General features: G+C 60.0%; 54 protein-coding genes (2 of these 54 running past the window's edge). 30 read left to right on the forward strand and 24 right to left on the reverse strand.

Going from position 1 to position 55581, the window contains the following annotated elements:
- On the reverse strand, positions 1-853 hold the 5' portion of the coding sequence (locus tag ACWKV4_RS13135) for an MFS transporter (protein ID WP_483832518.1). 431 nt of this gene lie to the left of the window's left edge; 853 of the gene's 1284 nt are visible here — the first part of the coding sequence; the start codon lies at positions 851-853; its stop codon lies beyond the left edge, outside the window.
- Positions 854-1010: 157 nt separating this feature from the next.
- Positions 1011-2597: an ABC-F family ATPase gene (locus ACWKV4_RS13140; RefSeq protein ID WP_483832519.1), complete on the reverse strand. Its 1587-nt coding sequence runs from the start codon at positions 2595-2597 to the stop codon at positions 1011-1013.
- Between the two features lie 326 nt (positions 2598-2923).
- On the opposite strand from ACWKV4_RS13140, the gene ACWKV4_RS13145 reads away from it, so the two are divergent.
- Positions 2924-3343: a hypothetical protein gene (locus ACWKV4_RS13145; protein ID WP_483832520.1), complete on the forward strand. Its 420-nt coding sequence runs from the start codon at positions 2924-2926 to the stop codon at positions 3341-3343.
- Between the two features lie 7 nt (positions 3344-3350).
- On the opposite strand, the gene ACWKV4_RS13150 is transcribed toward ACWKV4_RS13145, so the two are convergent.
- The 3 genes from ACWKV4_RS13150 to ku all read right to left on the reverse strand — a co-directional run bounded on the left by ACWKV4_RS13150 (position 3351) and on the right by ku (position 5196).
- Entirely contained in the window at positions 3351-3716 is a 366-nt protein-coding gene (locus ACWKV4_RS13150; protein WP_483832521.1) for a response regulator, read from the reverse strand.
- A gap of 206 nt (positions 3717-3922) precedes the next feature.
- Entirely contained in the window at positions 3923-4192 is a 270-nt protein-coding gene (locus ACWKV4_RS13155; RefSeq protein WP_483832522.1) for a hypothetical protein, read from the reverse strand.
- A gap of 116 nt (positions 4193-4308) precedes the next feature.
- Entirely contained in the window at positions 4309-5196 is an 888-nt protein-coding gene (gene ku / locus ACWKV4_RS13160; RefSeq protein WP_483832523.1) for a non-homologous end joining protein Ku, read from the reverse strand.
- A gap of 337 nt (positions 5197-5533) precedes the next feature.
- On the opposite strand from ku, the gene ACWKV4_RS13165 reads away from it, so the two are divergent.
- Positions 5534-5803, forward strand: coding sequence for a DUF1652 domain-containing protein (locus tag ACWKV4_RS13165; RefSeq protein ID WP_483832524.1), 270 nt, complete (start codon positions 5534-5536; stop codon positions 5801-5803).
- Between the two features lie 57 nt (positions 5804-5860).
- Here ACWKV4_RS13165 and ACWKV4_RS13170 read toward each other — a convergent pair whose 3' ends face one another.
- On the reverse strand, positions 5861-6136 hold the full coding sequence (locus tag ACWKV4_RS13170) for a peptidylprolyl isomerase (RefSeq protein WP_483832525.1): 276 nt from the start codon (positions 6134-6136) through the stop codon (positions 5861-5863).
- Positions 6137-6206: 70 nt separating this feature from the next.
- The gene (locus ACWKV4_RS13175) at positions 6207-8360 is read right to left on the reverse strand and encodes an ATP-binding protein (RefSeq protein WP_483832526.1); all 2154 of its coding nucleotides are present in this window, start codon (positions 8358-8360) and stop codon (positions 6207-6209) included.
- Between the two features lie 105 nt (positions 8361-8465).
- Between ACWKV4_RS13175 and ACWKV4_RS13180 the strand changes: the two genes are divergently transcribed.
- Positions 8466-9626: a PilT/PilU family type 4a pilus ATPase gene (locus tag ACWKV4_RS13180; protein WP_483832527.1), complete on the forward strand. Its 1161-nt coding sequence runs from the start codon at positions 8466-8468 to the stop codon at positions 9624-9626.
- Positions 9627-9643: 17 nt separating this feature from the next.
- Here the strand turns inward: ACWKV4_RS13180 and ACWKV4_RS13185 are convergent, their stop codons facing one another.
- Both ACWKV4_RS13185 and ACWKV4_RS13190 read right to left on the reverse strand, forming a co-directional pair.
- Positions 9644-10465, reverse strand: a complete 822-nt coding sequence (locus tag ACWKV4_RS13185) for an aldo/keto reductase (protein ID WP_483832528.1) — start codon at positions 10463-10465, stop codon at positions 9644-9646.
- A gap of 21 nt (positions 10466-10486) precedes the next feature.
- Complete coding sequence (locus ACWKV4_RS13190) at positions 10487-11377, reverse strand: LysR family transcriptional regulator (protein ID WP_483832529.1); 891 nt, start codon at positions 11375-11377, stop codon at positions 10487-10489.
- Positions 11378-11488: 111 nt separating this feature from the next.
- Here ACWKV4_RS13190 and ACWKV4_RS13195 point away from each other — a divergent pair, with 111 nt between their 5' ends.
- From ACWKV4_RS13195 to ACWKV4_RS13205, 3 genes are read left to right on the forward strand one after another with little or no spacing between them, the layout of a single operon-like run.
- Positions 11489-12187, forward strand: a complete 699-nt coding sequence (locus ACWKV4_RS13195; protein ID WP_483832530.1) for a CoA transferase subunit A — start codon at positions 11489-11491, stop codon at positions 12185-12187.
- 22 nt (positions 12188-12209) lie between these two features.
- A complete protein-coding gene (locus tag ACWKV4_RS13200; protein WP_483832531.1) occupies positions 12210-12866 on the forward strand; it encodes a CoA transferase subunit B in 657 nt (218 codons plus the stop codon).
- Positions 12867-12926: 60 nt separating this feature from the next.
- Positions 12927-14345, forward strand: coding sequence for a short-chain fatty acid transporter (locus ACWKV4_RS13205; RefSeq protein WP_483832532.1), 1419 nt, complete (start codon positions 12927-12929; stop codon positions 14343-14345).
- Between the two features lie 80 nt (positions 14346-14425).
- On the opposite strand, the gene ACWKV4_RS13210 is transcribed toward ACWKV4_RS13205, so the two are convergent.
- The 4 genes from ACWKV4_RS13210 to ACWKV4_RS13225 all read right to left on the reverse strand — a co-directional run bounded on the left by ACWKV4_RS13210 (position 14426) and on the right by ACWKV4_RS13225 (position 17130).
- Positions 14426-14704 (reverse strand): hypothetical protein, encoded by a 279-nt coding sequence (locus tag ACWKV4_RS13210; protein ID WP_483832533.1) that lies wholly within the window; start codon positions 14702-14704, stop codon positions 14426-14428.
- Positions 14705-14715: 11 nt separating this feature from the next.
- The gene (locus tag ACWKV4_RS13215) at positions 14716-15054 is read right to left on the reverse strand and encodes a hypothetical protein (RefSeq protein ID WP_483832534.1); all 339 of its coding nucleotides are present in this window, start codon (positions 15052-15054) and stop codon (positions 14716-14718) included.
- A gap of 121 nt (positions 15055-15175) precedes the next feature.
- Positions 15176-16528, reverse strand: a complete 1353-nt coding sequence (locus ACWKV4_RS13220) for a GntP family permease (RefSeq protein ID WP_483832535.1) — start codon at positions 16526-16528, stop codon at positions 15176-15178.
- A 2-nt stretch (positions 16529-16530) separates the two neighbouring features.
- Positions 16531-17130 carry a gluconokinase gene (locus ACWKV4_RS13225; RefSeq protein ID WP_483832536.1) on the reverse strand — a complete coding sequence of 200 codons (600 nt, stop codon included), beginning with the start codon at positions 17128-17130 and terminating at the stop codon, positions 16531-16533.
- A 240-nt stretch (positions 17131-17370) separates the two neighbouring features.
- Between ACWKV4_RS13225 and gntR the strand changes: the two genes are divergently transcribed.
- The 7 genes from gntR (at position 17371) to ACWKV4_RS13260 (ending at position 25347) form a co-directional block, all read left to right on the forward strand.
- On the forward strand, positions 17371-18378 hold the full coding sequence (gntR, locus tag ACWKV4_RS13230) for an HTH-type transcriptional regulator GntR (protein WP_483832537.1): 1008 nt from the start codon (positions 17371-17373) through the stop codon (positions 18376-18378).
- 136 nt (positions 18379-18514) lie between these two features.
- Complete coding sequence (locus tag ACWKV4_RS13235; protein WP_483832538.1) at positions 18515-19216, forward strand: hypothetical protein; 702 nt, start codon at positions 18515-18517, stop codon at positions 19214-19216.
- Between the two features lie 86 nt (positions 19217-19302).
- Positions 19303-19668, forward strand: a complete 366-nt coding sequence (locus ACWKV4_RS13240) for a phage holin family protein (RefSeq protein ID WP_483832632.1) — start codon at positions 19303-19305, stop codon at positions 19666-19668.
- A complete protein-coding gene (locus tag ACWKV4_RS13245; protein WP_483832539.1) occupies positions 19665-20618 on the forward strand; it encodes a DUF3618 domain-containing protein in 954 nt (317 codons plus the stop codon). The genes ACWKV4_RS13240 and ACWKV4_RS13245 overlap by 4 nt, the downstream gene beginning before the upstream one ends.
- Positions 20619-20912: 294 nt before the next feature.
- Positions 20913-22655, forward strand: coding sequence for a type I secretion system permease/ATPase (locus ACWKV4_RS13250; protein ID WP_483832540.1), 1743 nt, complete (start codon positions 20913-20915; stop codon positions 22653-22655).
- A complete protein-coding gene (locus ACWKV4_RS13255; protein ID WP_483832541.1) occupies positions 22648-24000 on the forward strand; it encodes an HlyD family type I secretion periplasmic adaptor subunit in 1353 nt (450 codons plus the stop codon). Before ACWKV4_RS13250 ends, ACWKV4_RS13255 begins: the two co-directional genes overlap by 8 nt.
- A gap of 42 nt (positions 24001-24042) precedes the next feature.
- Positions 24043-25347: a TolC family outer membrane protein gene (locus ACWKV4_RS13260; RefSeq protein ID WP_483832633.1), complete on the forward strand. Its 1305-nt coding sequence runs from the start codon at positions 24043-24045 to the stop codon at positions 25345-25347.
- 4 nt (positions 25348-25351) lie between these two features.
- Here ACWKV4_RS13260 and ACWKV4_RS13265 read toward each other — a convergent pair whose 3' ends face one another.
- Positions 25352-26341, reverse strand: coding sequence for a threonine/serine dehydratase (locus tag ACWKV4_RS13265; protein WP_483832542.1), 990 nt, complete (start codon positions 26339-26341; stop codon positions 25352-25354).
- 175 nt (positions 26342-26516) lie between these two features.
- Between ACWKV4_RS13265 and ACWKV4_RS13270 the strand changes: the two genes are divergently transcribed.
- A complete protein-coding gene (locus ACWKV4_RS13270) occupies positions 26517-26687 on the forward strand; it encodes a hypothetical protein (protein ID WP_483832543.1) in 171 nt (56 codons plus the stop codon).
- Position 26688: 1 nt separating this feature from the next.
- Here the strand turns inward: ACWKV4_RS13270 and ACWKV4_RS13275 are convergent, their stop codons facing one another.
- A complete protein-coding gene (locus ACWKV4_RS13275; protein ID WP_483832544.1) occupies positions 26689-27735 on the reverse strand; it encodes a hypothetical protein in 1047 nt (348 codons plus the stop codon).
- Between the two features lie 338 nt (positions 27736-28073).
- On the opposite strand from ACWKV4_RS13275, the gene ACWKV4_RS13280 reads away from it, so the two are divergent.
- From ACWKV4_RS13280 to eutC, 5 genes are all read left to right on the forward strand, one after another.
- Positions 28074-29423, forward strand: coding sequence for an MFS transporter (locus ACWKV4_RS13280; protein WP_483832545.1), 1350 nt, complete (start codon positions 28074-28076; stop codon positions 29421-29423).
- Between the two features lie 23 nt (positions 29424-29446).
- Positions 29447-31000, forward strand: a complete 1554-nt coding sequence (gene garD, locus ACWKV4_RS13285) for a galactarate dehydratase (protein ID WP_483832546.1) — start codon at positions 29447-29449, stop codon at positions 30998-31000.
- 102 nt (positions 31001-31102) lie between these two features.
- Positions 31103-32254, forward strand: a complete 1152-nt coding sequence (locus tag ACWKV4_RS13290; protein WP_483832547.1) for an MFS transporter — start codon at positions 31103-31105, stop codon at positions 32252-32254.
- Positions 32255-32302: 48 nt separating this feature from the next.
- Positions 32303-33697 carry an ethanolamine ammonia-lyase subunit EutB gene (gene eutB / locus ACWKV4_RS13295; RefSeq protein WP_483832548.1) on the forward strand — a complete coding sequence of 465 codons (1395 nt, stop codon included), beginning with the start codon at positions 32303-32305 and terminating at the stop codon, positions 33695-33697.
- A 9-nt stretch (positions 33698-33706) separates the two neighbouring features.
- On the forward strand, positions 33707-34519 hold the full coding sequence (gene eutC, locus ACWKV4_RS13300; RefSeq protein WP_483832549.1) for an ethanolamine ammonia-lyase subunit EutC: 813 nt from the start codon (positions 33707-33709) through the stop codon (positions 34517-34519).
- A 21-nt stretch (positions 34520-34540) separates the two neighbouring features.
- Here the strand turns inward: eutC and ACWKV4_RS13305 are convergent, their stop codons facing one another.
- The gene (locus tag ACWKV4_RS13305; protein WP_483832550.1) at positions 34541-35203 is read right to left on the reverse strand and encodes an HAD family hydrolase; all 663 of its coding nucleotides are present in this window, start codon (positions 35201-35203) and stop codon (positions 34541-34543) included.
- A 156-nt stretch (positions 35204-35359) separates the two neighbouring features.
- Between ACWKV4_RS13305 and ACWKV4_RS13310 the strand changes: the two genes are divergently transcribed.
- From ACWKV4_RS13310 to ACWKV4_RS13325, 4 genes are all read left to right on the forward strand, one after another.
- Entirely contained in the window at positions 35360-37012 is a 1653-nt protein-coding gene (locus tag ACWKV4_RS13310) for a VRR-NUC domain-containing protein (RefSeq protein WP_483832551.1), read from the forward strand.
- A complete protein-coding gene (locus ACWKV4_RS13315; RefSeq protein ID WP_483832552.1) occupies positions 37009-39303 on the forward strand; it encodes an ATP-dependent DNA helicase in 2295 nt (764 codons plus the stop codon). The genes ACWKV4_RS13310 and ACWKV4_RS13315 overlap by 4 nt, the downstream gene beginning before the upstream one ends.
- Before the next feature lie 73 nt (positions 39304-39376).
- Positions 39377-41020, forward strand: coding sequence for a phosphoglucomutase (alpha-D-glucose-1,6-bisphosphate-dependent) (pgm, locus tag ACWKV4_RS13320; protein ID WP_483832553.1), 1644 nt, complete (start codon positions 39377-39379; stop codon positions 41018-41020).
- Between the two features lie 321 nt (positions 41021-41341).
- Entirely contained in the window at positions 41342-43408 is a 2067-nt protein-coding gene (locus ACWKV4_RS13325; RefSeq protein WP_483832554.1) for a UvrD-helicase domain-containing protein, read from the forward strand.
- Here the strand turns inward: ACWKV4_RS13325 and ACWKV4_RS13330 are convergent.
- The 3 genes from ACWKV4_RS13330 to ACWKV4_RS13340 all read right to left on the reverse strand — a co-directional run bounded on the left by ACWKV4_RS13330 (position 43405) and on the right by ACWKV4_RS13340 (position 44476).
- On the reverse strand, positions 43405-43665 hold the full coding sequence (locus tag ACWKV4_RS13330) for a DUF1652 domain-containing protein (RefSeq protein ID WP_483832555.1): 261 nt from the start codon (positions 43663-43665) through the stop codon (positions 43405-43407). The genes ACWKV4_RS13325 and ACWKV4_RS13330 overlap by 4 nt on opposite strands.
- Before the next feature lie 334 nt (positions 43666-43999).
- Positions 44000-44164 (reverse strand): hypothetical protein, encoded by a 165-nt coding sequence (locus ACWKV4_RS13335; protein ID WP_483832556.1) that lies wholly within the window; start codon positions 44162-44164, stop codon positions 44000-44002.
- A gap of 9 nt (positions 44165-44173) precedes the next feature.
- Positions 44174-44476: a DUF1883 domain-containing protein gene (locus ACWKV4_RS13340; RefSeq protein WP_483832557.1), complete on the reverse strand. Its 303-nt coding sequence runs from the start codon at positions 44474-44476 to the stop codon at positions 44174-44176.
- Between the two features lie 118 nt (positions 44477-44594).
- Between ACWKV4_RS13340 and ACWKV4_RS13345 the strand changes: the two genes are divergently transcribed.
- The 3 genes from ACWKV4_RS13345 (at position 44595) to gorA (ending at position 47354) form a co-directional block, all read left to right on the forward strand.
- Positions 44595-44948 (forward strand): hypothetical protein, encoded by a 354-nt coding sequence (locus ACWKV4_RS13345; protein WP_483832558.1) that lies wholly within the window; start codon positions 44595-44597, stop codon positions 44946-44948.
- 144 nt (positions 44949-45092) lie between these two features.
- A complete protein-coding gene (gene galU, locus ACWKV4_RS13350; RefSeq protein WP_483832559.1) occupies positions 45093-45929 on the forward strand; it encodes a UTP--glucose-1-phosphate uridylyltransferase GalU in 837 nt (278 codons plus the stop codon).
- Between the two features lie 69 nt (positions 45930-45998).
- Positions 45999-47354: a glutathione-disulfide reductase gene (gorA, locus tag ACWKV4_RS13355; RefSeq protein WP_483832560.1), complete on the forward strand. Its 1356-nt coding sequence runs from the start codon at positions 45999-46001 to the stop codon at positions 47352-47354.
- On the opposite strand, the gene ACWKV4_RS13360 is transcribed toward gorA, so the two are convergent.
- Together ACWKV4_RS13360 and ACWKV4_RS13365 are read right to left on the reverse strand one after the other, a co-directional pair.
- Entirely contained in the window at positions 47326-48009 is a 684-nt protein-coding gene (locus ACWKV4_RS13360; protein WP_483832561.1) for a response regulator, read from the reverse strand. The two genes, gorA and ACWKV4_RS13360, sit on opposite strands and share 29 nt — an antisense overlap.
- A 34-nt stretch (positions 48010-48043) precedes the next feature.
- The gene (locus tag ACWKV4_RS13365) at positions 48044-48289 is read right to left on the reverse strand and encodes a helix-turn-helix transcriptional regulator (protein ID WP_483832562.1); all 246 of its coding nucleotides are present in this window, start codon (positions 48287-48289) and stop codon (positions 48044-48046) included.
- A 433-nt stretch (positions 48290-48722) separates the two neighbouring features.
- Between ACWKV4_RS13365 and ahpC the strand changes: the two genes are divergently transcribed.
- The 4 genes from ahpC (at position 48723) to ACWKV4_RS13385 (ending at position 52061) form a co-directional block, all read left to right on the forward strand.
- Positions 48723-49286 carry an alkyl hydroperoxide reductase subunit C gene (gene ahpC / locus ACWKV4_RS13370; protein ID WP_483832563.1) on the forward strand — a complete coding sequence of 188 codons (564 nt, stop codon included), beginning with the start codon at positions 48723-48725 and terminating at the stop codon, positions 49284-49286.
- 136 nt (positions 49287-49422) lie between these two features.
- On the forward strand, positions 49423-50985 hold the full coding sequence (gene ahpF / locus ACWKV4_RS13375; protein ID WP_483832564.1) for an alkyl hydroperoxide reductase subunit F: 1563 nt from the start codon (positions 49423-49425) through the stop codon (positions 50983-50985).
- A 184-nt stretch (positions 50986-51169) separates the two neighbouring features.
- Positions 51170-51460, forward strand: a complete 291-nt coding sequence (locus ACWKV4_RS13380) for a DUF1652 domain-containing protein (RefSeq protein WP_483832565.1) — start codon at positions 51170-51172, stop codon at positions 51458-51460.
- A gap of 265 nt (positions 51461-51725) precedes the next feature.
- Positions 51726-52061, forward strand: a complete 336-nt coding sequence (locus ACWKV4_RS13385; protein ID WP_483832566.1) for a hypothetical protein — start codon at positions 51726-51728, stop codon at positions 52059-52061.
- A 73-nt stretch (positions 52062-52134) separates the two neighbouring features.
- Here the strand turns inward: ACWKV4_RS13385 and ACWKV4_RS13390 are convergent, their stop codons facing one another.
- The 3 genes from ACWKV4_RS13390 to ACWKV4_RS13400 all read right to left on the reverse strand — a co-directional run.
- Positions 52135-52920, reverse strand: a complete 786-nt coding sequence (locus ACWKV4_RS13390; RefSeq protein ID WP_483832567.1) for a sulfite exporter TauE/SafE family protein — start codon at positions 52918-52920, stop codon at positions 52135-52137.
- A 331-nt stretch (positions 52921-53251) separates the two neighbouring features.
- Positions 53252-54733, reverse strand: coding sequence for an MFS transporter (locus ACWKV4_RS13395; RefSeq protein ID WP_483832568.1), 1482 nt, complete (start codon positions 54731-54733; stop codon positions 53252-53254).
- Between the two features lie 106 nt (positions 54734-54839).
- On the reverse strand, positions 54840-55581 hold the 3' portion of the coding sequence (locus ACWKV4_RS13400) for an MFS transporter (RefSeq protein ID WP_483832569.1). It continues 665 nt past the right edge of the window; the window shows 742 of its 1407 coding nt (coding positions 666-1407); the start codon falls outside the window, past its right edge; its stop codon occupies positions 54840-54842.

The raw sequence follows: 55581 nt of genomic DNA on the forward strand, positions 1-55581 counted from the left end.
AGGCCGCGCCGGCCCAACCTTGCTCCAGGTAATAGAGGGTAATGAAGGTCGTCAAGGTGCCATAGCCGATGGAGGCCAGGCACAGCCCCAGGCCAAAGGGCGCTACCCGCCCGAACGCGGCCCAGAAGGGCAGGCGCTCGCCTCGCACAACCGGCACCGATGGCCGCTTGCGCAGCAGGTACAGGCCCAGGGCCGGCAGCGCGAACAGCACCACGCCCAAGGCATGGAAGCCCAGGTCCGAGGTCATGACGACACCCAAAGGGGCGCCTATAGCGATGGCCCCGTAAGAGGCGATACCGTTCCAGGAAATCACCTTGGCCGTGTGTTCCGGCCCCACCTGACCAATCCCCCAACTGCTGGTGCCAACCCCCACCATCCCTTGGCCAACGCCGAGCAGCAGGCGCGCCACCATCAGCACCCCCAGGCTGTAGTGGGCCCAGGTATGCAGCAGGGTCGCAAGCAAGGTCAGCGCGCCACTGACGGCGATGGCGTACAGCCCATAGGTAATGGTGCGCTTGGTGCCCAGGTTGTCGGCCAAACGCCCAGCCACTGGCCGGATCAGCAAGGTTGCCAGGTATTGCGCGGCAATCACCACCCCAGCCAACACAGCGTTGAAACCCAGCACGTCATGCACGTAGCCCGGAATCACCGCGATGGGCAGCCCGATGCAGAAGAAGGCGATAAAGGTGTAAAAAACGATGGATAGGATTTGCCAAGTCACCGCGCTGGACCGCGCGGGGGTAGTGCCGGAAGGGATGGTCATAGCTCGCTCTTGGGCGGTGGGCCTAAGGCTATGATCGCCAGCGAGCGGGAAAATTGAAAGCAGGCTAAGGAATAATTCCGGCAGGGCCATGGCGGCTGCGGGACCATGGTTTATGATCCCGCATTCGCCAGTTTCGCTGGCTACAGGTGTGACCGCCGCTCTCGCTCGTGTAGGCGCCAGCAAAGCTGGCGAAAGGCAGTGGCACCGCTCGAAAGGATGAGCTGTATCCCGGATTCGCCAGGGGGCTTTATACTACGCCTTGGCTGCGTAGGTATTCGTCGTAGGTGCCGCTGAAGTCCACCACGCCGGTGGGGGTCAGCTCGATGATGCGCGTGGCCAGGGAGGACACGAACTCCCGGTCGTGACTGACGAACAACAGGGTTCCAGGGTAATTCTCAAGCGCCAGATTCAGCGCCTCGATCGACTCCATGTCCAAGTGGTTGGTGGGCTCGTCCATCACCAGCACGTTCGGCTTTTGCAGAATCAGCTTGCCGAACAACATGCGGCCCTGTTCACCCCCGGAGATGACCTTCACCGATTTGCTGATCTCGTCGCTGGAGAACAGCATGCGGCCCAGGGTGCCCCGCACCAGTTGCTCGCCGCCCTGGGTCCACTGGCCCATCCAATCGAATAGGGTGGAGTCGTCTTCGAAGTCCGAGGCGTGGTCTTGGGCGTAATAACCCAGCTCGGCGCTATCGGTCCATTTGACCATGCCCTTGTCCGGCTGCAGCTCACTCATCAGCAGCCGCAGCAAGGTGGTTTTACCGATGCCATTGGGGCCAATGATCGCTACTCGCTCGCCGGCCTCTACCTGAAAGCCCATGCGCTCGAACAGTGGCTTGCCATCAAAGCCCTTGGCCAGGTTGTCCACGGTCACCGCCTGGCGGTGCAGCTTCTTGTTTTGTTCGAAACGGATGAACGGGCTCACGCGGCTGGACGGCTTAACCTCGGCCAACTGGATCTTGTCGATCTGCTTGGCTCGTGAAGTCGCCTGCTTGGCCTTGGAAGCGTTGGCCGAGAAGCGGCTGACGAAGGTTTGCAGCTCGGCAATCTGGGCTTTTTTCTTGGCGTTGTCTGACAGCAACTGTTCGCGGGACTGGGTCGCCGCCGTCATGTACTCGTCGTAGTTCCCGGGGAACAGGCGCAGCTCGCCGTAATCGAGGTCCGCCATGTGGGTGCAGACACTGTTGAGGAAGTGCCGGTCGTGGGAAATGATCACCATGGTACTGTTGCGCGCCGTAAGCACGCTTTCGAGCCAGCGAATGGTGTTGATGTCCAGGTGGTTGGTCGGTTCGTCCAGCAGCAGCACGTCGGGGTCGGAGAACAGCGCCTGGGCCAACAGCACCCGCAGTTTCCAGCCCGGGGAGACTTCGCTCATGGGGCCGAAGTGCTGCTCCAGGGGAATCCCCAGGCCAAGCAGCAGTTCACCGGCCCTGGACTCAGCGGTATAGCCGTCCATTTCCGCGAATTCGGTTTCCAACTCGGCGACTGCCATGCCATCGGCTTCGGTCATCTCGGGCAACGAATAAATGCGGTCGCGCTCGGCCTTGACCTTCCACAGTTGCTCATGGCCCATGATTACGGTGTCGATGACCGAGAAAGCTTCATAGGCGAATTGATCCTGGCGCAACTTACCCAGGCGCACGTTAGGTTCGAGCATGACCTGACCACCGCTTGGCTCCAGGTCACCTCCCAGGATCTTCATGAAGGTCGATTTGCCACAACCGTTGGCGCCGATCAGGCCATAGCGGTTGCCATTGTTGAATTTGACCGAGACGTTCTCGAACAGCGGCTTGGGGCCAAACTGCATCGTGATGTTAGCGGTGGAGATCAAGAGACTTACCTATCGAAGACGTACAAAGGGAAAAGACGACCGAGCCGTGGCGACAACGGACTGAAAGGTCACGCCAAAGCTGGCGGGCCACTGCGCGCGTAGCGGCAAGTGGCGGTACAAGAAGGCTGCGCCGTAAAAAAACCGGTGCTGACCGGCTAAGACGTGCATTGTCGCATAGCTGCTTTGCGAGGTGTATGGCAGGCAATAAAGAATGCCTGAGTGGTGACTTGCGTAAATGCCAGATGACGTGGCGGCGATTCTGGATTAGTTTTAAACGTCTTGCGTCGCAATGACTGCCCAATAGCGAACTGAAAGGAGTCAGTCGTGTGAAAACCATGTTGTCCAAAACCCTGGTCGGATCCGGTTTTAGCCTGGTGCTGGTGCCGGGCACAGCCTGGTTGATTTTCTGGAGCTACTTCTACTTGGGTTTGGCTGTGGAAGTTGCCATGTCGGGGCGGGCCTGGCACCTGCAGGAGGCGGTAGCCAGTGCAACGCTGGCCCTGTGCTGGTTCGGCGTGCTGAATCTATGGTGCCAATTCTTTCATTTCATTCATACCGGCTTACCCCAGCGGCCGCCCATGCGCCTGGCGACCTTCTTTGCGTTTCTGGGCGCGGTGCAACTGGCGTTGGCCTTTCCCATCATGACCGTGCTCAGGCCGCTACCGGAAGCAGGTGTTTGCCTGACGCTGCACTGGGGGTGGTTATGTCGCCGGGGGTTTGGATTTTCCCGCCAGCCTGCCCTGTAGAGGGGGGTCACCTAAGCAGGCGGCGGTTCAGGGCTGAGGTCATCGACCGTAGCAAGTCCGTCAGCTGGCCGATCTGCCAGGGTTTTTGCAAAAAGCGGATATTACCCTCGCTTTCGCCAGCGGAGCCTGTCGTCAGAATGATCGGAACGTCTGGCCACTTCTTGCACACCAGCTTGGCGAATTCCCAGCCGTCCAGTTCGCCGGGCATGTTGTAGTCCGTTACTACGATCGACACATCGTCAGGATGGGTGCGCATGTAGGTTATCGCTTCGTCGGCGGTTTCGAAGCTCACCACGTCAAGTTCGAGCTGCTCCACCACTTCTTCGGCGATCAGCCTGAGCAGCTCATCGTCTTCAGCGATCAGTACTTTCAAGCGAGCACTTTCTGCAACTAATTGCACACCCGTCACTGCAATGAACTCCGATGGCTAGCACCTTACCCAGCGATTGCCGTACATGCCTCACTAACAAGGCCCGGCAGGGAAAGGTCGCAAGCCTAAGACCGCGAAAAAACCCAGGGTTCCGCTTGGACGTTGAAATCAGCACAGGCCAAGAGGGTATTGATGGACAGCGTACGACCTCACGACGGCAAGTCAGTCTCCGTTAGCGGGTGTTCTGCGCTCACCCAGCCAAGACGCCCGTCACTGACAGCGGTGGCATACAGGGCCAACCGGGTTTCGCCCCGTTCGAACACTTCCGCCATACGCTGCAGTGCCTGCACCTGGGCAGGTTGGCCACTGTCCTTGAGGGCGCGGGCAATGGTTTTTAGTTCGACGGCTGACCACTTCAAATCCAGTGCGAGGCCTTCGAGGTCACGCTTGAGTTCCTGCTCGGTCTTGCCAAGGCTCATGTGCTGCTACGCCTCCTTTGCGTTCTGGCTGGGCCCGATGACTTACCTGGGCCTATGGCATCATCCCCATGCAACCGACCGCTGGCAAGTTCTGGCGACGGTCGGAAACGCGCCCGTTAGGACGCCTTGCGGGGCTTTTTCGCGGTACCGGGCTTGGCGGGCTTGCTGGTGCTGGGCTTTTGCTCGGCTGCCTTTGCAGCAGGCTTCGCGCCTGTCTTGCCGCCCAAGCTACGCTTGAGCAGTTCGGTCAGGTCGATCACATCAGCGCTTTGCTTGCCCTCGGTGTCTTCCACTGACTCCACGTCTTCAATTTCCCCCTCATGGGCCTTGCGATTAACCAAGTCCATGATCTTGGCTTCGAACTGATCAGTGTAGTCTTCTGGTGACCACTGCCCGCTCATGTCTTCCACAAGGCGTTTAGCCATGTCCAACTCGCCTTTTTTCAGTTCCACCTCAGTTACTTCCGGGCCCAGCTCCAGGCTATCGAGGCCGCGTACCTCTGACGGCCAACGTAGCTTCACCAATACCAGAGCATCATCAAGGGGCATCAAGGCCGTGAGGTATTGGCGGGTATGCAGTACCACCAGCGCCAAGGCCACCTTATGGGTCTGGTTCAAGGTTTCCCGTAACAGGGCATAGACCTTTTCCCCGCGCCGATCAGGCGCGAGGTAATAAGGTGTGTCGATGTTGGCCAGAGGGATCTGGTCTCGATCAACGAATGAAAAGATCTCGATGGTCTGGGTAGAGACAGGGTGCGCCTTGCGAATTTCTTCTTCGCTAAGCACTACATAGCGCCCTTTCTCGTATTCCACGCCCTTGACGATGTTGTCGCTTTGCATTTCTTCGCCAGTGGCTTTGTTCACGCGCTTGTAGCCCACCGGGTCCATGCTGCGCTTGTCTAGCCAGTCGAAATCCACCCCTTTGGAAGCGGTGGCGGAAACCAGCGCCACAGGGATATGAACCAGGCCGAAACTGACGGCGCCTTTCCAGATAGCACGGGGCATGGGACCTGCCTGACATGAGCGGGATAATCTCAAATGACTGGCGGGGCATATGAGAAGTTCAGCGGCCCATCCGAGTGCCACTGGATCCACAAACGTGCAACCTGCACGCCTCACTCGGCCAAAAGCGTGCAATATGCATCATGAGTCTTTAATGTAACTTTAGGTTTGTTTACTAAGTGTTTGATAATACAAGCCACATGCTCGTACGTTTAAAAGGCATAGAAAGTGCATTAAAAAAGGTGTTTTGAAACGCTGACTTATGGAGAGTCGGTTGCTTGCCTGATGCTTATCAGCAGGCAGGCGTTCAGGGCACTCACTGAATCGAAGGAGAAACAAGATGCTGTCTACGCTGGAACTACGCAATATCATTGAAAGCAGTTTCCTCCCTCAGCGGTGCCAGTGCACGCAAGGCGCGGATCATTCATTGACTGTAAAGGTATTTCAGCCAAATTCGGACCGTGCCGACGTGCTTGCTACCGGCATCGACACCCGTAAGCTCAACAGCAGCCGCGCCATCTCTAACCTTATCGCAAGCTTGCGAAAGGACATGACAAGCCGCCATGCGACGCGCGCCATCGGGCCGAAGCGCCGAATCGCAGGTATCTAACGGCAAGCCGAAAGTTTCCCGAGACCCGCATGAGCCACCAAGCCATGCGGGTTTTTTTCAGTCTCGATAAAATACTTGCACCAAGTGATAGCCGAAACGGCTTTTGATCGGGCCATGAATCTGTTTGAGGGCCTTGCGGAAAATCACCTGGTCGATGGCCGCAACCATTTGCCCAGGCCGAACTTCTCCCAGGTCACCACCTCGTTTACCTGAAGGGCATACCGAGTGTTTGCGCGCCAATACGTCAAAGGCTTCGCCTTTGGCTATGCGCTGGCGCAGGGCTTGGGCTTGTTCGGCCGTGGGAACAAGAATATGGCGGGCCTGTGCTTTCATAACGGTGAGGTGTCTGGTTACGGGAGACGGGGACGGATAGTACCTGCTTGACCTCGCCCCGCCCACGCTTTCAGTCGCCGATCATCTGCCGGACCTTAGTGGCCAGGGTTTCCAGTGTGAACGGCTTGCTGACGATATCCATGCCGTCCTCCAGGTATGCCTCTCGGTCGGCGGCCTTATCGATGTAACCGGTCATAAACAGCACTTTCAAGCCTGCTCGCCGCTTGCGGGCGATTTCCGCCAACTGCCGCCCGTTGATGCCGGGAAGGCCCACATCGGTAACCAGTAAATCGACGCGCAGTGCTGATTCCAGCAGGGGGACAGCGGCCTGGGCATCCGCGGCGGCGTGGCTGTGATAGCCCAGTTCATCCAGCACGTTGAGGATAAGCATGCGTACCGCGGGATCGTCCTCGACCACCAGCACGCTCTCGCCCTGTTGGGCAAGCGGCGCCTGCGCCTCCGGTATCGCGGTAACCTGCGCGTCGTTGGCGTCCAGATAACGAGGCAGGTAGATACTGACCTCAGTGCCCTGCCCAGGCTCGCTGTGCAGGGTCACGTGGCCGCCGCTTTGCTGAGCGAAGCCGTAGATCATCGACAGGCCCAGGCCGGTACCCTGACCGGTGGGCTTGGTGGTGAAAAACGGATCGAAAGCCTTTGCCCGGGTGGCCGCGGACATGCCGCTACCATTGTCACGTACGCTTAGCACTGCGTATTCGCCTGGGCGCACGGGCTCCATGGGTTGGTTGGCCTGCGGGTCGCTGAAGCCGCGATTGGCGCTGCCTATGGTCAGCAGCCCACCGTTGGGCATGGCGTCGCGGGCGTTGATTACCAGGTTGAGCAGGGCGCTTTCCAGCTGATTGGGGTCGGTATGCACCAACCAGGTATCGGTGCTCAGGTCCAGGCGCAGTTCGATATGTTCACCCGTGGTGCGAACCAGCAGGTCTTCAAGTGATTGGACCAGTTGGTTGGGGTCGATACGTTGACGGTCCAGCGATTGCCGCCGAGAAAACGCCAGTAGCCGATGGGTGAGGGCCGCGGCGCGTTGCGCCGAGGCCAGGGCGGCGTCCGCCAGCCTGCCGATATCGGCGCTACGGCCTTTGGCCAGGTAGCGGTTCATCAACTCCAGGCTGCCCATGATGCCGGTGAGCATGTTATTGAAGTCGTGAGCGATGCCTCCGGTCAGTTGACCAACCGCTTCCATCTTTTGTGCATGGCGTAGCAGCTCTTCGGTGCGTTCCCGCTCCTGGGCCTCGGCCAGTAGCCGGCGGTTGGCGTCGGCCAAGGCACGGGTGCGCTCGACCACTCGCTGCTCCAAGGTTTCATTGAGTTCACGCAAGGCGCGCTCTGCCAGCTTGCGCTCGGTGATGTCGATAGAGGCGCCGATAAACCGGGCAGGGCGGCCATGGTCGTCGCGGAAACACCGGCCACGGGCGAAGACCCACCGCCAGGTACTGTCAGGCTGCAACAGGCGATATTCCTCGGCGAATTCGCCACTACCGTGCACGCACGTTTTGATCTGACGCGCCACGAACACCCGGTCGTCTGGGTGGACAGCGGCCAGATAATCACCGATAGGGCGGTGGCCAACTTGCAAGGGGTCCACGTGGTGCATGAGGGCAAAGTGGGCATCGGCGATAAAACGGTCTTCACGGATGTACCAATCCCAGGTACCAACCGCGTTGGTCGCGTCCAGCGCCAGGCGCAGGCGTTCTTCAGAGGCCTGGTTGGCCCGTTGCTGATCGGCCAGGCGCCGTTGAAGCGGGGTGCCGTCCCTGGGCTGGAGGGGTGCGATAACCGTTATCAACGTGCCCAGCACCCGGTTCTGTTCCGTGCGCAGCGGAGTGAAATGCCCGTCGAAGCGCTCATTGCCTGGGGTCACCGCAGCGCGGCCAAGGTGGCCGGGCAGGTCGGTCAGAAGCGCGTGCTTGCCTTCGGCCACCTGTGCCAACGCCGCGCGCATGGGCTGGGCATAGGCCGGGAACAGCTTGGCCAGAGGTTCACCGAAGCCCGCTTCGGCCAGGCCAAACAGGGCAAAAAATGCCGGGTTGCCTATCAGGGCATGCTCACGGCCCCACACCACGGCGCAGGGCACTGGCGCTGCCAGCGCGATGTCTACCGCCATGCACAGGCCCGCGGGGCATCGCTCGTGCCGCGCGCCGAGGCCATCGCTGGTGCCGGCGCTCACGCTGGGTTCCAGTGGTGCCGCCGGGTTGATAACTGTCATCGGGTTACCTTTGCTTGCTATTGGATTTGCACCACAAGGCTATTAACGGCCAAGCTATGCACTGCTGCGTTTACCGATCCCAACGTATCATTGGCGGACTCACTCATGGACCTTTCGGCCCTGCTTAAACTGCTTGCCACTCAGGACGGTTCCGATCTGTACCTGTCCACTGGCGCGCCACCGTGCGCCAAGTTCAACGGGGCGCTGCGGCCTCTGGGCAGTGAAGCGCTCAAGCCTGGTGAGGTCGCGCAAATTGCCGCGGGCATCATGGATGCCGAGCAGCGTGCCGATTTCGACAAGGACCTGGAAATGAACCTGGCGCTGTCGATACCCGGGGTAGGGCGGTTTAGGGTGAACATTTTCAAACAGCGCAACGAGGTATCCTTGGTGGCGCGCAACATCAAGCTGGATATTCCGCTGTTCGACGACCTCAAGTTGCCTCCTATCCTCTTGGATGTGGTGATGCGCAAGCATGGCCTGGTGTTGTTCATCGGGGCCACCGGCTCGGGCAAGTCCACGTCGTTGGCGGCGCTCATCGATCACCGTAACCGTAGCAGCAGCGGCCATATCATCACCATCGAAGACCCCGTGGAGTATATCCATCGCCACAAGAAGTGCATCGTCAACCAGCGGGAAGTTGGCGTAGACACCCGCAGTTTCAAGGCGGCACTTAAAAATACCCTGCGCCAGGCACCGGATGTGATTCTGATCGGAGAAATCCGAGACCGAGAAACCATGGAGCATGCCCTGACCTTCGCCGACACCGGTCATTTGGCGATTTCCACCCTGCACGCCAACAATGCCAACCAGGCACTGGATCGCATCATCAATTTCTTTCCGGAGGAGCGGCGCCCGCAATTGCTCAACGACCTGAGCAATAACCTGCAGGCGTTCGTGTCCCAGCGCTTGGTGAAAACCCTCGACGGCAAGCGCCGCGCGGCGGTGGAGGTGATGCTTGGTTCGCCCACCATCCGTGACCTGATCCATCGCGGTGAGTTTGGTGAACTCAAAAGCATCATGGAAAAATCCGTCAACCTGGGCATGCGCACCTTCGACATGGCACTGTTCGACCTGGTAATGGAAGGGGCGATCAGTGAAGACGAGGCCTTGAAGAATGCAGACTCTGTGAACAACCTTCGCCTGCGCCTTAAATTGCAAGGCGAGACCCCTGGCGAGCATACCAGCGCTCCGGTCGGGCCCCAGGCCACGCCTCGGCCGGCGGCGCGGGACTGGGGGCTGGTCGCCGATGAGGATGAGCAGGGGTAAGCGCACGCTGAAAACCCTTACACCATGCGCAGGCGCTGTTTGCGGCTGGGCGCTGGGAAGGCGGCGTTCAGCTCGGCGAGGTCTTCGGCGGTGAGCTCCAATTGCGCGGCACGCGCATTGAGGCGTACATGAACAGGGTCCACTGCCTTGGGAATGGCCATCACCTCGCCACTGCGAACCACCCATGCCAGGCACACCTCTGAAGGGGTGACTTTGCGCCGTGCTGCAATCTGCTGCAACACCGGGTGCTGAAGCAGCCCACCGCCCTGGGCGATAGGGCAGTACGCCATGATCGGCATAGGCTGGGCCTTGGCCCAGGGCATAAGGTCGAATTCGATACCACGGGCTTGAGGGTTATACAGCACTTGTTGAGTTGCGCAGCCCTCTAGGGCGGCATGTTTGAGCTCAGGCTCGTCGAAGTTCGACAGGCCCCAGGCGCCAATCTTGCCGCTTTGGCGTAGCTGTTCGAAGCCTTCGAGGGTTTCTTCCAGCGGGTACTGCCCCGGCCAGTGCAACAGGTAGAGCTGAATGTGCTCAACGCCCAAGCGCTTCAGGCTTCTGTTGCAGGCCTCGATCACGCCGTTGCGGCTGGCATTATGAGGGTAGACCTTGCTGACCAAGTAAACAGGATCAGCCACGCCTTTTATAGCGTCCCCAACCAGGCTTTCAGCGCTGCCTTCGCCATACATTTCAGCGGTGTCGATCACTTGTAGCCCCAATTCAAGGCCCAGGCGCAAGGCGGCGATTTCATCTTCACGGCACGCCGGGTCTTCGCCCATTCGCCAAGTGCCCTGGCCTATCACGGGCAATTCGATTCCGGCCAGTTGCAGGGTTCGCATAGCGGTTCTCCTTCAAAGGGTTCAGGCAGGCCTGGCCAGCACGGCGAGCAACACGTCGTGCAGCGCCTGCGCCGCGCTGGACAGCCGATGATCAGCCAGGCGCATCAATCCGATTCGCCGTTCGATGCGAGGTTCCTCCAAAGGCAGGCAATGGGCCCCGGCTTCCTGCATTTGCCCAGTACAGAGCGCAGGCGCCGCGCTCACCCCCAAGCCACAGGCGACCATCCGGCCGACTGTACTGAGCTGATGGCTTTCGAAAGCCACGGCCAGGCGGCCATGCCGGGCCTGAAGGTCCGCTTCCAGCAGTAAGCGCACCGCCGAAGGCCGTTGCAACGTGATGAAATCCTCTTCCAGCAGCCGCGACCAGGTTAGGCTCCCCTGCTGTGCCAGGGGCGAGTTCTGGGGCACCACTGCCACGAAACGGTCGGTGAACAACGGCTGAAACACTAGCGAAGAGGTCGCGGCGGGTTCAAAACCTATACCCAGCTCTACCCGCCGTTGGCGAACCATTTCCAGTACTTGCTCGTTGACCACGTCATGCACCGCCACATTGACCTTCGGGTGCAGGTCCTTGAATTGGCGCAAACCTTGGGGCAGCAGATTGCCCGCGAAGGAGGGCATCGCCGCGATGGATACCTTGCCCCGCTGCAAGGTGAAATGCTGGCGCAACAGCTCTTCGGTGTTGTCCCAATCGGCCAGCAGTTGCCGGGCGAGGCCAAGCAAGGTTTCCCCCTCCGGCGTAAGGCTCACGCTGCGGGTGCTGCGCACCAACAAAGGGCCGCCCAGGCGCTCTTCAAGGGCCTTGATACTCAGGCTCAGGGCCGGCTGAGATAAATGCAGGCGCTCGCCAGCCTGGGCAAAGCTCAAGGTTTGCGCTACAGCAACAAACGCGCGAAGCTGGCGGTGATTCATTTGCACGCCTTATTAATTCATCAATAAAACAAAATTAACAAATAACTCCCCAAGGCAGAAGATACCCTTATCAGCCTACGGGCCGCCGATAATCATAAGAAGGCAATCACCATGGCCGGACTCGACAAACGGGTATACAGCTACGAACAGGCCTTGGCAGGGCTTACCGATAACATGACGGTGCTTGCAGGCGGCTTTGGCCTGTGCGGCATCCCAGAGAACCTGATCGCCGAAATCAAACGCTTGGGGGTGCGCGGGTTGACCGTGGTCTCCAACAATTGCGGCGTGGACGGTTTCGGCTTGGGGGTGCTGCTCGAAGACCGGCAGATCCGCAAGATGATCGCCTCTTATGTAGGTGAAAACGCTTTGTTCGAGCAGCAGTTGCTCAGTGGTGAGCTGGACGTCGAGCTTACCCCGCAAGGCACGCTGGCCGAGAAAATGCGCGCGGGTGGGGCCGGAATACCTGCCTTCTATACGGCCACCGGCTACGGCACACCTATCGCTGAAGGCAAGGAAGTGCGGGAATTCAACGGCAGGCATTACATCCTGGAACAGGCCATCACCGGGGATTTTGCCCTGGTCAAAGGTTGGAAGGCGGACCACTTCGGCAACGTGATCTATCGCCATACCGCGCAGAACTTCAACCCCTTGGCCGCCACCGCTGGGCGCGTCACGGTGGTGGAGGTGGAGGAAATCGTCGAGCCGGGCCTGCTTGAGCCCAGCCAGATTCACACCCCTGGCATCTTCGTGGACCGTGTGATCCAAGGCAGCTTTGAAAAACGCATCGAGAAACGCACCCTGCAAGCGTGAACGCCCCCTTGGAGACTGAACCATGGCTTTAACCCGTGAACAAATGGCCCAACGCGTGGCTCGCGAACTGCAAGACGGTTTCTATGTGAACCTGGGCATCGGTATACCGACCTTGGTAGCCAACTATGTGCCTGAGGGCATGGATGTAATGCTGCAATCGGAAAACGGCCTGCTCGGCATGGGGGCTTTTCCCACCGAAGCGACCCTGGACGCCGATATGATCAATGCCGGCAAGCAAACGGTTACCGCGCGAACGGGCGCCAGTATCTTCGACTCGGCTACCTCCTTTGCCATGATCCGCGGCGGCCATGTGGACCTGACCGTACTCGGTGCGTTCGAGGTGGACGTGCAGGGCAATATCGCGTCCTGGATGATCCCAGGCAAGTTGGTCAAGGGCATGGGCGGTGCCATGGACCTGGTGGCTGGGGCGGATAACATTATCGTGACCATGACTCATGCGTCGAAGGACGGGGAGTCCAAATTGCTACCCCAGTGCACGCTGCCGCTGACCGGCGCTGGTTGCATCCGCAAGGTGCTGACCGATTTGGCCTGGCTTGAAATCGAGAATGGTGCTTTTGTGCTGCGCGAGCGCGCGCCGGGGGTCAGCGTGGAGGAAATCGTCGCCAAGACCGCTGGTAAACTGGTGGTGTCAGGTGACGTACCTGAAATGACCTTCTAAGCTCAGCCTGAACCGTTTTAACCGTAGCTCTACCTATAACGACAATAAAAGGTTGCGTATATGCCCGCTGCACTGGAAGACAGCCGCTTTGCCCGGTTTGCCTTGCGTTGCTCGCAGTTTGCCGAGCGCTGGTTCCCGGATTCCTATGTGTTCGCCGCCTTGGCGGTAGTGGTGGTGGCCTTGGCCGCGTTGGCCATGGGCGGCACGCCCACAGCCACCGCCGCGGCCTTTGGTGATGGGTTTTGGAGTTTAATTCCCTTCACCATGCAAATGGCTTTTGTGGTCATTGGTGGCTATGTGGTCGCCAGTTCTCCGCCCGCGGTGCGCCTGATCGAAGGCCTGGCCCGCGTGCCCAGCAATGGCCGGTCGGCGGTGGCCTGGGTTGCGCTGATTTCCATGGTGGCCTCATTGCTCAATTGGGGCCTGTCACTGGTGTTCGGGGGGCTGCTGGTGCGGGCATTGGCCCGCCGCGAAGACCTGCGCATGGACTACCGCGCCGCCGGTGCGGCGGCCTACCTGGGCCTAGGCGCGGTATGGGCCCTGGGGTTGTCTTCTTCAGCAGCGCAACTGCAGGCCAACCCAGCCAGCCTACCGCCGTCGATCTTGGCCATTACCGGGGTGATTCCGTTTACCGAGACGATCTTCCTGTGGCAATCAGGCGTAATGCTGCTGGCACTGGTGCTGGTGTCTTTGGTGGTCGCCTACGCCACCGCACCTGGCCCGACCACGGCCAAGGACGCCCGTGCTTGTGGCGTGGACCCAAGCTTCAGCCTGCCAAGGCTGGCCCAGCGGCAGCGCCCCGGGGAATGGCTAGAGTACAGCCCGGTACTAACGCTGATTCTGGTGGCGCTGGCGGGAGGCTGGCTAGCGCGGGAGTTTGCCAGCAAGCCTGCGATTACTGCGATTTCCGGGCTGAACACCTATAACTTCCTGTTCATCATGCTGGGTGCGCTATTGCACTGGCGCCCGCGCAGCTTCCTCGATGCCGTAGCCCGTGCGGTGCCCACCACGACCGGGGTGCTGATTCAGTTTCCGTTGTACGGGTCCATCGCCGCGATCATGACCACGGTCAAGGGCGGAGAAGGGCAGACGGTCGCACACCACATCGCCACCTTCTTCGTACAGATTGCCAGCCACGACACCTATGCCTTGCTAATGGGCGTGTACTCAGCGGTATTGGGCTTCTTCATTCCATCCGGGGGCGGCAAGTGGATCATCGAGGCTCCCTACGTGATGCAAGTGGCCAACGATCTGAAATACCACTTAGGCTGGGCGGTGCAGATCTACAACGCCGCAGAGGCACTGCCGAATTTGATCAACCCGTTCTATATGTTGCCCCTGCTAGGTGTACTAGGGCTTAAAGCACGAGAATTGATCGGGTTTTCCTTCGTACAGCTGTTGGTGCATGTGCCATTGGTATTGGCGCTGTTATGGGCCTTGGGCAGTACGTTAGCCTATATCCCGCCTGTAATGCCCTAAGCGTTGATCATAACTCGCGCCTAAAAACGACTACCCCCGCTTCAAGGCGGGGGTAGCACTCATCGGCGTTACAAGGGCTACTAGCCGCCATCGGTATCGATGTCACCGTCTTTCGGCTTGGTGCGGTTGCCCCTATCGTCATCGCCTTCTTCGGGCTCGAAATCCGGGCTGAAGGTATTACCTTCAGCCGTTGCGGAGTCCGAATCGCTGCTAGAGGTATTGCCTTGATCCGGGCGAGAGGTATTTTCAGTCCCTTCAGGCAGTTTGCCCTCGGGGTCAATCCCGTAGTCGTTACGCGCCCCATCGGCATCAGGCGTGCGCGGTTTGTCGTTGTCTACATTCGGTGTGGGGGTAGTCATGGAGCCTCCGCTTATTTGGCGCCCGAACCGCCGCCAGTACCTTCGGACCCTGTGCCACCCATGCCGGTTTTACCATTCATGGGTTTGGTATCAGTGGGCTCTGGGGTCTTGGGGCCGTCAACTGCCTCATTCGAAGTGTTGGGCATGGTCGTGACCGAGCCATCGGTATTGCGGTTAGGCAAGCTGCCTGTCCCGGTACCCGTTGCTCCACCTTTATCGGCGGGCAGCGCGCCAGGCATGGTGCCGTGGGTATTGTGGGTAGTGCCGGTGCTCGAATCAGCCATGGCAACGGCGCTGCCCAGGCTGACTGCAGCGGCTAGGAACAACGTACTGATGCGTTTGCTGGTCATGTTCGCCTCCAATATGAAAGACACATGACTTAGGGGAGAGGAAATGTAGCAAGGTGCCAGCGGAGCGACGAACGGTATAAGCGAAGCGCCACGGCGGCCTACGGGCCGTGGCGAATGGGGGCTAGACCACCATGGACAGCAGTAGTATGAGCACAATGCCCACGACCGAAATAATGGTCTCCATCATGCTCCAGGTTTTGAAGGTTTCCGCCACGGTCATGTTGAAGTACTGCTTCACCAGCCAGAACCCCGCGTCGTTGACGTGAGACAAAATCACCGAACCCGCGCCGGTGGCCAATACCAGCAGCTCCCGATTCACGCCTGGGATCAAGCCCACTACCGGGGCCACGATGCCTGCGCCGGTGATGGTAGCCACGGTGGCCGACCCCGTTGCAACGCGAATCACCGCGGCGACCAACCAGGCCAGCAATAGTGGGTTGATCTGCGCGTGAACGGCCATCTGCCCAATAACGTTACCTACGCCAGTGTCCACCAGCATCTGCTTGAAGCCGCCGCCGGCGCCGACGATTAGAATGATCGCCGCGGTCGGGGCCAGGCTTTGGTCCAGCAGTTTCATGACCTGGGAGCGCGAAAAGCCGCGGGCAAAACCAAAGGTATAGAAGGCCAGCAACAGCGCAGCCAGTAGCGCGGTGATAGGGTGGCCGATCAAGTCCATCCATACCCGCACCACATGGTCGGCGGGCAATACTACGTCGGCGAAGGTTTTAAGCAGCATCAAGAACACTGGCAGCAACACCGTGACCAACGTAATGGCAAAGCTTGGCAGTTCCCGCGCTGATGATTCTTTGGCGATCTGGTCCATCAGCTCCTGGGAAGGGGTACCTGGCACGTACTTGGAGATGAATGCGCCAAACAGTGGGCCGGCGATCATGGCCGTGGGCAAACCCACCAGCAGGCCATAGAAGATGGTCTTGCCGATGTCCGCGCCGAATACGCCGATGGCCAGCAGCGGGCCCGGGTGGGGGGGTACCAAACCATGTACCACCGACAGCCCCGCTAGCAGAGGAATGCCGATTTTCACCAGCGATACGCCCGAGCGGCGGGCCACGATGAATACCAGGGGAATCAACAGTACGAAGCCGATCTCGAAGAACAGCGGGATGCCCACCAGAAAGGCCGAGAACATCATCGCCCAATGCACCTGGCGTACACCAAACCAACGGATCAGGGTTTGCGCGATCTGGTCAGCGCCGCCAGAGTCGGCCATCAGTTTGCCTAGCATCGTGCCCAAGGCCAGCACGATCCCCACGAAGCCCAGTACGCCACCAAAACCGTCCTGGAAGGATTTCATCACCTTGGCCACTGGCATGCCAGAGGTTAGCCCTAGAAAGCCCGCCGCCAGAGTAAGGGCCACGAAGGGGTGAACCTTCAATTTTGTGATTAGCAGGATCAGGCCAACGATGGTGACCAGTGCATCGAGCAGCAAAAAGGTATCAAGGGGCAAACCGAACATGGTCAAGGCCTCGTATTGTGATTATTAAGGGCGCAGAAGGGGGTGCTAGCAGGTGTGTCGGTTGAGTTGCTATCGCTCAGGCCAACCGCGCCGCTGTCACGCAGCCACTGGTCGACCTGCTTGGCGATGTGTTCGATAGGTTCGGCGGCATCCACCGCGAGGGTGAAGGCTTCGCCGACGGGGGACTCCAGTGCCGCGAACTGACTGTCGATCAGGCTGGCAGGCATAAAGTGGCCGGGGCGATGGGCGACCCGGTGGGCGGCTTCTTCGCGGGTCAAGGCAAGGAACACAAAGCCCAGTTCAGGGACAGCGTGGCGAAGGGTGTCGCGGTAGCGCTGCTTGAGCGCTGAACAGGTGAGCACCGGGCGTTCGCCCTTGGCCACCAGAAGGGCCATTTCTTCGCCCAAGCGTTGCAGCCAGCCCGCGCGGTCGTTGTCATCCAAGGGAATGCCAGCGCTCATCTTTTCGATGTTGGCCGGGGGGTGGAAGGCGTCGCCTTCGATCAAGTGGCCGCCGCTACGGTGGACAATAGCCGCGCCGACGCTACTTTTGCCGCAGCCGGATACGCCCATGACCACCAGCGCGCTGAGGGGGGAAACCATCAGTACCTCCAGCGGGGTAGCGCTGTCTCGGGCTACACAGGCAACTGTAGTCCGCTGACGCCACACCCATGTTGTTGTTGGTATTGCCAAAGCGGGTTAAAGGCTTCGACGGCGGGCCGTAAGGAAAATTCTGTATTTGCTGACGGCCTGAGACAGCGCTACCTTAGCCAAATTCTTACAATAGGCAAGTGTAAATTCATACACTGCACCTTTCGTCGCACGTTTCAGGAAACCCGCCTCATGGCTCGCTCCGGCACGCGTACTACCGGCCGCCCCACACTTGATGAAGTCGCGCGCCTCTCTGGCGTATCACCTATCACCGCTTCAAGGGCTCTGCGGGGTGTCAGTACCGTGGCCGTTGAGCTGGCCGAGCGGGTGCGAGCAGCCGCTGCTCAGTTGGGCTATATTGCCAACCCGGCCGCGCGTGCATTGGCCTGCGCGCGCAGCCAGTCTGTGGTGGTATTGATCCCGTCACTGTCCAACCACCTGTTCATCGATACCCTCGAAGCCATCCACGACGTGTTGAGGCCCCGGGGAATGGAGGTATTGATAGGCAACTATCACTACGACGACCAGGAAGAGGAAAACCTGATCCGTAATTACCTCGCCTATCAGCCCTGCGGGATGTTGCTTACCGGGGTGCAGCGTCGAGATAGCGTCAATCATCTGCTGGCGGTGGCCGGAGTTCCTTGCGTGCATATGATGGACTTAAGCGAGGAGCCTGGGATCAGCAGCGTGGGCTTCTCCCAGGAGCAAGCCGGCGCGGTGGCCGCCAGGCACCTGCTATCCAATGGCCGCAAGCGCCTGGCTTATGTCGCTGCGCAATTGGACCCTCGGGTTCTGCGCCGTGCCGAAGGCTTTCGCCGGGCCGCCGCCGGTTTGCAGGCCCCCGCGCTGGAGATCATGTGCCCGCAGCCATCTTCCATCGGCTTGGGTGGGGTATTGTTCCGGCAACTGATCGAGCAACATTCAGATGTGGATGGCGTGTTCTTCTGCAATGACGACCTGGCCCAGGGTGCAATCTTCGAGGCACAGCGGCTGGGCGTGAAAATTCCGGAGCAGGTGTCAGTGGTGGGTTTCAATGATTTACCTGCCTCGGCCCATATGGTGCCCAGGCTTACTTCCATCCGTACGCCACGGGCGGAAATCGGCCGCCAAGCCGCGCGGCTGCTGCTTGAGCGGCTGGAAGGGCGCGCCGCTCAAGGCTCACTGGACCTAGGCTTTGAGCTGATCGTACGGGAAAGCTGATGACCGGTTACCCGAACGGCAGTGAATAGAATGAACTCCGCTTAGCTTATTCACGTCCTCAATAGGGTAAGACGTTGCGGCCACATTCGTTAAGTGGGCGCACGTCACCCGGCCACTTCCTTTGAGGAGCGACATAATGACCCAGCCTAACCAGACGCCAACAGGCGCGGATCGTGCCCAAGAGCATCTTCATACCCTTAGTACCGATGCCAGCGCCGCTGTAAGCGAGTTGAAAGAGCAAGGCAGCCAGCAATTCGAACAGTATCGCGACAAGGCCGCTGACCAGCTTGAAGGCCTGGTCGAAGGCGCCCAGTCGGTAGCCTCGGCGATGGAGGGTCACGACAGTCTCGGCCTGGCCCAAGGCATCTCGGACATGGCTTCGAACCTAGGTGAGTTTGCCGACCGTATGCGCAACAAGAGCGCCGAAGAGCTGTTGCAGGAGGGCGCTCGCCTGGCACGCCAGAACCCGATGTTGTTCTTGGCCGGCACGGTCGCGGTGGGCTTTGCCCTGTCGCGCTTTATCAAAGCCTCTACCAATGCGGCTAGCAGCACTGCAACTCATTCGGATGATGGCATGGGCGCGATGGCTCCAACCCCTCCTGAGGCGTATGGCGCCACTGGCCCATTTGAAACCTCTGTAACGCCTAGCAGTGGCTTAGCCAGCGGCGGCTCGGTCAACACCGGTTTTAACAGCGACGATTCCAGCGCCCGTGCCGGTGTTGGCGTAAGCCCCATGCCTGCCGATGACCCACTGGGCGCGCCCGCGGCATACCCTACCGTGGACCCGGTGAAAGACCCTATTCTTGGTAGCGCGTCGAACAAAGGAGGTGTGCTATGACCCTGGAGAGCCAACCAACGCCCACGCCCAACGTGGCCCAGCCCCGGCCAGCCACTACTGTGCACACCCCCGAGGGTGATGCCAGTATGATAGGCTTATTACGGCAGCTGACCCACGAAGTGCCCGCGCTGTTCAGCAAGGAGCTGGCCCTGGCGAAGGCTGAGATGGAGCAAAGCGTCACGGCGTTGAAGGCTGGCGCCATGGCAGTTGCCGGTGGTGCGATTGTGCTACTCGCAGGCTTTATCGTATTGCTGATGGCTGCTGTATACGGCCTGAGTACTGTAATGCAGCCTTGGGCCGCGGCACTGATCGTGGGCGCTATCGTAGTCATCATTGGCTTTGTGATGGTGCAAAGCGGCAAGAAGCAATTCGAACCTTCGCAGTTGCGCCCTGACCGCACGTTGAACGCGATGGATAAAGACCAGCAAGCCCTGCGGAGCAAATTGCCATGACTTCTTCGATTACCGCTCAGTCCCATAAGAGCCCCGAAACCCTGGAACACGAAATTGACCAGCAGCGCGCTAGCATCAGCAACTTGGTCGATGCACTGGAAAGCAAACTGACCCCTGGCCAGTTGTTCGACCAGGCGCTTTCCTATACCAAGGGCAATGGTGGGGAGTTTTTCCAGAACCTCGGCACTACGGTCAAGAACAACCCCATTCCTACGGTATTGGCTTCCTTGAGCCTGGCATGGCTGGCGATGAACCAGAATCGCCCCATTGCTCCAGCTAGGGTGAGCACCGGGCCAAGCCTGATGGATCGCGCCGCCGCTGTAGCCAGCAAGGTAGGTGACGCGGTAGACGGTGCCAAGGATCAGCTGCGTAGCGCGGCCGACAGTGTTACCGCGCGTACCGCGGCTGTGAAAGACAGCGTCACCTCCCATGCCTCCGCTGTAAAAGAAAGCGCCACTACCTGGCGGGACGGTGCTAGCGATCGCCTCAGCGAGGGCAGTGATCAACTCAACCGTAATGTGCATGACCTGACGCATCAGGCCAAGCAGACCGGTGCTCAGGTTAAAGGCCAATTCCAATACCTGTTGCAAGAGCAACCCTTGGTGCTGGCGGCTGTTGGCTTGGCGTTAGGCGCAGCCTTCGGTGCGGCATTACCGGTGACTCGCCATGAAAATCGCCTGATGGGTAAAACCAGCGATAGCCTGGTGCAACAAGTCAAGGCTAAAGCCCAAGACGTGAAGCAAGCTGTTACTAGCGAAGCTCAGGCTGCAATGGCAGACGTGCGTGAAGGCACCGCCAAGGCGGGTGCTGACGACAAAGGTCAAGAAAGCCAAACCAAGGCTGATGCAGGCAAAGAGGGTAACAACCCTGCCCAAACCGCCCAGTACGGTGAAGGCTTGGCCAAAAGTGGCAAAACCGACCTGTCTCAGGGTTTAGGTACGCCTAGCTGATTTCATTTCGCTTTACATCACCCGGCTGCCACAATGGCGCCGGGTTTTTTTTGCTCCAAACTCTTTCGTATCAGGCTCGATACTCGATAGCCCCAGCTTTGTCAAAATTACGTCGCCTGCTGGTCGCTTTTAGCTAGCGCGCCTTGCAATGCGCCAATTTTTGTACCAGTCTGCTGCCGTGTGTCTAGGGTTAGGCAAGGATGCGCAGAAAAACACAACGGATGACCGGTGATGGCGGAATGAAATCGAAACTCCACGGTCTGAGCCTCGGTTTCCTCTCTTGGTAAAGTTTTAATGCGCCTGACACTCGATCCTCGCAATGACATCGACGCGGCACTGCTCAGGTATCGGAAGGTGTTCTGGTCCCTGGCTATCTTCAGCGGGGTCATCAATCTGCTGGTGCTGGTACCGTCGCTGTACATGATGCAGGTGTATGACCGGGTGTTGACCAGCCGGAACGAAACCACCTTATTGATGCTGACCTTGATCGCCCTGGGGCTGTTCGCCTTGAGTGGGCTGATCGAGTGGCTACGCGGCCAGGTAATGATCCGCATGAGCGCCGGTATCGACGCCGGGCTTGCGCAGCGGTTGTTCGACGCCGCGTTCACGCGCAGCCTGCGTAAGCAAGACAGCAACCCCGCCCAAGTATTCAGCGACTTGACCCAGGTACGGCAGTTCATTACCGGTCAAGGCTTACTGGCGATGCTCGACGCCCCCTGGTTGCCGGTGTTCATGGTCATCGCCTTTTTGTTTCACCCCTGGTTTGGCGTGCTGTCCCTTGGCGTTGCCATAACGCTGGTAGGGTTGGCGCTGTGGGGTGAGCTATCCACGCGGCCTAGCCTGGCGCACGCCAATGGCCTTTCGATGAAGGCCAACCTGTATGTCAACAGTACCTTGCAAAACGCTGAAGTGATTCAGGCCATGGGTATGCTGCCGGCGTTGCGCAAGCGCTGGAGCTGGCTTCAACAGGGCATGATCGCATCGCAGGCGGTGGCCAGCGACCGGGGCGCGCGGATCAGTTCCATGACCAAGTTCGTGCGTATTGCCGCTCAAAGCCTGTCCCTGGGGCTGGGTGCCTTGCTGGTGCTCGAAGGGCAGATCTCCGGCGGCATGATGATCGCCATGTCCTTGCTGCTAGGCCGCGCCTTGGCGCCCGTGGAAATCGCCATTGGCTCCTGGAAGCAATTCGTTGGGGCCCGACAAAGCTACCACCGGTTAAGCCAATTGCTTGCCGAGGAGCCGGTGGAAGTGCCGCCCATGGCGCTGCCGTCACCCACCGGCGCGTTGAAGGTCGAGCGCCTGCAAGTCGCCGCGCCGGGCGCCGAAGAGCCGATCATCACAGGGGTAGACTTCGAACTGGCCAAGGGTGAAATCCTGGCGGTGATCGGCCCTAGCGCATCGGGTAAATCCTCTCTGGCGAGGGCCTTGGTTGGGATATGGCCACCGCTGGCCGGGGCGGTTCGCCTCGATGGCGCGCCCTTGGACCAGTGGGCGCCAGAGGCCTTGGGGCCGCATTTGGGGTACTTGCCCCAAGACATCGAGCTGTTCGACGGAAGCGTGGCGGAAAACATCGCGCGCTTCGGCGACCTGGATTCAGAACCGATCATTCGTGCCGCGCGTCATGCAGGCATCCACGACATGGTGCTGCGCTTCCCTCAAGGCTACGACACGGTGCTTGGCCCAGGCGGGCAAGGGTTGTCTGGCGGGCAGAAGCAACGCATTGGTTTAGCCCGAGCGGTGTTCGGCGAACCTGCGTTGATCGTGCTGGATGAGCCTAACTCGAACCTGGACGAAGCCGGCGAGCAGGCTTTGGTGCATGCACTGCGCGCCTTGAAGGCTGCGGGCAGTACGGTGATCATGATCACCCACCGCCCCAGCGTGCTGGGGGTAGTAGACAAGATTCTGGTGCTCAACGATGGCCGCCAGCAACTGTTCGGCAGCCGCGACCAAGTGCTTAAGGCGGTATTGCCGCCCGCGAAGGGGCCAGCCCCTACCAATGCTCCAGCCCCGGTAAAAGAGGCGCGTAACGATGCGTGAAGTCAGTGCACGACGCCCCTTGGCGCCGGTGAGCCCCATCAACAATGACAGCGCCAACGCCGATGCGGCCGCCACCGCGCGCAAAGGGCTGTGGTTCCTGGGCATTGCCCTGGGTGGGTTCCTCCTTTGGGCGTTCCTCGCGCCGCTGGATCAAGGCATGGTTGGGCAGGGCACGGTGGTGGTGGCCGGCGAGCGCAAGACCGTGCAGCCCCTGGTGGGGGGTGTGGTGGACAAGATCTTGGTCAGCGAAGGCGACCAGGTGACCCAAGGCCAACTGCTGGTGCAACTCAATACCGTGCAGGCCCAGGCGCAGTTGGACGTGACCCTGGGCAAGTTGTTGACCGCGCGTGCCACGGAAGCGCGCCTGACCGCCGAGCGGCTGCGTCAGGACAGTATCGAGTGGCCCCAGGACCTGCTCGAGCATGCCAATGACCCCCGCGCCAAGGCATCCATGGCCTTGCAGCAGAATCTGTTCCTCACCCGTAAGGCCGAGCTGGCCAGCCGCCAGGGGATCGTGGACCACGAAGTGGCGTCCCTTACTCAGCAACTTCGCGCTTACCGTCAGGTAAAGGGCAACTACGATGCCCAGATGAGCTTCCAACAGGAAGAACTCAGTGGCCTGCGTGAGCTGGCCCAGGATGGCTATGTACCCAAGGCCAAGCTGTTCGAGGCTGAGCGCAACACCGCGCAGCTATCAGGGCAGATTGCCTCGTCCATCGGTGATGTCGGCAAAACCGAGCAGTCGATCAATGAAAGCAAGCTCAAGGCCATGCAGCAGGAGCAGGAGTTCCGCCGCGATGCCGAGAGCCAGCTCAGTGACGTGGCCGCTGAAGCCAGTGGCTATGCCGACCAGATCCGCGGCCTGCGGTTTGAAGTGGATAACGGCTCCCTTAAGGCGCCGGTCTCCGGTGAAGTGCTCAACCTGACTGTACACACCATTGGTGGGGTAGCCACTGCCGGCCAGGCGCTGATGGAGGTCGTGCCCCAAGGCACTCCCTTGGGCATCACCGCGCGCTTCCCGCCGATGCTGGCCAACAAACTGCATCCAGGGCTGCCCGTGCAGGTTCACTTTACCGCCTTGCAGCGGGTAGACACCCCTACGGTCACCGGCAAGGTGGCCACGGTATCGGCGGACCAACTGATGGACGAGCAGACTCACCAGCCGTACTTCAGCGCCAAAGTGGAATTGCCCGCTGATGCCCTGCCCAAGCTGCAAGCCGCGGGCTTGCCGGTCAAGCCCGGGATGATGGCCGACGTTACTGTTGTGACCGGCGAACGTACCCTGGTCAATTACCTGATGAAACCCTTGCGCGAGCGCCTGCTCGCTGCCTTCAAGGAAGAGTGAATGAGTAACCGCTGGCTCCCGCTCGCGCTCCTGTGCCTGGCCATGCAGGTACAGGCCCAGCCTGAAACCCATAGCGCCGGCAATGACCGCCTGACCCTGTTGCAGCTGTACGACGCCTCTCGGCTCAATGACCCGGTGATGCGCTCGGCGGACTTCACGCACCAGGCTGCCCAGAACGAAGAGGCGATTGGCCGGGGTGGGTTGTTGCCGCAAGTGTCGCTGAGTTCCCGCTACGGCAAAGGCGGACGTACTGATGGCGGTACCGATGCCAGCTATGTGGACAGCGACGATTACCAGTCCAACAGTATGTCGCTGATCGCCCAGCAACCCATCTACGACAAGGGCCGCTGGGCGGCCTACGAAGGCGGCAAAGCCCGTGGACAGCTGGGTGAAGTGCAATATGACGTGGCCAACCAGGCGCTGTTCGACCGGGTGGCCAAGGCATATTTCGCCGTGGCGAGGGTGGAGAATGAGCTCAAGCTGATTGCCCAGCAAAAGGCCGCCATCGGCGGGTTGGTGGAGCAGAGCCAGCGGCTGTTCGACAAAGGGCAGGGCGCTGTCACCGATGTCGACGAAGCCCGTGCCCGTTACGATTTGGTACAGGCCCAGGAGGCGGAGAACCAGGCCCAGCGTACCGCGGCGCTGCGTACCCTTTCCGGCCGTGGGAGCTTGCCCTTGCTGGAAATCGAGCCCATGCGCGAGCTGCCGCCGGACACCAACCCGTTGAGCGCCGAACATGACCTGCCTTACTGGACCGCGTTGGCCCGGGACACCAGCCCGGAGCTGGCTGCCCGCCTGGCCCAGGTGAAGGTGGCAGAGACCGAAGCTCAGGCAGAGCAAGCGGGGCATTACCCCACGTTGTCGCTGACCACCCAGCTCACGCGCCGGGATAACTCTCAATACGAGGAAATTTCACCTCGTCAAGACAGCTACTACGTGGGCCTGGCCTTGGATATTCCGTTGTACCGGGGTGGCTCCACCAGTGCCTCGGTACGTAAGGCTACCGCAGCGTTGGCCGGTGCTCAGGCCGACGCCGATGCCCAGCGCCAGCAACTGACCGAGGATGTGGAAACCGCCTACGCCGGGGTAGTGGCTGGCTATGCCAAATGCCGCGCTACCCAACGCGCGGTAGAGTCCAACCAGCGGGCGCTGGTCTCCACGGAAAAAGGCTTCCAGGGCGGCGTGCGTTCTACCGTGGACATTCTCGATGCCCAACAACGGTTGTTCGAAGCCCGCAGGGACTTGCTCAATGCCAAGCTGGACATGTTGCAGAGCTACGTGACCTTGCATGTGCATACGGGGCAGATGGACCGTGGCGTGCTGGCCCAAGTCGAAACCCTGTTCTAACGCCTCAGGACACGGCCTGCATATACTCAGGCCACTCGACGTTCCTGCCGCACAACACGATCGCAATACGTTTGCCACGCAGGGTGTGGGCCAGCTTTAAAGCACCCGCCAGGGAAGCCCCGGTGGCGCCTTCGACGATCCAGTGTTCATCCACGGCTACCGCGCGCATCGCCCAGCGGATTTCCTCTTCGCTCACCAGTACGCGGCGATCAACCAGGCGCTCGCACAAGCTGAAGGTGATCGCTCCAGGGTACAGGTTGCCTGCCGTACTTTGGGCCAGGGTATCTCGCTCTTCGAGGGTGAGGATCTGCCCTGCGTCCAGTGAGCGGTGCATGACACCGGCGCGCTCGGCGGAACAACCGATGATTTCAGCGCCGGGGTTGAGGCGTGACAAGGCCGTGCCCAGGCCGGTAATCAGGCCCCCACCACCCATGCAGGCAAATACCGCGTCCAGCTCCGGTTGCTGGTCGTTGATTTCCATTCCCACGGTGCCTTGGCCCGCGATGACGTCAAGGTCGTTGTAGGGGGAGACGTAGGTCTTACCTTGGCGGCGCGCTTCGTGTTCAGCGAACAACTCCGCTTCCAGGGTGGTACCCGCAACGGGTATTACCGTGGCACCAAGCGCGCGCATGGATTCGATCTTGTGGGGGGACATCCGCTGCGGGGTATAGATAGTGGCGTTGACCTGGGCCTGCCGGCTGGCCAAGGCGATGGCCAAACCATGGTTGCCCGTGGTGGCTGTACAGATGCCCTTGGCCCGGCCTTGGGGGCAGAGCAGGCGCAGCTTGTTGTAGGCACCGCGATATTTGAATGAACCGGTCAGCTGCTGATGCTCACACTTAAGGTACACCTCGCAACCCATCGCCACCGAAAACCGTTCGCTGTACACCAAGGGGGTGACCGCGACCGCTGGCCGAATAGCCGAATGGGCGGAAACGATCCCCCAATACAAGCTATCGAGCAGAGCATCCGTGCCGATGGCGGGTTTGGTCATGGTCACTCCTTGGTGGGGCTTTTGAGTATCGTGCGCTTCTAAGCGTTGACCAAAGTGTAGTGGCTCATTGAGGTTTTGCCCTGCCTAAGGTCGCGGCGCAGGCCAACTGAACGCTGAAGCGGTGCAGGCCCTCGAAGTTAAGTAGCTTTTGAACTCACCGCTTAAGGACACCACCATGGTTGATAAATATGTACCGATGGGCCCCCCCGATGACTTTGACGAATATGGTGGCGAGGCCGATCCGCAAAACGACGGAAAGGCAGGTAGCCGTGAAATCGCTGACAAAGGCCGTACCGATAAAGACAAACCTTTAAGCCAAGATGACCCGGAAGTAGACCAGGCCTGAGCTAGAACGCGAAAGATTCCCCTGGTCGCGGAGTAGGAATACGAATTTCGGCATTGCGTAGCGGGCCGTTCGCTGCTGGAGGTGGCAGTTGCGTTGGCGCGGTCGCAGGCAAGGTACCCCCGCTGACCAGGGCGGGTTTGCCCTTGCGTCGAGTGGGCTTGAGGGCCGCTTGATGCTTGAGCGCGGCCAGGGCGGCAGGGGTATTTTCCATCAGCCGGGTGGCCCAGTGGCCATTGAGGCTACGGGCACGTTCGCTGCGCTGGGCAAGTTCGCCATCTTCGGCGCGTGGCGCCGCCAGGCCGGCAAGTATATCCACCCCGCAGGCCGCATGGCTGGCAATGGTCCGGCCTGGGGTTACGGCTACGGTCTGTACGAAGTGTGGGTCTGCAACCATCAACGTATAGGGGTGGCCTGCCAAGGGCGGATTGAGAAACGTAAACGTGGCCTGCCGGCAAGCCGAGTAGAAATACAGGCTGCCAGTATGTTTTAGATCTAACGCACCCGTGGGAATCGCGTCGGCGCCCACCGCGGCAAAAGCAACGCTGTAGGCCAATTCACCGCCTTCGCCCTGTGTTACTCCCGTTACCATGCTCGCCCCAGGGCTGGCCGCGCTTAGTAGCGCTTGCGTATCGATGGCTACGGCCAGGCTTGCCTGAGGCTTAAGGGGTGGCATGAGTAGAGCGCCGGGCAGTAAGGGCTGGGCGCGATTGATAGCGCCGCCCAGGCTCAGTGAGCTGACCAGGTTGCTGTTGCCCACCTTGGTGACCTGAAGCGCTTCGGCCGCTGAGGCGCCCAGCTGTCGAATACCGAAGTCAGTGCCTTCGCCTACCGCTTCAACCGGAATGGATGCCAGTGACAAAGGCTGCCCTTTGCTGGCCTGAACCAACACCAGGCTGCGTGCCAAGGTGAATTTGGTCAGGCCGGTATAGTCCCCTTGCTTGGCAGCGGCGCTGTCTGAAAAGGCTGTGTACTGCAAGGGCGGGCCCTGTACACAGCCACAGAGCAGTGGACAACCCACGGCGAGTGCCAGCATCGATCTGGTGCTCATGATTCCAACCCCGCATCCCTATAGGCCGCGGCGCCTCCATGGCGCCGTTCGGCCCGTGAAACATATCCTTACCAATCGTCGCTGTCTAGGGTGAAAGTGGTGAACGTAAGACAAATTTCAGTGTCGGCGGCGGTTGTGGCCTGGCATTTCTACGTGGGTGTTGCGCAATTGGCATAGCTGTCGGACAACTACAGCCCTTTTAACAAGGACAACGCCATACTTTGAAGAAAAAATCCCATTGAAGTGCTAGTCGCAAGCTTGCTTGTACGATAACGTAGCACTGCATGCCGCCCTCGATGGCGGCAGCCCTATAAAGATAAAAATCTGGGAGTGGACCGATGCACGCCAATAAGAAAACGCATGTGCGTTATCTGATTCTGTTTCTGTTGTTCGTCGTAACGACCATCAACTACGCTGACCGCGCAACCATTTCCATCGCTGGCTCCAGCATTCAGAAAGACCTTGGCATCGATCCACTGACCCTTGGCTTTATCTTCTCAGCCTTCGGTTGGGCCTATGTGGCGGGGCAGATCCCCGGTGGCTGGTTGCTGGATCGTTATGGCTCGAAGAAAATCTACGCGCTCAGCATTTTTACCTGGTCGGTGTTCACCATCTTGCAAGGCTTTGTGGGCTTTATGCCCGTGGCCACTGCAGTCATGGCGCTGTTCACCCTGCGCTTTATGGTGGGCTTCGCCGAAGCGCCGTCCTTCCCTGGCAACGCACGTATCGTCGCGGCCTGGTTCCCCACCGCCGAGCGCGGCACGGCCTCTGCGATCTTTAACTCAGCGCAGTACTTTGCAACGGTGTTGTTCGCGCCGCTCATGGGCTGGATCGTCCATGCCTGGGGCTGGGAACACGTATTTGTGGTGATGGGCGGGTTGGGCGTTGCCTTCACTGCCGTATGGTGGAAATTCATCCATAGCCCTGGCCAACACCCGATGATAGGGGAGGCCGAGTACCGCCAGATCGCTGACAATGGCGGCGTGGTGGACATGGACCAGCCGGGGCAGAAACGCGCCGGGCCACAGTGGGGCTATGTGCGCCAGTTGCTGTCCAGCCGCATGATGCTGGGTATCTACCTGGGCCAGTACTGCATCAACGGCATTACCTATTTCTTCCTGACCTGGTTTCCGGTGTACTTGGTGCAGGAGCGCGGCATGACCATCCTCAAGGCGGGCTTTGTGGCTTCGCTGCCAGCCATTTGTGGCTTTATCGGCGGCGTGCTGGGTGGGGTGATCTCAGACTGGCTGCTGCGCCGCGGCCATTCGCTGACCTTCGCCCGCAAGCTGCCCATCGTCTGCGGCTTGCTGTTGTCTACCACCATGGTGCTGTGCAACTACGTGGCCCTAGACTGGCTAGTGGTCGGCCTGATGGCCCTCGCATTCTTCGGCAAAGGCGTAGGCGCCTTGGGTTGGGCGGTGATGTCCGACACCTCGCCCAAGCAAATCGCTGGTATCAGCGGCGGCCTGTTCAATATGTTTGGAAACATTGCCTCGATCACCACGCCCATTGTGATCGGTTACCTGATTTCCACCACCGGCTCGTTCAAATGGGCCCTGGTATATGTAGGCGCCAATGCGCTGGTAGCCGTACTGAGCTACCTGGTGATCGTAGGGCCTATCCGCCGCGTGCAATTACGCGACGCCGAGGGCCGGCCACTGGTCGATGCCCAACCCGTACAAGCCTGATCAAACGATAAGGGGCCAACCCCATGCAGTTGATAGAACATTCTGATTCCCCCCGCTATGTGCGCCTGCACAAAGCGGACAACGTAGTGGTAGTGGTCAATGACCAGGGGGTTGCCGAAGGCAGCGTATTCCCTGGTGGGCTGACCACCGTGGAAGGTATCCCGCAGAGCCATAAGGTAGCGTTGGTGAACATCCCCAAGGGTGAGGCCGTGCGCCGGTATGGGCAGGTGATCGGCTATGCCTTGGAAGACCTGCGCCAGGGTAGCTGGGTCAAGGAAACCCAACTGGCCATGCCTTCGGCGCCGCCTTTGGACAGCCTGCCGATGTGCGATGCCGTTCCAGCGGCCTTGCCACCGCTGGACGGCTATACCTTCGAGGGCTACCGAAACGCCGATGGCACCGTGGGCACCCGTAACATTTTGGGCATCACCACCACGGTGCAATGCGTAACCGGTGTGCTGGACCACGCGGTCAAGCGCATCCGCGAAGAGCTGCTGCCGCGTTACCCCTATGTAGATGACGTGGTCGCCCTCACGCACAGCTATGGCTGCGGCGTGGCGATCAACGCGCGGGATGCCTACATCCCCATCCGCACGGTGCGCAACCTGGCACGCAACCCTAACCTGGGCGGTGAAGCCTTGGTGATCAGCCTGGGCTGCGAAAAGCTGCAAGCCGGGCAGGTGATGCACGAGAACGACCCTTCAGTAGACCTGAGCGAGCCTTGGCTGTACCGCCTGCAAGACGCAGGTCACGGCTTCGTGGAAATGGTCGAGCAGATCATGGCCCTGGCAGAGAGTCGGCTGGAAAAACTTAATCAGCGGCGCCGCGAAACCGTGCCGGCCTCCGAGTTGATTTTGGGTATGCAATGTGGTGGCAGCGATGCGTTTTCTGGCATCACCGCCAACCCGGCATTGGGTTTTGCGTCGGACTTACTCATTCGCGCGGGCGCCACCGTGATGTTCTCGGAAGTGACCGAAGTGCGCGACGCCATCTACATGCTGACCGCCCGAGCCGAAAGCCAGGAGGTCGCCCAGGCGTTAGTGCGGGAGATGGACTGGTACGACCATTACCTGGAGCAGGGCGCCGCGGACCGTAGCGCCAACACAACCCCTGGCAATAAAAAGGGTGGGCTGTCCAACATTGTCGAAAAGTCCCTGGGATCGATCGTCAAGTCGGGCAGCTCCGCTATCAATGGCGTGGTAGGCCCAGGCGAGCGTGTGACCGGCAAAGGCTTGGTCTACTGCGCCACCCCCGCCAGCGATTTCGTGTGCGGTACCTTGCAGCTGGCCGCGGGCATGAACCTGCATGTATTCACCACGGGCCGGGGCACGCCTTATGGGCTAGCCATGGCGCCTGTGGTGAAGGTGTCTACCCGTACCGAGCTGGCAGAGCGCTGGCCAGACCTGATCGACGTGGACGCCGGGCGCATTGCCACGGGGCGGTCCTCGATCGAGGAGTTGGGCTGGGAGCTGTTCCACTACTACCTGGACGTGGCCAGTGGACGCAAACAGACCTGGGCCGAACGGCACCGTTTGCACAACGACATTGTGTTGTTTAACCCGGCGCCCATTACTTAAGCCGCTTGGGCTACCCAGGGCAGGGAACCTTGAGCAGGGGCAATCGTCCCCTTGCTTTTGCCCAAGGGCAGCGGCAAGGTTAAGCTTTTGCCAGGGACAGCCATGAGTACCAGCCCAGCAGGCGTGATCGACGCGGTAGGCCGGCCGCAGCGAGTGTCGACCCGTGTCGCATTCTTTATCGCAGGTTTCGTAATGGCTTCATGGGCACCACTGGTGCCCCTGGCCAAGGCTCGAGTAGGGCTGGACGACGGCACCTTGGGTCTGCTGCTGCTTGGCCTGGGCGGCGGGTCGATTCTAGCCATGCCCTTGGCGGGTTACCTCACTGCCCACAAGGGCTGTCGCGGTATCATGGTCATCAGTTCCCTATTGCTATGCCTGCTGTTGCCAGTATTGGCCACTGCCCCGGGCATGCTTTCGCTGGCCATGGCGCTGGCGTTGTTCGGCGCCAGCATGGGCATGCTCGATTGCGCCATGAACATCCAGGCGGTGCTGGTGGAAAAAGCCACCGACGAGGCCGTAATGTCAGGTTTTCATGGCATGTACAGCCTGGGCGGGATCGCCGGCGCCGCCGGCATGACCGCACTGCTGAGCCTGGGCATGGCACCGCTGGCGGCTTCCCTGGTGGTGGTAGCCTTGGTGATCGCCGGGCTGGCGTGGGCAGGCAAGGATTTCCTGCGGTACGGCTCAGAGCGGGACGGCCCGCTGTTCGCCATACCTCGTGGCGTTGTGCTGTTTCTTGGCGCACTGTGCTTTATCGTCTTTCTCACCGAAGGCGCCATGCTCGACTGGAGCGCGGTGTTCCTGGTCTCGACGCGCGCTATTGACCCGGCCCTGGCGGGCCTAGGGTATGCGGCCTTCGCGGCGACCATGACAGTGGGGCGCCTGACCGGCGATGCCTTGGTCAATCGCCTCGGCGGCATGCGCATCGTGCTGTTCGGCGGCGCCTGCGCGGCGGCTGGGCTGGCCCTTGCCTTATTGCTACCAGGCTGGCCAGCGGCATTGGTGGGCTTTGCCCTGGTAGGGGCGGGCTGCTCAAATATCGTGCCGGTGCTGTTCTCGGCCGTGGGCCGCCAGCAGCACATGCCCCAGGCTTCAGCCATCCCGGCCATGGTCTCGCTGGGGTATGCCGGCATTTTGCTAGGGCCGGCGACCATCGGGTTTCTCGCCCACTGGAGCAACCTCTCCTGGGCCCTGGGCAGCCTGGTGCTGTTGCTGCTGTTTGTAAGCGTGAGCGGGCGGTATCTGCGCGGGTGACTATCCTCACCGGTAGCCTTTAACGGCACCACACACAAGGGGTGATCCATGGCCATGTTCCAGCACAGCATCGGCAAGGTGAACTGGCGCTTCGAAAGCCTGGGCGAGCTGATGGCCAAAGCCAGCCCGGCCAGGTCGGGGGATCAACTGGCCGGTATCGCGGCCACTACCGACACCGAGCGTGCCGCGGCTCAATGCGCTCTGGCCCAGGTGCCTTTGGCGCATTTTCTTCAGGAGGCGGTGATCCCCTATGAGGCCGATGACGTTACACGGTTGATCCTCGACACTCATGATACGGCTGCCTTCGCGCCAGTACGGCACTTGACCGTGGGCGGCTTTCGCGACTGGCTGCTGAGCGAAGCGGCCGATGGGCCGGCGCTAGCAGCCTTGGCTCCCGGCCTTACCCCGGAAATGGCCGCGGCGGTATCGAAGCTGATGCGCGTGCAGGACCTGATCCTGGTGGCGCGTAAGGTGCGGGTGGTTACCGCTTTTCGTGGCACCCTGGGGCTGGCGGGGCGAATGTCCACGCGCCTGCAGCCGAACCATCCCACCGACGACCCCGCCGGCATCGCCGCCAGCCTGCTCGATGGCCTGCTCTACGGCAACGGTGATGCCATGCTCGGCATCAACCCGGCCAGTGACAGCCTGCCGGGCATCGTCGAGCTACTGAAGATGCTCGATGGCATCATCCAGCGCTATGACATTCCTACCCAGGCCTGTGTGCTTACCCACGTGTCGTCGTCTATCGCCGCCATTGAACGGGGTGCCCCGGTGGACCTGATGTTCCAGTCCATCGCCGGTACACAAGCGGCTAATGCCAGCTTCGGTGTGACCTTGAACCTGTTGCAAGAGGGGCTCGACGCAGGCCTGAGCCTGAACCGGGGCACCCTTGGGCACAACCTGATGTATTTCGAAACCGGCCAGGGCAGTGCGTTGTCGGCCAACGCGCACCATGGGGTGGATCAACAAACCTGCGAGGCCAGGGCCTACGGCGTGGCACGGCGATTCAACCCCTTTTTGGTGAACACCGTGGTGGGGTTTATCGGCCCAGAATACTTGTACAACGGCAAACAGATCATTCGCGCCGGGCTGGAGGACCATTTTTGCGGCAAGCTACTGGGCGTGCCCATGGGCTGCGATATCTGCTACACCAACCATGCCGAAGCAGACCAAGACGACATGGACAGCCTGCTCACGCTGCTGGGCACCGCCGGGGTGAATTTCATCATGGGCATTCCTGGCTCGGATGACGTAATGCTGAACTACCAAACCACGTCCTTTCACGACGCGCTTTATATCCGTCAGGTGCTAGGGCTGCGCCCCGCGCCGGAGTTCGAAGCCTGGCTGGCCCGTACGGGCATCCTGACGCAAAGTGAACACGGGCTACGCCTTGGGCAAGGGGTGCCCAAGGCCTTTGCCAAGGCGCTGGCCCCGATACGATGAGGCTGCCCGATGACCGATAAACACCCAAGTGCCCCCGGTGCCGACCCTTGGCAGGCGCTGCGCGAATTCACCCCCGCGCGCATCGCCCTCGGGCATGCCGGAATCAGTCTGCCGACCCGGGCGCAGTTGGACTTTCAGCTTGCCCATGCCTTGGCACGGGATGCCGTGCACCTGCCCTTGGACGTGGCCGCTCTGAGCGAGGCGCTTCAGGCAGCCGGCGCGCAGGTACTTCGCGCCCATAGCGCGGCGGCCGATCGCCTGACCTATTTGCAACGTCCGGACTTAGGGCGCCAGCTCGATAGCGCAAGCGCGGCGAGCCTGGATGCCGCCGCTGGCAGCCAGAGCATGGTGGACCTGGTGGTGGTGATTGCTGACGGTCTATCGTCCCTGGCCATTCAGCGTCACGCGGTGCCCATGTTCAAGCTGATCGCCGAGCTTGCGGCCGGGGAGGGCTGGCGCTTGGCGCCGGTGGTGGTGGTCGAGCAGGGGCGGGTAGCGGTGGCCGATGAGGTAGCCCAGCGCCTAGGCGCCAGGATGGTGATCAACCTGATTGGCGAGCGGCCGGGTTTGAGTTCGCCGGACAGCCTGGGGCTTTACTTTACGTGGGCGCCCCGGGCAGGGCTGACCGATGCCGCCCGCAACTGCATCTCCAACATACGGCCCGAAGGGCTGAGCTATGCCACGGCTGCGTACAAGCTGGGTTACCTGGCGCGCGAAGCCTGCAAACGGCAACTGTCAGGGGTACAGCTTAAAGACGAAGCCCAACTGCCGGAGCTGGGCATGGCGCCCGGGCCGGGGAATTTCCTGCTACCGCCTGCCTGACGTACGTTCTGCCTGCGCGCCCTAGGCGTGGCGCCGATCCTCGATCACGCTCCACAGCCTAGGGTCGGTGAAATCATTGATCACCAGGTCCGCCCCTGCCGCCAGCAGCGCCTCGACGCTTTGGCTGGTCGCCAAGCCCACGGTGTACAGCCCCGCTGCCTTAGCGGCGGTAAGGCCGGGGATCGAATCCTCGAAGGCCATGGCCGTGTCGGCGGTCGCGCCCAGGCGCTCCAGCCCGGTCAAGTAAGGCAGCGGGTGAGGCTTGGCATGGGGCAGCTCTTCGGCAACCACCACGCTGGCGAAGGCGTCGGTCAGGGCGAGTGCCGCAAGCATGTGATCGGCATTGGCGCGGGGGGCATTGGTGACCACGACCTTGCCGATATCATGCTGCTTGGCGTACTCCAGCAGCGTGGCCAGCCCGGTGATTGGCTCAAGGGTATGGGAGAGTTCACGGAACCGCGCTTCCTTGCGGTCGGCAAAGGCGCGATGCTGCTCGATGCTGCGTTCGGGGAACAGCAGCGCGCATAATTCCGGGTTGGCCCTGCCGCTGCACAACGCCTCGAACTCCGCTTCGCTGAAGGGGCGGGCGTCTTCTTCCCATAACAGTTGCTCGATGGCAATAAGGTGCAGCTTGTCGGTATCGGTCAGGGTCCCGTCAAGGTCGAACAACAAGGCGGTGAGCATAGCGGCGTCCATGGGCAAAGCGGCGAGGTTAACAGGGGCTCCGGCTGCGCTCAATCGGCCGTTGGCCGGCAAGATTGCCACCGACCAGCGGGGCAGGGTTGAAGCCTTCCTAAACTGTATGTATAACCAGCGCCCAGGTGACCTTGGACCCGCTGCGTGAATAGCCTCGATAACCCCTTTTACTATCTAAGCAATTTCGAACAGGCCCTGGCTTGGCTGCGTGTGCGCTACCAGGATGTACTCGATGCCACCGAGCAGGAGTTTCTGGAGCGCTTCGCTGGCTTGCCGGAAGCGGCGCGGGCGTTACTGGTGCGCCTGGTGATGCGCAAGGGCGAACAGTTTCGTAGTGACAAACTGTTGTACGAGGAAATCGGCGATACCTCCGCCGCGGCGGCGCACTTGCACGCTCTGGGTTGGCTGACGGCTGACGAGCCCCTGAGCCTTGCGCAACTGTTCGCCTTGTTCGGCAAGGCCGAACTGCGCCAGGCGTTCGCCGAAGAAAGCCTGCCCCCCAGCGCGCGCAAAACCCAGTGGTTCGACGCCCTGGCCCACTGGCACGAACACCACGCGCCGCTGAGCCATTGGTGGCCTGCCTGGCAAGGGCAGGTATGGGGGCTGACCGTGCGGCCTTTGTGCGAGCGGCTACGGCTGATGTTTTTCGGCAACTTGCGTCAGGACTGGTCTCAGTTCGTGCTGGTGGAACTGGGCATCCAGCGTTTTGAGCGTGTGGACTTTCCTTTAGAGTCCCGTGCCTTTCGTCATCGGCAAGACCTGGAGGTCGCCCATGGCTTGGCCCAGTGCCGCCAGGCGCTAGAGGAGGGGGCCGAAACAACGAAGCTGCTCCAGGCCCTGAATGCGCTGGAGTCGGATAACCCATGGCTAGCCAGCCGTCAGCAAAAAACCTTGTTCACCTTGGGCCAGCGCTGTGAACGCAGCGGTGATTGGGTTCAGGCTGCCGACCTGTACGCAACCTGCCGCTGGCCTGGAGCACGGTTGCGTCGGTTGCGCATGCTTGAACGTTCCGGGCAATTCGCCGAAGCGCTGGCGCTGGCTGAGCGTGCGAGCCAGGCCCCGGAAAGCCCTGCCGAAGCCCAAGGCCTGGAACGGCTGTTGCCCAGAGTGCGCCGGGCACTGGGGGAGGCGGTGCGAGTGCGCCGTGCGCCCCCGGCGGTGGTTCGGCTAGACCTGTGCCTGGCCCGGCACCCCAGCGTGGAGCGGGCGGTGGGCAATGCGCTCACCAGCGAGGAGGCGCCCGTGGTGTATGTGGAAAACACCCTATTCAACGCCCTGTTCGGGCTGCTGTGCTGGCCGGCGCTGTTTGCCCCGGTGCCTGGGGCCTTCTTTCACCCGTTCCAGGCCGGCCCGCTGGACCTGCACCAGGCCGATTTTGCCCAGCGCCGCGCTAGCCAGTTCACCGCCTGCCTGGCGGAGCTGGAAAACAATACCTATCAGGTCACAATGCTGGCACGGTTCGAGGCCAAGCAGGGGCTGGCAAACCCGTTCGTGCACTGGGGCGCCTTGAGTAGGCCGTTGCTGGAGCTGGCCTTGGCCTGTATTCCCGCCGCGCACCTGCGGCTGTGCTTCGAGCGCTTGCTGCAAGACGTAAAAGCCAATCGCACCGGCATGCCCGACCTGATTCAGTTCTACCCGGCCACGGCTAGCTACCGCATGATCGAAGTCAAAGGGCCTGGGGACCGCCTGCAGGACAATCAATTGCGCTGGATCGCGTTCTGCCAGGTCCATGGGCTGCCGGTAAACGTGTGCCATGTGCGTTGGGACGTGCCCGCGGCCCAAGCGCAGCCGGCATGAGCCTGACCGTTGCGGCACGGGCGCTGTGTGAGTTCACCGCCCGTGAAGGTGACTTGGACCTACGCTTCACACCGTCCCCTACGGCCTTGGAAGGGATTGCCGGGCATCGCCTGGTCGCGGAGCGGCGCGGGCCGGACTATCACCGTGAAGTGACCTTGAGCGGTAGCCATGCCGGGCTACAGGTGCGCGGCCGTGCCGATGGCTTCGACCCCTCGCGCCAGTGCCTGGAGGAGGTTAAGACTCACCGCGGCGAGCTGTCCCGCCAGCCTGCCAACCAACGGGCGCTGCACTGGGCGCAGGCAAAGGTTTATGGCGCGCTGTGGTGCCTGGAACACGGGCTAAGTGTGCTAAACCTGGCCCTGGTGTACTGGCATGTAGATACCCAGCGTGAAACCCGGTTGGAACAAACCTATGCCGCCAATGACCTGATCGCGTTCTTTCATGCCCAATGCGAGGCCTATGTGGCGTGGGCTGCCCGAGAGGCGGCCCACCAGGTACGCCGCGATGGCTTTCTCGATGCCTTGGCCTTTCCCTACCTCAGCATGCGGCCAGGGCAGCGCCAGCTGGCCGAAACCGTGTACAAAGCCGCCAGCGTTGGCAAGTGCGTACTGGCGCAGGCCCCTACGGGCATTGGCAAAACCCTGGGTACCTTGTTTCCGTTGCTCAAGGCTATGCCGCGCCAAGGCTTGCAGCGGGTGTTCTTTCTTACCGCGAAAACCCCCGGCCGGCGCCTGGCCCTCGATGCGCTGCGCCAGCTCCAGCCAGCGAGCGATGCTACCGTGCAAGGCCAGCCACAGCCGCTGCGCCTATTGGAGCTTACCGCTCGGGACAAACTATGCGAGTACCCTGGCACGCCCTGCCACGGTGAAGCCTGCCCCTTGGCCAAAGGCTTCTACGACCGGCTGCCGGCCGCGCGGGTCGCTGCTGCCGACCAGGGGTGGCTAGACCAGCCAGCACTGCGGCAGGTAGCCCTGGCCCACCAGGTGTGCCCTTACTACCTGAGCCAGGAAATGGCCCGTTGGGCGGATGTGATCATCGGCGACTACAACTATTACTTCGACCTCAACGGCTGGGTATACGCCTTGGCTCAGGCCCAGGAGTGGACCTACGGAGTGCTGGTGGACGAGGCCCATAACCTGGTGGACAGGGCTCGGGCCATGTACAGCGCCAGCCTCGATCAACGGCTATTGGCCGGGTTGCGCGAGGCGCCCTTGGCCGGGGCCAGCAATGCCTTGCGCACCCTGGGGCGGCAGTGGAATGCCTTGGCCAAGGAAAAGGGGCAGGGTTATCACGCCCTCAGCGGGATGCCTGAGCCGTGGCTGACCGCTTTGCAGCGGCTGATCAGCCTGGTCAGCGACCGGCTGAGCCTGGAACCGGCTACCGTGCCCCCGGTGTGGCTGGAGTTTTACTTCCAGGCACTGCAATTCACCCGGGTGGCCGAGCTGTTCAGTGATGCGTTCGTCATGGACCTTGAGGTATACGCCGCCGGTCGCGGCCTGCGTGCCCGGATCAACCTGCGAAACGTAGTGCCTGCCAGCCTGCTGGCACCGAGGCTGAGCCGCGCGCGAAGCTGCGTGCTGTTTTCAGCCACGCTCACGCCAGCACATTACTTTGCCGACCTGCTTGGCCTGCCGGCAGGGTGGGCCTGGCTGGATGTAGCTTCACCCTTCCAGGCCCACCAGGTGCAGGTGCGCTTGGCTGCCCATGTGTCGACCCGTTATGGGGACCGGCAGCATTCACTGCTTAGCGTCGCGCGCGTCATGGCCGAGCAGTATCAGCAGCAGCCAGGCAACTACCTGGCGTTCTTCAGCAGCTTTGATTACCTCAATCAAGTACTGGAATGCATGCAGGCAGGCTACCCACAGGTGCCGGTGCGGGCCCAGCGCCGTGCAATGGACGAGGCCGAGCGCCAGGGGTTTATCGACGGTTTCAAGGCCGGTGGCCAAGGCATTGGCTTTGCGGTACTGGGTGGGGCTTTTGGCGAAGGCATTGACCTGCCTGGCGCCCGGCTGATCGGCGCATTCGTGGCCACCTTGGGCATGGCTCAGGTAAACCCGGTCAATGAACGCTTCAAGCAGCGTATGCAAGCCCGTTTCGGCAGTGGCTACGATTACGTGTACCTGTTCCCGGGCTTGCACAAGGTGGTGCAGGCGGCGGGGCGGGTCATCCGTGATGAGGGCGACCGTGGCACCATCGTGCTGATCGATGACCGCTACGCGCAGCCCCGAATCCAGCGCCTGTTGCCCAGCTGGTGGCCCGCCCCCCAGGCGCTGTTGGATAGCGCGCGGTAGTGGATCAATCCTTTCCGTTGGTGGTCGAACTGTCAGTAAACTGCCACTGATTGATACCCACCCGAGGTTTTGCATGACGCACAGTCCCTTAGCGGGCAAGCCGGCACCGGCCGAATTGCTGATCGATATTCCTGACCTGGTCACCGCCTATTTCACCCTGCGCCCCGACCCTTCGGTAGCCACCCACCGCGTGGCGTTCGGTACCTCCGGTCACCGTGGTACGTCGTTTAGCAACAGCTTCAACGAATACCATGTATTGGCCATCAGCCAAGCCATTTGCCTGTACCGGCAGGCCAAGAGTATCGATGGCCCGTTGTTCCTAGGGATCGACACCCATGCACTGTCTACTCCGGCGGGGGCAAGTGCGTTGGAAGTCTTCGCCGCCAATGGCGTAGAGGTGATGCTGGCTGCCGAGGATGAATACACACCTACGCCGGCAGTGTCTCACGCGATCATTTGCTATAACCGTGGCCGCACCCGCGGGCTGGCCGATGGAGTGGTGATCACGCCGTCCCACAATCCGCCCCAGAGCGGTGGCTTTAAATACAACCCACCCAATGGGGGCCCGGCGGACAGCGACGTGACCAAATGGATCGAAGCCAAGGCCAACGAACTGCTGGAAGCTGGCCTTAAGGGCGTGAAACGCGTGCCCTACGAACAGGCCCTCAAGGCAGGCACCACGCACCGCCACGATTACCTCACTACCTACGTGGCTGACCTGCACAACGTGATCGACTTCGATGTGATCCGTGGCGCAGGGCTGAAGCTTGGGGTAGATCCCCTGGGTGGCGCCGGTGTGCGTTACTGGCCCGCCATCGCAGAGCACTACACGCTGGAACTGGAAGTGGTCAACCGCCATACCGACCCCACCTTCCGCTTTATGAGCGTGGACTGGGATGGGCAGATCCGCATGGACCCATCCTCCAAGGACGCCATGCAAGGCTTGATTGGCCTGAAGGACCGATTCGACGTGGCCTTTGCGTGCGACCCTGACCATGACCGCCACGGTATCGTGACCCGGAGCGGCGGGCTGCTGGCCCCGAACAACTACCTGGCGGTGAGCATTGATTACCTGTTCCGTAACCGGCCCCAATGGCGGGCGGACGCTGCCGTGGGTAAAACGGTGGTAAGCAGCGGGCTGATCGACCGGGTCGCCAAGCGCTTGCAGCGCCCACTGTACGAAGTGCCGGTGGGCTTTAAGTATTTCGCCGACGGCTTGTTCAATGGCACTCTAGGCTTCGGTGGCGAGGAAAGCGCTGGCGCGTCCTTCCTGCGGCGTGACGGCACCGTCTGGAGCACCGACAAAGACGGTTTGATTCCAGGCCTGCTGGCCGCCGAGATGACCGCACGTCAAGGCAAGAGCCCCCATGAGCTGTACCGCGCGTTGGTCGAAGACCTGAGTGAGCCCTTTGCTACCCGTGTAGATGCCAAGGCCAACCCCCGGCAGAAGGCCGCGTTGAGCAAGTTGTCGGCCGAGCAGGTCACTTCCACCACCTTGGCTGGCGAGCCTATCGAGCAGGTGCTCAGCAAGGCGCCTGGCAACGGGCAGGCAATTGGCGGGTTGAAGGTCACCACTGCCAACGGCTGGTTCGCCGCAAGGCCTTCTGGAACCGAAGACATCTACAAGATCTATGCTGAGAGCTTTACCGATGAAGCTCACTTGAAGCAGTTGGTAAGCGAGGCTCAAGCACTGGTCGACAGTGCCATCAGCCAGTAAGATCTCCAGCACCCGGCCTAGGCCGGGTTATTTACGTGTAGTTTCTAAGTTCTTTTAAATTCTAGAATATTTATTTAAGTTTTTGTTAAGTAAAGGATTTTATTGGTGATCTCGAAATTACTTGAGGTTTGCCTTGGCTGGTTCAGGCCTACGCATCCTGAACCCAAGCCCCAGGCTTGTTCGAGAACCAAGGGTGCTCAGACACCGTCAAAGCCTACCGGAGCAAAGGTCAAATCCTTTACCTCCCGTAGGCCTCCCATGGCAGGGGAGCCGCTGTTTGCAAATCTGCCCCTAGCGATTTCCCCCACGCTACGAACGCGCATGAAAGCCGATGCCAAGCGGTACCTGCCTGCGCATCTGCAACCTTCCTTGGCCCAGTGGAAGATGATTTTCAGCCCAGCCATTACCACCTGTGTGGTAGCAGGCGCGGGCTCAGGGAAATCCAGCGCCCTGGGGTTGCGGGTGTTGTTGCTCCATCACTATGTGGGCCTGCCGCTACACGCCATCAGTGTGGTGACCTTCACCCGCGCCTCGCGGGAGGATTTTGCCGAGCGTTTGGTTCGCCTATTTGGCCAATGGCAACTGCCGTTGCAACTCAGTGATGCCCGTGCCAGGGCCACGACCTTTCATGCCCTGGCATTGAGCTGGGCCCGCACCATGCCTGGGTTTTCCCACTTGCAGGCTTTCGAAAGCCTTGGGAGCGCCGAGGGTACCGGCAGCTCGTTTCAGTTACGAGTAAACTCGGCGCAGCGGGAACAGCTCAACCGTTGCTATCACACGTTGATGGAACAGGACGCTGAGTTCGCTCACACCATGACCGCCCTGCGCCAGCGCGCTGACAGGTTGCCCGCGCTACCCGTCACCCACCCTGACGTACAAAAGCGCCTGATGGCGCTGCAACCGGCCGCTGACCGTGACGCGGCCTTGTGTCAACTGATCGAAGCACGCTGGCGCCAAGCAGGGCACTGGCCCATGGAAGGCGTGCAGGTAATACCTACGGAACACATGATCCAGGGCCACACCTTTCGCTGCCACGGGTTTATCCCGGCCACGGACACATGGTTGATGCTGGGTGTAGACCCCAGCTTTGGCAACGAGGTGCGCCTTGGTGCGCGGCTGCCAGTACGAGCAGAGTGGGCGGTAAAGCGCACCCTATTTCAAGCTTTCTTTAATAAGCCTTTGATTTGGATAGATAGCTTTCCGAGTGACAGCACGAAAGGGGCACCCTCCAAGGCTACCCAAGGCCCCGGGTTCGACTACGCCCTGGCAGGTGAAAACGGAGCGCAACCTGTATTGGATGCCTTCGTCGCTACCGCCGGGTTTATCGAAAACCTAGGGTTGGAAGTGCCTGCCGCCGTGGCCGCGTTGGAGAGCGAGGAGGACCACCTGTTCTTCCAGGCGCTTGCTCGTTTCTGGCCAGCCTTAGAGCGGCAACTGCTGACACTTCAGCCACCTGTGCTTACCTATAACCGGATGTTCGCCATGTTTGCCGACCCTCAAGGCAGTGCGTTGTCGCGCCTGCCCTTGGAGGCGTTGACAGGTATTTCGCACCTGTTGGTGGACGAGTTTCAGGATATCGCGCCGCAGATCGCCCGCTGGCTCAAGGCTGGCCTGGGCGAGCGGCTCAAGCGAATGCCTGATAGCCCTGCAACCTTGATGTGCGTCGGGGACGATTGGCAGTCCATCTATGGGTGGCGCGGCAGTTCACCCTTGTTTTTCATAGGGTTTGACGACGCGTTTCCATCCCCGCTTGTCCGCAGGCTAATGCTTAGAGAAAACTATAGAAGTACACAGCAAATAATTGATGCAGCTGAATTTATTGTGAAGGAAGCTGAGTGTATTCCCGGCAAGCGCGCCCTGGCGGCGGGTGGTAATGCATCATCATCAGACGTCAGCGTGCAACTGCATTGGAAAGACCCTGCGCATATCGCTCATACCTTAAATAACGCGCTGGCTGCTAAGCGCACTGTCTTGTTGCTCTACCGCCAGGCCAAAGATGACCCGCGCCATTTAGAAGAACTGGCACACTTGATTGCCACACAACAACGCCTTGCGGCCGAGCACCGCTTGCTGCGCTGCATGACTGTCCATGGCGCCAAAGGCTTGGAGGCCGATATGGTGATTTTGCTCGGTGATTGCACAGCACGTGCCGCTTCGTTGGCCCGCAACCAGCTGTACGTTCTGGCCGGTTTAGGCGCCCCAGGCGCTTTGGCGCCTTACGACAGCAGTCAGGCTGACGAGGCCTTGCGCCTGGCGTACGTAGGCATTACGCGAGCGGCTCATAGCGTGCATTGGTATATCGATCAGCCGGTTAATGGCAGGCTGCGGATAGGCGCCGCGGCGCGTGCTCGGGCGGCTCCGGAATTGTTTGGAAACGGGCTAGACTAGCCGCAAGCGGACAGGGAGCGGGGTGGGATAAAGGCTTCGAGTTCGGCTTCCACTGCTTCGATCATGCGTTCCACATCCGTAGCGTTCATCACCGTGGAACAGGGTATCCCGGCGATGGCGATCAGGGTCTCACCGGTGGTGCGATCGAACAGCCGCGCCACCATGCTGCTGGGCGCATCCATACTGCCCTCAAACCCTAGCGGGTGAAAATGCCAGCGCATCACTTGGCAGGCATTGGGAAAGGTCATCTTGTTCATGGTGTGCCTCTGCATCATGCAGTGCCAGTTATTCGAGGTAAGCCCTATGCCTGGTCAACTATGGGAAACATAGCACCGCCCTTAGCTAAAAGGGTTATTTTTTTGAGCACTATGGCACTTTCTTCATTAATGTTGATCGCGATCACCCCCCTGGGGCTTATCCATTGAGTGCAACAGCCTTATAACTCGGCTTGGTTCGCATGCGGCGGCCGACGTAAGCAGGCTGCAAGGGCATGTTGCGAGCGCAAGGGGCCGTGGCCCCAGGTTGAGCAGCGCTAGGGCCGGGCGATAGCAAATGGCGTGTTTGGCGGGAAGGGCAAGGGTTTAAGCGGCGTTAAAGGGCTTTGGTGACCTTGATGTCCTTTATCGCGTTTGCTTGCTCCTGACCATGAATGGCCAATAAGGCTTGCAAGGCATCCGCAAGGGAGTCGCTTTGTAGGTTGGCGAAGTCCCAACGGCGCTCGCCGTCGAGGGTATAGTGGATGACATAACGGGCCACGGTGGAACCTCAGCTAAAAGAAGAAGGCGAGCGACGGATCAACTTGATAGAGTGCTTGAACGGCGCTTTTTTTGCGGCGGTATTCAGCGTACTACCTGCTGTGTCCAAGGTGATATTCCAGTAACCGGTGCTAGGTACGGTGATACGCGCCGGAAAACGATCGAACGCGCCTCCGTGGTAGGTGTGTCGGGCGCTATTTTTGAACGCGCGGAAATTTGCGTCGCTCATCAGGCGTATATTGCAGCGCTGGGAACACTCGATAACGACCACGTCGTCTTCGTTGAGGTGTTCGCGCTGGTGGACGAATTTCATGCTAGCTCCAAGAATCGGCAATGGCCGAACCATAGCACGCCGCGCTTCGGGCCCCAAGGGTCGCGCCTGCGAACGATACCTACGCGCCACTGTCTTAGCTTCTTTTTTGGAGATCAATATGAAGGTCGTTGGGCTTTTCCTGGCCATGCTTACGCTCGGCGGTTGCGCCACCGTCGCTGAAATCGAAAAAACCCATGAAACCATGGACGTGATGTCTGGAAAGGACCCTAAAGATTATACCCAGTGCCTGGCGCGCAAACTCTCTGAAACTCGCGGCCCGGTAGCCATCGATAAGAACGGCAACGGCTACAAGGTAGTGGTGCCGCGTAAATTCAGCAGTGGCCCTGCGGCCGTGGTGGATGTTCAGGAGCGCTCGGGGGGCAGTACCGTCAAGGTGTATGAGCGGCTGTCGAACTTGCCATTGCGCTTCAAGGACGTGCAAAAGGCCGCAACCGAATGTATCTCCGGGTGATTCGACCTTCTGCTTGCGGAACTATCCGGTAAGGTTTTTTTCTACTTAGGCAGCAGCCGCTTCGGTGCCCCATTGTAAGGGGCCAAGCGCGTGATTAGACTGCGCCGAACTCGTACGTAACGCTATAAGAACCAAGGACACTCCATGATCAAGAAATGCTTGTTCCCGGCAGCCGGCTACGGTACCCGCTTCTTGCCGGCTACCAAGGCCATGCCAAAGGAAATGCTGCCAGTGGTCAACAAGCCGCTGATTCAGTACGGCGTTGAAGAAGCATTGGAAGCAGGCTTGACAGGTATTGCGATCGTTACCGGGCGCGGCAAGCGGGCCCTGGAAGACCACTTCGACATCAGCTACGAGCTGGAAAACCAGATCCGTAACACCGACAAGGAAAAATACCTGGTCGGTATTCGCAAGCTGCTGGATCAATGCACTTTCTCCTACACCCGCCAGGTAGAAATGAAAGGCCTGGGTCACGCTATCCTCAGCGGCCGTTCCCTGATCGGCGACGAGCCCTTCGCTGTGGTGCTGGCCGATGACCTGTGCGTGAACCTGGAAGGTGACGGCGTTCTGCAGCAAATGGTCAAGCTGTATAACCAATTCCGTTGTTCTATCGTGGCCATCCAGGAAGTAGACCCCCAGGAAACCAGCAAATACGGCGTGATCGCTGGTGAGATGATCCGCGACGATATTTATCGTGTAAACGACATGGTCGAAAAGCCCAAGCCTGAAGATGCCCCTTCGAACCTGGCGATCATTGGCCGTTACATCCTCACCCCGGACATCTTCGACCTGATCGAGCAGACCGAGCCCGGCAAGGGTGGCGAGATTCAGATCACCGACGCCTTGCTCAAGCAGGCCAAAGACGGTTGTGTACTGGCCTACAAGTTTAAGGGCGAGCGTTTTGACTGCGGTAGCGCCGAAGGCTACATCGACGCCACCAACTTCTGTTTCGAAAACTTCTACAAGAAGGGCCAGCTGTAACTTTTAAGCTGGAGTAAGAAGGCGCCGCCATTTATCGTAAATGGCGGCGTTTTTGTATGAGGATTTTTTATGGCTTATGATTTTGACCTGTTCGTCATTGGCGCGGGCTCAGGCGGTGTGCGTGCGTCGCGCTTCGCGGCAGGCTTTGGCGCCAAGGTCGCGGTTGCGGAAAGCCGCTACCTGGGCGGCACCTGTGTAAACGTAGGCTGCGTGCCTAAAAAGCTGTTGGTCTACGGCGCGCACTTCCATGAAGACTTCGCCGCGGCCAAAGGCTTTGGCTGGACGGTGGGCACACCGTTATTCGACTGGCCCACGTTGATTGGCAATAAAAATCGAGAAATCGAACGGCTCAACGGTATCTACGCCAAGCTGCTCGATAACAGCGGGGTCAAGCGGCTCGACGGCCATGCCCGTATCCTCGACCCACACACTGTAGACGTTGCAGGCGTGCAGTACAGCTGCGAGCGGATTCTGATCGCTACCGGCGGCTGGCCGGCCATTCCAGAGATCCCTGGCCGCGAACATGTGATCAGCTCCAATGAAGCGTTCTTCCTGGAGGCATTGCCCAAGCGCGTAATCGTAGTAGGCGGCGGCTATATCGCTGTGGAGTTCGCGGGTATCTTCCACGGGCTCGGGTCGGATACTACTCAGCTCTACCGCGGGGAATTGTTCCTGCGTGGTTTCGATAAGGGCGTGCGCGCTCACTTGGCCGAAGAGTTGACTAAAAAAGGGCTCAACCTGCGGTTCAATGCAGACATCGCCCGTGTCGACAAACGTGACGGCGTGCTTTATGCCACGCTCAAAAGCGGAGAGGTATTAGAGGCGGACTGCATCATGTACGCCACTGGCCGCCGCCCCATGCTGGACGACCTCGGCCTGGAGAATACCGGCGTAACCCTTGATGACAACGGCTTTATTGCCGTGGACGAGCACTACCAGACCCAGGAGCCGTCGATCCTGGCCCTGGGGGACGTGACCGGGCGGGTGCAGCTTACCCCGGTGGCCCTGGCCGAAGGCATGGCGATCGCTCGCCGGCTGTTCAAGCCCGATGAATACCGCCCTGTGGATTACAGCAACATCCCAACAGCGGTATTCAGCCAACCCAGCGTCGGTACCGTAGGCCTGACCGAAGAGCAGGCCCGTGAACAAGGCCACAGCGTGCGAGTATTCGAAAGTCGCTTCCGCCCCATGAAGCTGACCTTGACGGACAATCTCGAGCGGACCTTTATGAAGCTGGTAGTGGATGCGCACTCCGACAAGGTACTGGGCTGCCACATGGTTGGCCCGGAGGCCGGGGAGATTGTCCAAGGATTGGCGGTAGCGCTCAAGGCGGGTGCCACCAAGGCCCTGTTCGACGAGACCATCGGCGTTCACCCAACGTCAGCTGAAGAATTCGTCACGCTTCGCACCGCGGTAGGAGAGTAACTGACCTAGAGCAAGGCGGGGCTACCAAATAAGGTGGTTCAGCGTCGGCGTTAAGCCCTAACTTATCCAGGGCCGAGCGCCGTTGGCGGCTGATGGTTTTTTCACTTCTTGCCAGCCGGCTGGCGATTTCTCGCCCGCTGTAGCCTTCGCCGCTTAGGGTTATGACTTCCCGTTCCTTGGCGCTGAGCAGATGGCAGTTATCTTTGCCCCAATGCCTGTGGCTGAGGTAATGACGGTTTAGTACCGTTTCGAAGCTTGAGCTAACACATACCTTACCCTGGGCGACACTGACCAGAATGCGCTGGAGCTCCTCAATATTACTGTGTTTATCGTATAGCCCTTTCACGCCCAGGTTCAGGCACATGCCCAGCAGCGTCGGTTGCCGGGAAGCGGTCATGACCACGAGCCCAACCTGAGGGAAAATTTCCCGCAGCTTTTCAATCAAGGCGTGGCCATCAGGGCCATCGCGGGCAGGCATATACCAATCCACCAGGGCCAGGTCACACGCTCTGCCTCTCAGGCTACGCAACAAGGCACCGCCATCGGTGACCTTGTCACAAATATCGAACCGATGGCGCCGGACATGGCGCAGCTGATCCGTTAGCCCCTCTAGCATGACCGGATGGTCGTCGGCGATGATAAGGCGCAAGGCCATGATGGTTCCTCTAGTAGCGATGGCGGGATAGGACTCAGCACAATTTGATCAGGTTGGCTTGCAGCGCCAAAAGCGCTGCCACATGCCGTGACTTCACCCCATATTTACGGCGAATATTGGAGAAGTGGAAATTGACGACCGACTCACTGCACCCAAGGATCCTTGAAATCTCCCAAGACGACTTGCCCCGGGCACTCCACTCCAGGGCAGTGATTTCGCACTTGGTAAGGTGAATCTTGTCAGTCTCTTGCTCATAGTTGCTCAGGGCATTACTGGACATCGTGCTGCTCCCTGTTGAGGGCTTAAGGGGTCCCTTAAATTGGAAACGTTGTTAAACGCGACGTTCGCGATCGGGTTCAACCGGAGCCACCTTAAAGGGCAGGGCAGGAGGGCTGTGTAGGAAAAGTCGGCGCATAAAGTGAGTAAAATCAACTGCTAACGGAAACCTGCGAAAACCCAGGGCCTGAGCGATAAGAAGGGAAAATCTTCGTACGAGGGGTTTAGGCTCACGCCTTACACCTGGGTGTAACAGGCTTTACGACAGGCCTGGTGTGTTATACAAAGCCTGCGCAGTCAAACGTGGCCGCTTGACGCGAAGTCAGCCCGCCCATAGGCAAAACCAATGATTAGCATGTGTATTGCCAATGAGCTTCTATGGGCGAACCTGGCTACTATTCTTTCAGTCAGTTTTACTTACCAAGGAGATCCACCCGATGCCTACCATCAACAGCCAGATCAAGCCCTTCAAAGCACAAGCTTTCCACAACGGCAAGTTCGTTGAAGTTTCTGAAGCTGACCTGAAAGGCAAGTGGTCTGTGGTGTTCTTCTACCCAGCCGACTTCACTTTCGTATGCCCTACCGAACTGGGGGACCTGGCTGACAACTACGCCGAGTTTCAGAAGCTGGGCGTGGAAATCTACAGCGTTTCCACCGACACGCACTTCACCCACAAAGCGTGGCACGACACCTCCGACACCATCAGCAAGATCCAGTACCCAATGATCGCTGACCCGACTCATGTGATTTCCCGCAACTTCGACGTGCTGATCGAAGACGCTGGCATCGCTGACCGTGGCACCTTCGTAATCAACCCCGAAGGCCAGGTCAAGATTGTCGAAATCACCGATGGCGGCATTGGCCGTGACGCGTTGGAACTGCTGCGCAAGGTGAAGGCTGCACAGTACATCGCCGCTCACCCAGGCGAAGTGTGCCCAGCCAAGTGGAAAGAAGGCGAAGCTACCCTGGCGCCCTCTCTTGACCTGATCGGCAAGATCTAAGCGTAAAGCACCGTGAACTGGTGTGCGGCGGTGAGCCGCCTTAACTAAGCAGCAACGCCGCCCACAATAACGCCCGGGCAGTACCTGTCTGGGCGTTGTTGTCTCTGAAATATATGAAATAAAGGAAATCGCCCGTATGTTGGACGCCAATCTTAAATCCCAGCTGAAGTCATACCTGGAACGGGTCACCCAACCGATCGAGCTGGTCGCTTCGCTCGATGACGGTGCGAAATCCCGTGAAATGCTGGAATTGCTTCAAGAAATCGAAAGCCTGTCCGCGCTGATTACGCTGCGCGACGATGGCATGGACGCGCGTCGGCCGTCCTTTAGCATCAATCGCCCTGATGGCGACATCAAGCTGCGCTTTGCCGGCTTGCCCATGGGCCATGAGTTCACCTCCCTGGTACTGGCCTTGCTGCAAGTAGGTGGGCACCCGTCCAAGGCAAGCACCGATACCCTTGAGCAAATCGCCGCGCTCAAAGGTGAGTTCCGCTTCGAAACCTACTTCTCGCTGTCCTGCCAGAACTGCCCGGATGTGGTCCAGGCCCTGAACCTGATGGCAGTACTCAACCCTGCCATCGACCATGTGGCGGTGGACGGCGCGCTGTTCCAGGCTGAAGTAGAGCAGCGCCAGGTCATGGCGGTACCGAGTGTGTATCTGAATGGCGAACCTTTCGGCCAAGGCCGCATGGGGCTGGAAGAAATACTGGCCAAGCTTGATACCAACGCAGGTGCTCGCCAGGCTGAAAAGCTCAATGGCAAAGCGGCCTTTGACGTACTGGTCATCGGCGGTGGCCCTGCTGGCGCGGCAGCCGCGGTGTATGCCGCGCGCAAAGGCATTCGCACCGGTGTCGCGGCTGAGCGTTTCGGGGGTCAGGTGCTGGACACCCTGGCAATCGAGAACTTTATCTCGGTTAAAGAAACCGAAGGGCCGAAGCTTGCCATGGCCTTGGAAGAACACGTTAAGCAATACGACGTGGACATCATGAACCTTCAACGCGCCGAGCAGCTGATCCCTGGCCGTGACGGCGACCTGCATGAGGTTCGCTTCGCCGGCGGTGCGTCGCTCAAGGCCAAGTCGGTGATCATCGCCACCGGTGCGCGGTGGCGTGAAATGAACGTGCCAGGTGAACAGCAATACCGTAACCGTGGCGTGGCTTACTGCCCGCACTGTGACGGCCCGCTGTTCAAGGGCAAGCGCGTGGCGGTCATCGGTGGGGGTAACTCCGGCGTGGAAGCGGCCATTGACCTGGCGGGCATTGTGGCCCATGTAACGTTGATCGAGTTCGACAGCCACCTGCGCGCCGATGCTGTGCTGCAGCGCAAGCTCACCAGCTTGCCTAATGTCACGGTGGTGAAAAGCGCCTTGACGACCGAAGTGAATGGCGACGGGCAGAAGGTCAATGGCCTCACCTATAAAGACCGCCAGACCGGTGACCTGCATAAGATTGAGTTGGAAGGTATTTTCGTTCAGATCGGCCTGTTGCCTAACACCGATTGGCTCAAAGGTGCCATCGAGCTTTCCAATCGGGGGGAGATCATGGTAGACGCACGGGGTGAAACGGACCTGCCCGGTATTTTTGCCGCAGGTGACGCGACCACCGTGCCCTACAAGCAGATCATCATCGCCATGGGCGATGGCGCCAAGGCTTCGTTGGGCGCCTTCGATCACTTGATTCGTACCTCGGCGCCTGCCTGATCGTGCCCTGAAGGGCAAGGCACGTTAAACCCATGCGGCCGGTTACCTTGAGAGGGGTAACCGGTCGTTGTGCGTTCAAGTGTTTTTAAATTCGTGCACTTTGAGGGCTTTGACACGGAACGGTGCGGCCTTGTGATAATCCTATGTGCCAAGACGGGGCGCTTTGTGCTTCGCCGAGCAAGCCATGGGAGTGTCGCAGGTGATACCTAAGCATGAAGTACTCAAGATCATTCAGTCGAGCTTCTTGCCGCTGCATTGCACCTGCACGCCCCATGAAGGCGGAACCATGACCATTGAGGTCACAGACCCTGCCGCCAACGGGCATATCGACCTGCTGGTGGTAGGGGTGCCATTGGAGCCTCTGACGACCATCAGGGCTATTTCTAACTTGGTGGCGGAGCTGCGTCAGGAGTTACAGGCCAACCAGGAATGGTTCGCCCGCGACCAGCGCCAGGGCGGTTGGCCACAACGCTGAACATTAAAAGACTTACGGCTTGCTGCCTTCTTTATGAATCAGGTACATGACATAACCAAAAGAAACCAGGGTTGTGACCACTATGACGAGCATGATGATACCGTCCATTTCATTACCCTCTATTTAAAAGTGAGGGTGACAGCATGCGCCGGTACCAAGCCCCATAACAGCAGCAGATAATTAATAAAAAAGCGGATCAGAACAGTGCGGTGCCAAGCCTGGCGGCGCCTGCTAGAGTGCAATGACCATTGGAGAGCGAGGGAACATGATGCGCCGGTTGATAACGATAATGGGTGTGCTGGCATTGGCGGGTTGTGCCGCCAAAGCGACCGATCCCCGGATGCCTCTGGATGCCGACAGCGCCAAAAGTGCTGAAAGCTACGCCCAGTGCCTGGCGCCGAAATGGGCGGCGTTCAAGCCCGGCCTGCGCCAGGAGCAGACTGAGACAGGCTACAAATTGACTGTAGAGGCGGCCTACACCGCTGCCCCCGCCTGGGCGCAGATCGATCAAGCCGGGCAGGGCTCGCATGTACGGGTATTCCTGCCGCCGGAGTGGGCGGGCACCAATGGATGGACCGACATGGCAAGGGACTGCCTGTAATCCTGATCTTAGCGAGTTAACGCCCTTGCCCTGGCTGGCCGCTATCCGTCAGGGCGAGGGCAAGCATTGCCGCTTACACCAGCATCTTGATCCCGATCAGGCCCAGCATCACAGCCAGGCAGGGGCGCAGTACGGCATCGGGTACCCGGCCAGAGAGGTGACTGCCCAGGTAAATGCCAGGTAGAGAACCGATCAATAGATGCCCCAGCAACGGCCAGTCCATATTTCCCATACCCGCGTGCCCAAGCCCCGCTACGAGGGTAAGCGGCACCGCATGGGCAATCTCGGTGCCAACCAGGCGGCGGGTTGGCAGTAGGGGGTACAACATAAACAACGCCACTGTACCCAGTGCTCCGGCTCCAATCGAGGTCAGGGACACCATCGTTCCCAACACGGCCCCGGTCAGCAGCGTACACGTCCTTAGCCCTTTTGCCCCCAGGCTGTAGCGATCGCTCGCGTGACGATTGGCGAAGGCCAGCAGCCGGGTGCGCAATAGAATAGCCAGGGCAGTCAGCAGCAGCACATAGGCCAACGCCGTTTTGATCAGCGCATTGAGCGCCTGGGTATCAGTATTGAGCCGGTGCAGTACCCACAAGGTGATAGCAGCGGCAGGCACGCTTCCCAGCGCTAGCCAGCCGGTAATGGGCCAGTCGATATTCCGGTTACGGCCATGGACCCACACCCCGCTGCACTTGGTAATGGCGGCATAGAGCAGGTCCGTACCTACTGCGGTAGCGGGGTTGATGCCAAACCAGAGCAAGATGGGGGTCATCAAAGAGCCGCCCCCTACGCCGGTCATGCCTACAATAAAACCCACCACCAGGCCCGCGACGCTAAAGCCCAACATGCTTGAATCCATACCCGGTCTCGAACGCCTATAACCAAATCGAAGGGCAGCATAACCATAATCCATATAGCGGACTATAACGTTATCGAATGTAGTTAGGCGCCCTGGTTATAACGCAAGAGCGGTGGAACTCTCTACAGGTGGGCAGGCCCAAATCTCAAGTACAACGCACACTAGGAGATCACCATGAGCGACGCTGACGATAAAAAGCCAGATGACGACACCCCCGCGCATTCCACCCCGGAAGAACAAGAGCGCCTGAAGGACTTCAATAAAGGCGGTATCCCACCTGGCAGTTCGTAATCCTTTCGCGGTACAAAGGTGGCCGGCCTGACCACTGGGCCTACAGCATTTTTGCCTGAGATAACGGCCTGGCCACCTTTTCCAGGGGCTGCCCCTCGGCGGCAACTCCCCAACGCGCCTGGACAGCGCCCGCCAACACCATCAATGCCGCCCCCAGCAGGTAACCCAGGAACACCTTGAAGCGATCATGGCTTTCGATTAGCGCACCAAACAGGGTAGGCCCAAGGATACCGCCAAGGCCGGTACCAAACGCATAGAACACTGCGATTGCCAGCGCGCGAATTTCCAAGGGAAAGGTTTCGGCTACCGTAAGGTAGGCCGAGCTGGCCGCTGCGCTGGCAAAGAAGAAAATGACCATCCAGGCGATGGTTTGCTGCGTCACGGTTAGCAACTGTTGCTCGAACAGGTAACCCGCAATGGCTAGCAGTACACCACTTAAGATGTACGTGCTACTGATCATGACCTTGCGGCCGACCACATCGAACAGCCGGCCCAGCAATACAGGGCCGCAGAAGTTACCCAAGGCGAAGGGCAAGACGTACCAACCAATGTGCTCGGAAGGTACGTTATAGAAATCCGTGAGCACTAGCGCGTAAGTGAAGAAGATAGCGTTATAGAAAAACGCCTGGGCGGTCAGCAGGCTCATGCCTACCAGGGCGCGCTGCCGATGGGCAATGAACAGGCTGCTGAACACTTCTTTTAATGGCGTATGGTCCCTGGCATGCAAATGCAACGGCTCATCAGTCGCCGCAGGCAGTGCCGCACCCCGTTGCTGAAATTTCGCCTCGATGCCTTCCACGATACGCCGGGCTTCTTCAGGCTGGTTATGGATTAGCAGCCAGCGTGGGCTTTCTGGTACCCACAAGCGCATAAACATGATCACCAGCCCCAATACCGCGCCTATACCGAAGCACAGCCGCCACCCCAGATCGCCACCGACGGTGGTAGGGTCCAGCAGCACGATGGACCCTACCGCGCCCAGGGCGGCACCTACCCAGAAGGTGCCGTTAATGGTCAGGTCCACCCAGCCACGGTAACGGGCCGGGGTGAATTCCTGAATGGTGGAGTTGATCGCCGTGTACTCCCCTCCGATACCGGCGCCGGTGAGAAATCGGAACAGCAGGAAGCTCCAGAGATTCCAGGACAGCGCCGTGAGCGCCGTGGCGCCCACATATAGAAACAGCGTAATGTAAAACAGCTTGCGGCGGCCCAAGCGGTCGGTCAGCCAGCCAAAGAACAAGGCCCCCAGCACCGCGCCAGCAATGTAGGCCCCGCCGGCCAGGCCAATGTCGGCATTGCTCATGTGCAACGCCGGGCTGCCTTTGAGGGCGCCTGATACGGACCCTGCCAACGTGACTTCCAGCCCATCGAGCAGCCAAGTGATGCCTAAGGCGAACACCAGCAGCGTATGAAAGCGGCCCCAAGGTAAGCGATCAAGGCGGGCGGGCAGGTCTGTTTCATAAACTGCCCCGGCCTCGCCGCTTGAGGCCTCTGCTTGCTTGGCTCGATCCTTGGGGCTCATCACTGATCCTTCGCGGCCTGACCGCGCTGTCTGCCTGATTAAGGGGTAGGAGTAGGCCGGTGTTCAGAGAGTTCAAGCCGGCCCAGCGCGTATGAGCGGCCTTGAATCAGCGGGCGATGTCCTCCAAGGCCAGGTTGCGGGTACGAGGGCCAAAGCCGCCAATGGTGACCATCACGATCAACATACTGGTCACGATAAACGCCAGCACACCTGGCGTGCCCCACAGCTCCAGGAAAAACCCGATGATCAAGCTGCTGAACACCGTAGACAGGCGGCTGAAGGAATAGCAGAACCCAACGGCACGGGCACGAATATGAGTGGGGAACATCTCGCTCTGATAGGCATGGTAGCTAAAAGTAAGCCAGGCGTTGGCGAAGGTGACCATGATCCCGCACGCCACTAGCCCGAGCGGGCTGGTTTGGTAAGCGAACAGCGAGCCGAAGATCACCGTGCACAACGCTGAGCCGACGATCCCCCATTTGTTTTCTACCCTGTTGGCCAAGCCCATGCACAGCAACGGGCCCAGTGGGTAGGCCAGGGTGATGATAAAGGCATAGCCCAGGCTGTGGGCCGTCGCCATGCCCTGGCCATTGAGCAAGGCGGGCAGCCAGTTGCCAAAGCCGAAAAAGCCTATGGCCTGGAAGATATTGAATACGATCAACATCCAGGCCCGGCGTCGATAGGGGGGCTGCCAGATATCCGAGAAGCGGCCCTGGGGCGCCACGCTGATGGTTTTGATTGCCACGGCCTCCAGGGGCCGCCCTTGGTCCTGTTCACAGCGCGCCTCGATTGCGGCCAGGGTTTGCTCGGCTTCATCCAGCCGGCCTTGCTGGGCCAACCAGCGGGGC

It is taken from the genome of Pseudomonas artemisiae (assembly GCF_057128685.1).

Bases quoted from the DNA above. Each gene is read 5' to 3' on its own strand.
- ACWKV4_RS13155 (WP_483832522.1), bottom strand. From the start codon at position 4,192: ATGAGCCTTGGCAAGACCGAGCAGGAACTCAAGCGTGACCTCGAAGGC.
- ku (WP_483832523.1), bottom strand. From the start codon at position 5,196: ATGCCCCGTGCTATCTGGAAAGGCGCCGTCAGTTTCGGCCTGGTTCAT.
- ACWKV4_RS13165 (WP_483832524.1), top strand. From the start codon at position 5,534: ATGCTGTCTACGCTGGAACTACGCAATATCATTGAAAGCAGTTTCCTC.
- ACWKV4_RS13170 (WP_483832525.1), bottom strand. From the start codon at position 6,136: ATGAAAGCACAGGCCCGCCATATTCTTGTTCCCACGGCCGAACAAGCC.
- ACWKV4_RS13175 (WP_483832526.1), bottom strand. From the start codon at position 8,360: ATGACAGTTATCAACCCGGCGGCACCACTGGAACCCAGCGTGAGCGCC.
- ACWKV4_RS13180 (WP_483832527.1), top strand. From the start codon at position 8,466: ATGGACCTTTCGGCCCTGCTTAAACTGCTTGCCACTCAGGACGGTTCC.
- ACWKV4_RS13185 (WP_483832528.1), bottom strand. From the start codon at position 10,465: ATGCGAACCCTGCAACTGGCCGGAATCGAATTGCCCGTGATAGGCCAG.
- ACWKV4_RS13190 (WP_483832529.1), bottom strand. From the start codon at position 11,377: ATGAATCACCGCCAGCTTCGCGCGTTTGTTGCTGTAGCGCAAACCTTG.
- ACWKV4_RS13195 (WP_483832530.1), top strand. From the start codon at position 11,489: ATGGCCGGACTCGACAAACGGGTATACAGCTACGAACAGGCCTTGGCA.
- ACWKV4_RS13200 (WP_483832531.1), top strand. From the start codon at position 12,210: ATGGCTTTAACCCGTGAACAAATGGCCCAACGCGTGGCTCGCGAACTG.
- ACWKV4_RS13205 (WP_483832532.1), top strand. From the start codon at position 12,927: ATGCCCGCTGCACTGGAAGACAGCCGCTTTGCCCGGTTTGCCTTGCGT.
- ACWKV4_RS13210 (WP_483832533.1), bottom strand. From the start codon at position 14,704: ATGACTACCCCCACACCGAATGTAGACAACGACAAACCGCGCACGCCT.
- ACWKV4_RS13215 (WP_483832534.1), bottom strand. From the start codon at position 15,054: ATGACCAGCAAACGCATCAGTACGTTGTTCCTAGCCGCTGCAGTCAGC.
- ACWKV4_RS13220 (WP_483832535.1), bottom strand. From the start codon at position 16,528: ATGTTCGGTTTGCCCCTTGATACCTTTTTGCTGCTCGATGCACTGGTC.
- ACWKV4_RS13225 (WP_483832536.1), bottom strand. From the start codon at position 17,130: ATGGTTTCCCCCCTCAGCGCGCTGGTGGTCATGGGCGTATCCGGCTGC.
- gntR (WP_483832537.1), top strand. From the start codon at position 17,371: ATGGCTCGCTCCGGCACGCGTACTACCGGCCGCCCCACACTTGATGAA.
- ACWKV4_RS13235 (WP_483832538.1), top strand. From the start codon at position 18,515: ATGACCCAGCCTAACCAGACGCCAACAGGCGCGGATCGTGCCCAAGAG.
- ACWKV4_RS13240 (WP_483832632.1), top strand. From the start codon at position 19,303: ATGATAGGCTTATTACGGCAGCTGACCCACGAAGTGCCCGCGCTGTTC.
- ACWKV4_RS13245 (WP_483832539.1), top strand. From the start codon at position 19,665: ATGACTTCTTCGATTACCGCTCAGTCCCATAAGAGCCCCGAAACCCTG.
- ACWKV4_RS13250 (WP_483832540.1), top strand. From the start codon at position 20,913: ATGCGCCTGACACTCGATCCTCGCAATGACATCGACGCGGCACTGCTC.
- ACWKV4_RS13255 (WP_483832541.1), top strand. From the start codon at position 22,648: ATGCGTGAAGTCAGTGCACGACGCCCCTTGGCGCCGGTGAGCCCCATC.
- ACWKV4_RS13260 (WP_483832633.1), top strand. From the start codon at position 24,043: ATGCAGGTACAGGCCCAGCCTGAAACCCATAGCGCCGGCAATGACCGC.
- ACWKV4_RS13265 (WP_483832542.1), bottom strand. From the start codon at position 26,341: ATGACCAAACCCGCCATCGGCACGGATGCTCTGCTCGATAGCTTGTAT.
- ACWKV4_RS13270 (WP_483832543.1), top strand. From the start codon at position 26,517: ATGGTTGATAAATATGTACCGATGGGCCCCCCCGATGACTTTGACGAA.
- ACWKV4_RS13275 (WP_483832544.1), bottom strand. From the start codon at position 27,735: ATGAGCACCAGATCGATGCTGGCACTCGCCGTGGGTTGTCCACTGCTC.
- ACWKV4_RS13280 (WP_483832545.1), top strand. From the start codon at position 28,074: ATGCACGCCAATAAGAAAACGCATGTGCGTTATCTGATTCTGTTTCTG.
- garD (WP_483832546.1), top strand. From the start codon at position 29,447: ATGCAGTTGATAGAACATTCTGATTCCCCCCGCTATGTGCGCCTGCAC.
- ACWKV4_RS13290 (WP_483832547.1), top strand. From the start codon at position 31,103: ATGAGTACCAGCCCAGCAGGCGTGATCGACGCGGTAGGCCGGCCGCAG.
- eutB (WP_483832548.1), top strand. From the start codon at position 32,303: ATGGCCATGTTCCAGCACAGCATCGGCAAGGTGAACTGGCGCTTCGAA.
- eutC (WP_483832549.1), top strand. From the start codon at position 33,707: ATGACCGATAAACACCCAAGTGCCCCCGGTGCCGACCCTTGGCAGGCG.
- ACWKV4_RS13305 (WP_483832550.1), bottom strand. From the start codon at position 35,203: ATGCTCACCGCCTTGTTGTTCGACCTTGACGGGACCCTGACCGATACC.
- ACWKV4_RS13315 (WP_483832552.1), top strand. From the start codon at position 37,009: ATGAGCCTGACCGTTGCGGCACGGGCGCTGTGTGAGTTCACCGCCCGT.
- pgm (WP_483832553.1), top strand. From the start codon at position 39,377: ATGACGCACAGTCCCTTAGCGGGCAAGCCGGCACCGGCCGAATTGCTG.
- ACWKV4_RS13325 (WP_483832554.1), top strand. From the start codon at position 41,342: ATGAAAGCCGATGCCAAGCGGTACCTGCCTGCGCATCTGCAACCTTCC.
- ACWKV4_RS13330 (WP_483832555.1), bottom strand. From the start codon at position 43,665: ATGAACAAGATGACCTTTCCCAATGCCTGCCAAGTGATGCGCTGGCAT.
- ACWKV4_RS13340 (WP_483832557.1), bottom strand. From the start codon at position 44,476: ATGAAATTCGTCCACCAGCGCGAACACCTCAACGAAGACGACGTGGTC.
- ACWKV4_RS13345 (WP_483832558.1), top strand. From the start codon at position 44,595: ATGAAGGTCGTTGGGCTTTTCCTGGCCATGCTTACGCTCGGCGGTTGC.
- galU (WP_483832559.1), top strand. From the start codon at position 45,093: ATGATCAAGAAATGCTTGTTCCCGGCAGCCGGCTACGGTACCCGCTTC.
- gorA (WP_483832560.1), top strand. From the start codon at position 45,999: ATGGCTTATGATTTTGACCTGTTCGTCATTGGCGCGGGCTCAGGCGGT.
- ACWKV4_RS13360 (WP_483832561.1), bottom strand. From the start codon at position 48,009: ATGGCCTTGCGCCTTATCATCGCCGACGACCATCCGGTCATGCTAGAG.
- ACWKV4_RS13365 (WP_483832562.1), bottom strand. From the start codon at position 48,289: ATGTCCAGTAATGCCCTGAGCAACTATGAGCAAGAGACTGACAAGATT.
- ahpC (WP_483832563.1), top strand. From the start codon at position 48,723: ATGCCTACCATCAACAGCCAGATCAAGCCCTTCAAAGCACAAGCTTTC.
- ahpF (WP_483832564.1), top strand. From the start codon at position 49,423: ATGTTGGACGCCAATCTTAAATCCCAGCTGAAGTCATACCTGGAACGG.
- ACWKV4_RS13380 (WP_483832565.1), top strand. From the start codon at position 51,170: ATGGGAGTGTCGCAGGTGATACCTAAGCATGAAGTACTCAAGATCATT.
- ACWKV4_RS13385 (WP_483832566.1), top strand. From the start codon at position 51,726: ATGATGCGCCGGTTGATAACGATAATGGGTGTGCTGGCATTGGCGGGT.
- ACWKV4_RS13390 (WP_483832567.1), bottom strand. From the start codon at position 52,920: ATGGATTCAAGCATGTTGGGCTTTAGCGTCGCGGGCCTGGTGGTGGGT.
- ACWKV4_RS13395 (WP_483832568.1), bottom strand. From the start codon at position 54,733: ATGAGCCCCAAGGATCGAGCCAAGCAAGCAGAGGCCTCAAGCGGCGAG.